This window comes from Pseudomonas sp. W22_MBD1_FP4 (genome assembly GCF_052113765.1).
Classification (GTDB): Bacteria; Pseudomonadota; Gammaproteobacteria; order Pseudomonadales; family Pseudomonadaceae; genus Aquipseudomonas; species Aquipseudomonas sivasensis.
In genome coordinates, this window is record NZ_JBGQOI010000028.1 from 1 (window position 1) to 55525 (window position 55525).

General features: G+C 60.0%; 54 protein-coding genes and 1 tRNA gene. 20 read left to right on the forward strand and 35 right to left on the reverse strand.

All coding sequences use genetic code 11. The features are described from left to right. Positions 1-116: 116 nt before the first annotated feature. The 4 genes from ACEN2T_RS26505 to ACEN2T_RS26520 form a co-directional block, all read right to left on the reverse strand. Complete coding sequence (locus ACEN2T_RS26505) at positions 117-1016, reverse strand: polysaccharide deacetylase family protein (RefSeq protein ID WP_095184041.1); 900 nt, start codon at positions 1014-1016, stop codon at positions 117-119. Positions 1017-1100: 84 nt separating this feature from the next. After that, complete coding sequence (locus ACEN2T_RS26510) at positions 1101-2351, reverse strand: OprD family porin (protein WP_442117805.1); 1251 nt, start codon at positions 2349-2351, stop codon at positions 1101-1103. 153 nt (positions 2352-2504) lie between these two features. Further along, positions 2505-4112 carry a J domain-containing protein gene (locus ACEN2T_RS26515; RefSeq protein WP_442117806.1) on the reverse strand — a complete coding sequence of 536 codons (1608 nt, stop codon included), beginning with the start codon at positions 4110-4112 and terminating at the stop codon, positions 2505-2507. Positions 4113-4122: 10 nt separating this feature from the next. Next, complete coding sequence (locus ACEN2T_RS26520; protein WP_442117807.1) at positions 4123-5820, reverse strand: molecular chaperone HscC; 1698 nt, start codon at positions 5818-5820, stop codon at positions 4123-4125. A 209-nt stretch (positions 5821-6029) separates the two neighbouring features. Here ACEN2T_RS26520 and ACEN2T_RS26525 point away from each other — a divergent pair, with 209 nt between their 5' ends. Further along, on the forward strand, positions 6030-6977 hold the full coding sequence (locus ACEN2T_RS26525; RefSeq protein ID WP_122752603.1) for a hypothetical protein: 948 nt from the start codon (positions 6030-6032) through the stop codon (positions 6975-6977). Positions 6978-7058: 81 nt separating this feature from the next. Here the strand turns inward: ACEN2T_RS26525 and adeC are convergent, their stop codons facing one another. From adeC to ACEN2T_RS26540, 3 genes are read right to left on the reverse strand one after another with little or no spacing between them, the layout of a single operon-like run. Continuing rightward, a complete protein-coding gene (gene adeC, locus ACEN2T_RS26530) occupies positions 7059-8516 on the reverse strand; it encodes an AdeC/AdeK/OprM family multidrug efflux complex outer membrane factor (RefSeq protein WP_095184043.1) in 1458 nt (485 codons plus the stop codon). Then, positions 8513-11674 carry an efflux RND transporter permease subunit gene (locus ACEN2T_RS26535; RefSeq protein ID WP_032888352.1) on the reverse strand — a complete coding sequence of 1054 codons (3162 nt, stop codon included), beginning with the start codon at positions 11672-11674 and terminating at the stop codon, positions 8513-8515. The genes adeC and ACEN2T_RS26535 overlap by 4 nt, the downstream gene beginning before the upstream one ends. 3 nt (positions 11675-11677) lie before the next feature. After that, positions 11678-12826: an efflux RND transporter periplasmic adaptor subunit gene (locus ACEN2T_RS26540; RefSeq protein ID WP_032888349.1), complete on the reverse strand. Its 1149-nt coding sequence runs from the start codon at positions 12824-12826 to the stop codon at positions 11678-11680. A gap of 286 nt (positions 12827-13112) precedes the next feature. Between ACEN2T_RS26540 and ACEN2T_RS26545 the strand changes: the two genes are divergently transcribed. After that, positions 13113-13745 carry a TetR family transcriptional regulator gene (locus ACEN2T_RS26545; RefSeq protein ID WP_032888346.1) on the forward strand — a complete coding sequence of 211 codons (633 nt, stop codon included), beginning with the start codon at positions 13113-13115 and terminating at the stop codon, positions 13743-13745. Positions 13746-14050: 305 nt separating this feature from the next. Here the strand turns inward: ACEN2T_RS26545 and ACEN2T_RS26550 are convergent, their stop codons facing one another. From ACEN2T_RS26550 to ACEN2T_RS26560, 3 genes are read right to left on the reverse strand one after another with little or no spacing between them, the layout of a single operon-like run. Next, positions 14051-15106, reverse strand: a complete 1056-nt coding sequence (locus ACEN2T_RS26550; RefSeq protein ID WP_442117808.1) for an alkene reductase — start codon at positions 15104-15106, stop codon at positions 14051-14053. Positions 15107-15134: 28 nt separating this feature from the next. Further along, positions 15135-16301: an MFS transporter gene (locus ACEN2T_RS26555; RefSeq protein WP_442117809.1), complete on the reverse strand. Its 1167-nt coding sequence runs from the start codon at positions 16299-16301 to the stop codon at positions 15135-15137. 13 nt (positions 16302-16314) lie between these two features. After that, positions 16315-16641 carry an ArsR/SmtB family transcription factor gene (locus ACEN2T_RS26560; protein WP_012722694.1) on the reverse strand — a complete coding sequence of 109 codons (327 nt, stop codon included), beginning with the start codon at positions 16639-16641 and terminating at the stop codon, positions 16315-16317. Between the two features lie 154 nt (positions 16642-16795). Between ACEN2T_RS26560 and ACEN2T_RS26565 the strand changes: the two genes are divergently transcribed. Beyond that, positions 16796-17380: an acyl carrier protein phosphodiesterase gene (locus ACEN2T_RS26565; protein WP_095184045.1), complete on the forward strand. Its 585-nt coding sequence runs from the start codon at positions 16796-16798 to the stop codon at positions 17378-17380. Positions 17381-17494: 114 nt separating this feature from the next. Here the strand turns inward: ACEN2T_RS26565 and ACEN2T_RS26570 are convergent, their stop codons facing one another. Together ACEN2T_RS26570 and olsB are read right to left on the reverse strand one after the other, a co-directional pair. After that, the gene (locus ACEN2T_RS26570) at positions 17495-18286 is read right to left on the reverse strand and encodes a lysophospholipid acyltransferase family protein (protein ID WP_032888334.1); all 792 of its coding nucleotides are present in this window, start codon (positions 18284-18286) and stop codon (positions 17495-17497) included. Further along, positions 18286-19041, reverse strand: a complete 756-nt coding sequence (gene olsB / locus ACEN2T_RS26575) for an L-ornithine N(alpha)-acyltransferase (RefSeq protein ID WP_032888332.1) — start codon at positions 19039-19041, stop codon at positions 18286-18288. The genes ACEN2T_RS26570 and olsB overlap by 1 nt, the downstream gene beginning before the upstream one ends. 184 nt (positions 19042-19225) lie before the next feature. Between olsB and ACEN2T_RS26580 the strand changes: the two genes are divergently transcribed. From ACEN2T_RS26580 to ACEN2T_RS26595, 4 genes are all read left to right on the forward strand, one after another. After that, a complete protein-coding gene (locus ACEN2T_RS26580; protein WP_442117810.1) occupies positions 19226-20299 on the forward strand; it encodes a serine hydrolase domain-containing protein in 1074 nt (357 codons plus the stop codon). After that, on the forward strand, positions 20296-20610 hold the full coding sequence (locus tag ACEN2T_RS26585) for an amidase (protein ID WP_099601350.1): 315 nt from the start codon (positions 20296-20298) through the stop codon (positions 20608-20610). Before ACEN2T_RS26580 ends, ACEN2T_RS26585 begins: the two co-directional genes overlap by 4 nt. A gap of 83 nt (positions 20611-20693) precedes the next feature. Beyond that, on the forward strand, positions 20694-21284 hold the full coding sequence (locus ACEN2T_RS26590; RefSeq protein WP_032888323.1) for a YceI family protein: 591 nt from the start codon (positions 20694-20696) through the stop codon (positions 21282-21284). A 1-nt stretch (position 21285) separates the two neighbouring features. Continuing rightward, positions 21286-22443 carry a phospholipase D-like domain-containing protein gene (locus tag ACEN2T_RS26595; protein ID WP_032888320.1) on the forward strand — a complete coding sequence of 386 codons (1158 nt, stop codon included), beginning with the start codon at positions 21286-21288 and terminating at the stop codon, positions 22441-22443. Positions 22444-22570: 127 nt separating this feature from the next. Here the strand turns inward: ACEN2T_RS26595 and bglX are convergent, their stop codons facing one another. Then, complete coding sequence (bglX, locus tag ACEN2T_RS26600) at positions 22571-24862, reverse strand: beta-glucosidase BglX (RefSeq protein WP_095184048.1); 2292 nt, start codon at positions 24860-24862, stop codon at positions 22571-22573. A gap of 244 nt (positions 24863-25106) precedes the next feature. Between bglX and ACEN2T_RS26605 the strand changes: the two genes are divergently transcribed. The 4 genes from ACEN2T_RS26605 to ACEN2T_RS26620 all read left to right on the forward strand — a co-directional run bounded on the left by ACEN2T_RS26605 (position 25107) and on the right by ACEN2T_RS26620 (position 28529). Further along, positions 25107-25718 carry a LemA family protein gene (locus tag ACEN2T_RS26605; protein ID WP_032888315.1) on the forward strand — a complete coding sequence of 204 codons (612 nt, stop codon included), beginning with the start codon at positions 25107-25109 and terminating at the stop codon, positions 25716-25718. Between the two features lie 4 nt (positions 25719-25722). Further along, positions 25723-26454 (forward strand): TPM domain-containing protein, encoded by a 732-nt coding sequence (locus tag ACEN2T_RS26610; protein WP_095184050.1) that lies wholly within the window; start codon positions 25723-25725, stop codon positions 26452-26454. 31 nt (positions 26455-26485) lie between these two features. Further along, entirely contained in the window at positions 26486-27103 is a 618-nt protein-coding gene (locus tag ACEN2T_RS26615) for a TPM domain-containing protein (protein ID WP_442117811.1), read from the forward strand. A 208-nt stretch (positions 27104-27311) separates the two neighbouring features. Beyond that, positions 27312-28529, forward strand: coding sequence for a class I SAM-dependent methyltransferase (locus ACEN2T_RS26620; protein WP_442117812.1), 1218 nt, complete (start codon positions 27312-27314; stop codon positions 28527-28529). 41 nt (positions 28530-28570) lie between these two features. Here the strand turns inward: ACEN2T_RS26620 and ACEN2T_RS26625 are convergent, their stop codons facing one another. Next, positions 28571-29470 (reverse strand): DMT family transporter, encoded by a 900-nt coding sequence (locus tag ACEN2T_RS26625; protein ID WP_032888485.1) that lies wholly within the window; start codon positions 29468-29470, stop codon positions 28571-28573. A gap of 445 nt (positions 29471-29915) precedes the next feature. Further along, entirely contained in the window at positions 29916-30932 is a 1017-nt protein-coding gene (locus tag ACEN2T_RS26630) for a DUF4917 family protein (RefSeq protein ID WP_442117813.1), read from the reverse strand. 124 nt (positions 30933-31056) lie between these two features. Here ACEN2T_RS26630 and yiaY point away from each other — a divergent pair, with 124 nt between their 5' ends. Further along, the gene (gene yiaY, locus ACEN2T_RS26635) at positions 31057-32205 is read left to right on the forward strand and encodes an L-threonine dehydrogenase (RefSeq protein ID WP_095184053.1); all 1149 of its coding nucleotides are present in this window, start codon (positions 31057-31059) and stop codon (positions 32203-32205) included. A 91-nt stretch (positions 32206-32296) separates the two neighbouring features. Next, positions 32297-32971, forward strand: coding sequence for an NAD(P)H-binding protein (locus tag ACEN2T_RS26640; RefSeq protein ID WP_032888492.1), 675 nt, complete (start codon positions 32297-32299; stop codon positions 32969-32971). A gap of 73 nt (positions 32972-33044) precedes the next feature. On the opposite strand, the gene ACEN2T_RS26645 is transcribed toward ACEN2T_RS26640, so the two are convergent. Then, complete coding sequence (locus tag ACEN2T_RS26645) at positions 33045-33533, reverse strand: DMT family transporter (RefSeq protein WP_095184055.1); 489 nt, start codon at positions 33531-33533, stop codon at positions 33045-33047. 77 nt (positions 33534-33610) lie between these two features. On the opposite strand from ACEN2T_RS26645, the gene ACEN2T_RS26650 reads away from it, so the two are divergent. The 4 genes from ACEN2T_RS26650 to ACEN2T_RS26665 all read left to right on the forward strand — a co-directional run bounded on the left by ACEN2T_RS26650 (position 33611) and on the right by ACEN2T_RS26665 (position 36293). Continuing rightward, on the forward strand, positions 33611-34528 hold the full coding sequence (locus tag ACEN2T_RS26650) for a LysR family transcriptional regulator (protein ID WP_442117814.1): 918 nt from the start codon (positions 33611-33613) through the stop codon (positions 34526-34528). 12 nt (positions 34529-34540) lie between these two features. Beyond that, positions 34541-34951, forward strand: coding sequence for a fosfomycin resistance glutathione transferase (fos, locus tag ACEN2T_RS26655; RefSeq protein ID WP_442117815.1), 411 nt, complete (start codon positions 34541-34543; stop codon positions 34949-34951). A gap of 54 nt (positions 34952-35005) precedes the next feature. Further along, positions 35006-35647, forward strand: a complete 642-nt coding sequence (locus ACEN2T_RS26660) for a LysE family translocator (RefSeq protein WP_181639635.1) — start codon at positions 35006-35008, stop codon at positions 35645-35647. 118 nt (positions 35648-35765) lie between these two features. Then, positions 35766-36293 (forward strand): DUF4142 domain-containing protein, encoded by a 528-nt coding sequence (locus ACEN2T_RS26665; RefSeq protein WP_005785958.1) that lies wholly within the window; start codon positions 35766-35768, stop codon positions 36291-36293. A gap of 54 nt (positions 36294-36347) precedes the next feature. On the opposite strand, the gene ACEN2T_RS26670 is transcribed toward ACEN2T_RS26665, so the two are convergent. From ACEN2T_RS26670 to ACEN2T_RS26685, 4 genes are all read right to left on the reverse strand, one after another. Beyond that, entirely contained in the window at positions 36348-36773 is a 426-nt protein-coding gene (locus ACEN2T_RS26670) for a low affinity iron permease family protein (RefSeq protein WP_032888502.1), read from the reverse strand. A 111-nt stretch (positions 36774-36884) separates the two neighbouring features. Beyond that, positions 36885-37385, reverse strand: a complete 501-nt coding sequence (locus ACEN2T_RS26675; protein WP_032888503.1) for a methylated-DNA--[protein]-cysteine S-methyltransferase — start codon at positions 37383-37385, stop codon at positions 36885-36887. Between the two features lie 92 nt (positions 37386-37477). Beyond that, on the reverse strand, positions 37478-37819 hold the full coding sequence (locus ACEN2T_RS26680) for a hypothetical protein (protein WP_442117816.1): 342 nt from the start codon (positions 37817-37819) through the stop codon (positions 37478-37480). 125 nt (positions 37820-37944) lie between these two features. Next, complete coding sequence (locus ACEN2T_RS26685; protein ID WP_181644014.1) at positions 37945-38838, reverse strand: LysR family transcriptional regulator; 894 nt, start codon at positions 38836-38838, stop codon at positions 37945-37947. A 95-nt stretch (positions 38839-38933) separates the two neighbouring features. Between ACEN2T_RS26685 and ACEN2T_RS26690 the strand changes: the two genes are divergently transcribed. Further along, positions 38934-40097: an MFS transporter gene (locus ACEN2T_RS26690; protein ID WP_032888509.1), complete on the forward strand. Its 1164-nt coding sequence runs from the start codon at positions 38934-38936 to the stop codon at positions 40095-40097. An 84-nt stretch (positions 40098-40181) separates the two neighbouring features. On the opposite strand, the gene ACEN2T_RS26695 is transcribed toward ACEN2T_RS26690, so the two are convergent. The 7 genes from ACEN2T_RS26695 to ACEN2T_RS26725 all read right to left on the reverse strand — a co-directional run bounded on the left by ACEN2T_RS26695 (position 40182) and on the right by ACEN2T_RS26725 (position 45188). Next, positions 40182-40487, reverse strand: a complete 306-nt coding sequence (locus ACEN2T_RS26695; protein WP_442117817.1) for a DUF6482 family protein — start codon at positions 40485-40487, stop codon at positions 40182-40184. Positions 40488-40508: 21 nt separating this feature from the next. After that, on the reverse strand, positions 40509-41033 hold the full coding sequence (locus ACEN2T_RS26700) for a DUF3833 domain-containing protein (RefSeq protein ID WP_032888513.1): 525 nt from the start codon (positions 41031-41033) through the stop codon (positions 40509-40511). A 183-nt stretch (positions 41034-41216) separates the two neighbouring features. Next, a tRNA-Gly gene (locus ACEN2T_RS26705) sits at positions 41217-41290 on the reverse strand. Between the two features lie 122 nt (positions 41291-41412). Then, positions 41413-42297, reverse strand: a complete 885-nt coding sequence (locus ACEN2T_RS26710) for an alpha/beta fold hydrolase (protein ID WP_099601362.1) — start codon at positions 42295-42297, stop codon at positions 41413-41415. 306 nt (positions 42298-42603) lie between these two features. Next, complete coding sequence (locus tag ACEN2T_RS26715) at positions 42604-43296, reverse strand: pseudouridine synthase (protein ID WP_122755720.1); 693 nt, start codon at positions 43294-43296, stop codon at positions 42604-42606. Beyond that, positions 43286-43498 (reverse strand): cysteine-rich CWC family protein, encoded by a 213-nt coding sequence (locus ACEN2T_RS26720; protein ID WP_099601364.1) that lies wholly within the window; start codon positions 43496-43498, stop codon positions 43286-43288. Before ACEN2T_RS26720 ends, ACEN2T_RS26715 begins: the two co-directional genes overlap by 11 nt. Positions 43499-43565: 67 nt before the next feature. After that, a complete protein-coding gene (locus ACEN2T_RS26725) occupies positions 43566-45188 on the reverse strand; it encodes a methyl-accepting chemotaxis protein (protein WP_442117818.1) in 1623 nt (540 codons plus the stop codon). A 307-nt stretch (positions 45189-45495) separates the two neighbouring features. Here ACEN2T_RS26725 and ACEN2T_RS26730 point away from each other — a divergent pair, with 307 nt between their 5' ends. Next, positions 45496-45870 (forward strand): hypothetical protein, encoded by a 375-nt coding sequence (locus ACEN2T_RS26730; protein ID WP_442117819.1) that lies wholly within the window; start codon positions 45496-45498, stop codon positions 45868-45870. Between the two features lie 54 nt (positions 45871-45924). Here ACEN2T_RS26730 and ACEN2T_RS26735 read toward each other — a convergent pair whose 3' ends face one another. Beyond that, entirely contained in the window at positions 45925-47037 is a 1113-nt protein-coding gene (locus ACEN2T_RS26735) for an enoyl-CoA hydratase/isomerase family protein (protein ID WP_442117820.1), read from the reverse strand. A 136-nt stretch (positions 47038-47173) separates the two neighbouring features. Here ACEN2T_RS26735 and ung point away from each other — a divergent pair, with 136 nt between their 5' ends. Beyond that, positions 47174-47866 carry a uracil-DNA glycosylase gene (ung, locus tag ACEN2T_RS26740; protein WP_032888523.1) on the forward strand — a complete coding sequence of 231 codons (693 nt, stop codon included), beginning with the start codon at positions 47174-47176 and terminating at the stop codon, positions 47864-47866. 11 nt (positions 47867-47877) lie between these two features. Here the strand turns inward: ung and ACEN2T_RS26745 are convergent, their stop codons facing one another. The 7 genes from ACEN2T_RS26745 to ACEN2T_RS26775 form a co-directional block, all read right to left on the reverse strand. Then, complete coding sequence (locus tag ACEN2T_RS26745; RefSeq protein ID WP_179179411.1) at positions 47878-48729, reverse strand: hypothetical protein; 852 nt, start codon at positions 48727-48729, stop codon at positions 47878-47880. Continuing rightward, positions 48726-50036: an AAA family ATPase gene (locus ACEN2T_RS26750; protein ID WP_095184068.1), complete on the reverse strand. Its 1311-nt coding sequence runs from the start codon at positions 50034-50036 to the stop codon at positions 48726-48728. The genes ACEN2T_RS26745 and ACEN2T_RS26750 overlap by 4 nt, the downstream gene beginning before the upstream one ends. Positions 50037-50105: 69 nt before the next feature. Continuing rightward, positions 50106-51140, reverse strand: a complete 1035-nt coding sequence (locus tag ACEN2T_RS26755) for an AbrB family transcriptional regulator (RefSeq protein WP_032889255.1) — start codon at positions 51138-51140, stop codon at positions 50106-50108. Next, positions 51133-52647, reverse strand: coding sequence for a tripartite tricarboxylate transporter permease (locus ACEN2T_RS26760; RefSeq protein ID WP_095184070.1), 1515 nt, complete (start codon positions 52645-52647; stop codon positions 51133-51135). The genes ACEN2T_RS26755 and ACEN2T_RS26760 overlap by 8 nt, the downstream gene beginning before the upstream one ends. A gap of 1 nt (position 52648) precedes the next feature. After that, on the reverse strand, positions 52649-53107 hold the full coding sequence (locus ACEN2T_RS26765) for a tripartite tricarboxylate transporter TctB family protein (protein WP_032888529.1): 459 nt from the start codon (positions 53105-53107) through the stop codon (positions 52649-52651). Between the two features lie 63 nt (positions 53108-53170). After that, a complete protein-coding gene (locus tag ACEN2T_RS26770) occupies positions 53171-54160 on the reverse strand; it encodes a Bug family tripartite tricarboxylate transporter substrate binding protein (RefSeq protein ID WP_163033161.1) in 990 nt (329 codons plus the stop codon). A gap of 41 nt (positions 54161-54201) precedes the next feature. Beyond that, positions 54202-55494: an OprD family porin gene (locus tag ACEN2T_RS26775; protein WP_032888532.1), complete on the reverse strand. Its 1293-nt coding sequence runs from the start codon at positions 55492-55494 to the stop codon at positions 54202-54204. Positions 55495-55525: the final 31 nt, after the last annotated feature.

Sequence of the window (55525 nt, forward strand, 5' to 3'; positions counted from 1 at the left end):
GGGGGGGGGTTTTCTTCCCCCCCTGTTCTTTCCCCCCCCCCCCCCCCCCCCCCCCCCCCCCCCCCCCCCCACCCCCCCCCCCCCTCCCACATTTTTGCTCTTCACACGGCTTAAGGTCAGTGGGAGTCGGCGTCCCACACCCAATTCCACACGCCCGGTAAATGCACTTCCTCACTGACAGCCTTCACGGTGCGTGACAGCGCTGCCCGTTCGAGTGCGCCACGGTCGGTGTAGAACGGCTCGGCGGCGGTCTTCATGCCGGTGACCTGGGCACTGTCCAGCAGGATCTGCAGGTATTCCTGCATATGCCGCGCGGTGTAGCGGTTGATGTCGTGGAAGGTCACCACCACCGGTATCACGCCGTCCACTGTCGGCAACTCCCCCAGCGCGATGCGTTCGCGCACGACCGACAGTTGTCGATACAGGTTGGCGCGGCGGCGTGGGCTGCCGTTGAAACCCCAGATCTTGCCGTCATTGGCGCTCAAGTCGGTCAGCAGAACGTGCATGCCATGGCGCTGGTAGGCGGCGAAGGTGCGGCGGTCGTAGTTCCAGAACGGCGGACGGACCAATACCGGTGGTGCGCCGGTGATCGAGGCGATATCGGCAGAACCCTGGGCCAGGGTGCTATCCAGTTCGGCGTTGTTCAGCCAGCGGTGGTTGGTATGGAACGCCGTGGCCGTGTGAAACGCCAGAATATGACCGCCCGCGTACTCACGCTCCATGGTCTTGCGACCCCGTGAACTGCCGCCCGAACGGGCCGCTTCGGTCTGTAAAAAAAACACGGCCTTGATTCCCGGCAACACCGGGTTGTGCGCCAGGTCGGCCACCACCGAACGGCTCGGGTTGTTGTAACCCGAGGCGCTGGGGCCGTCATCGAAGGTCAGCAGAAAACGGATCGGCGCCTGTGCTTGCAGGCGCTGTTCGGTCTGGGGCGTCAGGGCGATAGGCGCGCCGATGCAGCCACTGAGGCTCACGGCCAGGGCCAGCACGGCGGATGCGATGGCGAAGGATTTCATGGTGTGCGCGGGCTCGAAAAAGAGGCCGCTGCTGGGCGGATCAGCAGCGGCAGGCGCGCACGATACAGTAAGTGCCGCGCCGGATTACAGCAGACTTATCGGGTAACTGACGATCAACCGGTTTTCGTCAAACTCGTTGTTGCTGTAGTCGCGACGCATGCTCGAATTGCGCCAGCGCATCGTCAGGTTTTTCAGGCTGCCACTTTGCACGGTGTAGCCCAATTCACTTTCGCGACCCCATTCCTTACCGTCGGTGATGGTGCCTGTGTGTACGTTGCTGCCGCTGATATAGCGGTTCATCAGCGTCAGCCCCGGCACACCGACGGCGGCGAAGTTGTAGTCGTGGCGCAGTTGCCAGGATTTTTCCTGAGCGTTGTCGTAGCTGGAGTTGTAGCTATCGTTGGCCAGGGTGCCGCCGCTGGTGCCGTTGACGCGCATCCAGGCGTTGTTGCCGGTGAGTTTTTGCAGGCCGACATAGAACGTGTTGCCGCCGTACTTGGCGGAGAACAGGCCGGACCAGGTCTTGTTGTCCAAGTCGCCTGCGCGGGCGCTGCCGTCATCCTTGCCGTAGAAGAACCCGAGGTTGGCGCCCAGGGTCCAGTCACCGAGTGGCTGGCTGTGGGTCAGGTTGACGTATTGTTGGCTGTAGATGTCCTTGAGCTGGGCATTCCAGAGGCCGACCTGGGTGCGTTTGTCGTTGAACGCGTATTCGCCGCCCTGGAAGTTGAAGCGGTCCGAAGTGAAAGCGGTTTTGCCGACCATCGACATGTCCGACATGCTGCTGTCGTCGCGCGGGCTGTTGGCGCGGAACTGGCCGCCGTACAGTGTCAGGCCGTCGATTTCCTTGGACGTGATCTGCCCGCCGCGCAGGGTTTGCGGCAGGGAACGGCCGTCATCCGAACGCAGGATCGGTAGCACAGGCATCCATTCCCCGACCTTTACTTCTGTCTTCGAAATACGCGCTTTGAACGCAACGCCGAGACGCCCGAATTCATCCGCCGGCCGGCCGTCATGATCCAGCGGCAGCAACTGCGTGCCGCCAGTACCGCGCCCGCCATCAAGCTTCAACGAGTACAGCCCCAGCACATCCATACCGAACCCCACCGTGCCTTGGGTGAAGCCGGACTTGGCGTCGAGGATGAAACTCTGCGTCCACTCCTGCGCGCCGCCCTGGGTTTTGGTTGGGTTGGTGAAATTGCGGTTGATAAAGAAATTACGCAGGTTGAGGTTGGCGCTGGCGTCTTCCAGGAAACCGTGTTCTTCGGCGACGACGGGAAGGGCAAGGCTGGCGACAGCGGTGGCCAGCAAAAGCTGGCAAGGACGGAACGTGCTCATGGCGTTGGACCTGTTGTTATTGGGGTTGTGCAGGTGGCGGCCATGGTGCGGGGCGGTGCGGGAGGGGTTCAATCGGGGGCGGGCGGGTTGTGGGCGATGATCGAACGCAAGTTACCGGGCCTCCCTTTGCGAGGAAGGCGTCGGTTCAATGGTTCAGAGGAAGTAGAGCAGGCTCGTCCACGGGATCTCTGGCAAGTACCTCTGGCAGAGTAGGGTGACCGCTGCCATCACGGCCAGGAAAGCCACCTGCAGCGGACTCCAGTGCGCCCAATGCAAGCCGCTGACCCAAGGGTAAAAGTGCTCGACATACTCATTCACTTTGCCGATACGCCTGCGGTGAAACAGATGTATGCCGATCATTCCGACGTACGTCAGCATGCCCATCACGCCCAGCAGTAAGCCGAACATCAGCAGCATGCCCACTTGAGGAATGCCGTGGCGCAGCACCAGCCAGTGTTGATGAGGGTTGAACCGTGACGGCAGCAGGCGCTTGCTGAGCCACAGGTCCTGGACGATCAGGTGTGATGTCAAGACAGCCCACAACTGAGTGCCACGTATGCCGATAATGGCCGGAGCAAAGGTCAGTATCACCACAATGACGGCGTCGCTGAGCCTATCCATTTTTGTATGTGGGGAAACGGCCAAGGCGGCTGCCAGCGCCAGGCCACCCCATACCCGTATCCAACTTCGATGGGAGACCGGCCTGGGGAGGAATTCTCGCCAAAAAAATACATTAGCCTGGGGAAGCCGCTCAACCAACTGCGGGTAGCGCCAGGCCAGAACTTCGGCCAGATGCTGGCAGGCGTTCCAGGCATTACTGTCGAAGCTCTGCGTCATCTGTTTTTGTTGCGTCGCCGACATTGGCGTGAGCAACAGGCGCGCCGCCATGGCGTCGGCGGATTTCCATGTCGTGTCCCGGGCCTTGTCTTGCAGGTTGGCGTAGAAGCTTTCCTGTTCGCAACGCGACACCAATTCGCGCCACATCCACGCCGGTTCCGGGTAGACGCCTTTCTGGTCGTCCCAACCGAATGCCTGGCACACGCGCTCGAACAGCGGCACGCTCCATTGGGTGTCATGCAACAGGTGCAGGACGATGCGCTGCCACTGCTGTTGCAGGTCGAACACCTGCAGCCAGGGTTGGTCGTTGTACTGCGTGAGCTGGGTGATGAATTCGCGCTCGGCCTTATGCTCCAGCAGTTCCTGCAGGGTGCGGCGGTAGTCTTGCAGCAGCTCGCCGGTCAGCGCTTCGTATTGCCAGGACGTCATTGCCACCTGCTGCCAGGGGGTCAGCCATTCCAGGTGTTGCGCGGCCCAACCGGCGATGGCGCTGCGTTCGCCCGGTGCTTCGAAGCAATGGCGCAACAGGCCGGCCTGGAACGCATCGGTGCAGCCCTGTCGCTGAGCCTGGGCCCAGCGTTCATCAAGGTTACGCGCGTTGAGGCCATTGAGCAGTGCCTGGGCTGGGTCTGTTGTGAGTGGCTCGAAGGGCGCAGGGCTGACGGGGCTGAGGTCCATCAGTTTGGTCAGGTCATTCAGGATTCCGTAGACCGCTTCGGCCACGGGCGCCTGGACGTGTTCTTCCTCTTCGTTATCAGCCCGCCAGCGTACTTCACTCAGCGCTTGTTCATAGGCTTCGCGCAGGCGCTGGAAGCCTTTGGCATCGTCATCCGGACGACAGTTTTTCAGCATCCGCGCATAGCTGCGCTTGATGGCACGTTCGTCGGCGTCTTCCGGCAGTTGCAGCACGCTCCAGCAATCCATGAGTGTGCCCTCAGCGCCAGAACCCATTGTCGAGCTGCTCAAGTTGCCGGGTCAGTTCGCTGCGGGCCTCGCGGATGCGGCGTTCGTCCTGGGTGTCGAGTATCTGCTGGAACTGTGCGGCCCAGTGGCCGAGTTGCTCACGCAGCTCGCCGAGGTTTTCCTGGTAGAGCCGTTCGAGGCGCGCGGTGAGCACGGTGTTGACCTGCTGGTCGCGCGGGTGAACTTTCAACTGCGCCAGGGCTTGCAGGCGTTGCTGGATTTCCTGCGGGCTGAGCACGCCGGGGTTGTTTTCGATCACCAGCGAGTGCTGCTCGCCGGTCAGGGGGATGCTCACCTGGGCTTCCAGCAGGCCGTTGTTGTCGTAGGTGAAGCGCACGTCCAGCGAGACTTCACCGCCCTTGCGCTTGGGTACCGCGATGTCCAGTTGGCCCAGTTCGATGTTGTCTTTCACCAGGCGGCTTTCGCCCTGGTAGATCTTCAGCAGCACCTGGCTCTGGTTGTCGTGCAGCGTCACCACGCTTTTGACCCGGCTCACCGGTACGCTGCTGTTGCGTTCGATCAACGGCAGGTAATGGCCGCTTTCGATATGGCCGCCGTACTGGTTCGAGGTTTCGATGCCCAAGGTGTAGGGGCACACGTCGGTCAGAACGACTTCTTCAAGCGCAGCGGAACGGGCTTTGAGCGCGGCCTGGATCGCGGCGCCGTGGGCGACCACTTGGTCGGGGTCGAGGCTGATCGACGGGAAGCGCCCGAACAATCCGGCGGCGAGTTTGCGCACCAGCGGCATGCGCGTGGTACCGCCCACCAGCAGGATTTCATCGAGGTCGCTGACGCGAATCCGTGCATCGCGCAGGGCGCGTTCAATCGGTGCGCGCAGGCGTTCCAGCAGCGGTGTGTAGAGCTTGGCCATTTCCTGTTGAGTGATGGTCTGCACCCACTGTTGGCCATCGACCCGCAGAGCGAACTCGGCGCTGTCGTCCTGGCCCAGGGCTTTGCGCACACGTTCGGCTTCGCGGCGCAGGGCCTGCAGTACGCTGTTGGTGGGCGGGAAACCGTCGGCATTACGCTGGCTGTCGACGAAGTGTTCCAGCAGCAGGGTGTCGAAGTCTTCGCCACCGAGGAAGTTGTCGCCGGCACTGGCACGTACTTCCATTACGCCGTCGAACAGTTCGATGATCGACACGTCAAAGGTGCCGCCGCCTAGGTCGAAGACCAGGAATGACGTCTCTTTGTCGCGCTGGTGCAGGCCGTAGGCGAGGGCGGCGGCGGTGGGTTCGTTGATCAGTTTTTCAACATTGAGCCCCGCCAATTCACCGGCGATGCGCGTGGCTTTGCGCTGACCATCGCTGAAGTAGGCGGGCACGCTGATGACGGCTTCGGTGACGGGGTGGCCGTAGGTACGTTCGATATCTTCCTTGATGCTCTTGAGTACCAGCGCCGAGAGTTCTTCGGGGCGGAACGAGCGATCACCCAGACGCACTTCAGTGGCGCTGCCCATGTAGCGCTTGAACAGCGAAGTCGTCAGGTGCGGGTGGGTGTGCAGGCGCTCTTTGGCGGCCTGGCCTACCAGGACACGGCCTTGATCATCCAGCCCGACCACGCTTGGGGTCAACAACTGGCCAAGGGCATTGGGCACCAGTTCAGCGGCATCCCCACGCCAGACGGCCGCGAGGCTGTTGGTGGTTCCCAGGTCGATTCCTACGATCATTACGACAAGCTCCCTCTGTGGTCTGTAAGAATCTGTGACCAATTTTAGCCTGAAAGGTTGTCGGGAAAGCAAGGCGCGCTCAACTCGCCAGCTTCGGAGGTATGGCTGGGGGAGTCTACTGTCAGGGTTGACAGTAGAAGGGCGAGGGGCAAGGGCTTATGTTCAAGGTGGTGGCAGTCGCTTTTTAAGATGCTCAAGGAGAAGAACTCATGAGCTTTGGATCAGATATAGGTAGCTATTTGACGTCTTCCGATAAATTTGAAGCCCACTTGATTATTGAGGGCGAAGAGCCGACCCCGATCAATTTCGACACCTATGAAGTGAGCTATATCGACGGCTTCCAATTCTTTATTCGCGTGGGGCTTGAGGACAACCCTGGTTCGAAAAACGAATTGACCCTTGAGGCCCGTGAGCTGAAAACAGGCCAGACCTACCCTATCGGCCCACAAGCACCGGGGATCAAAGCGAGCTTTGGCCTGGAAGGCTATGTTGAGTATTTCCCGGCTGATTATTCGGGTTTTCTGACGGTTGAGCGCATTGAGCGTAGCGATGTTGGCAATACAACCCTAAGTCTGCGTTTTTCGATCTATTTCAAACCCGATGGCAAACCAGAGATGGAAGTTAGTTGCCAGACCCTTGAACTTTCAGCCTTTGCGGCAGGGGGGACGCCGGTGGGCGGTACGTTTGAAAAGGCGTCAAAAGGCAGCACTGAGGCAGCGCTTGCACCGATTCCAACGTTTTGTGAGATTGCGGTCAGGGTGAATGGGGGATACGAAGTCATAGATTTGGGGAATATTTACTTTGTCAGATACCCGGACTTGAGCTTCTTCATACAGTGCACGCCACGAAATGGCTCCACGCGCGCAACGCTTGAATTTCGTGGCGATGAATTGAAGGCCTACACCAATTATCCGATAACCGGAATTGATGGCCGGAAGCGTCAGGCAGGCAGTGTTGACACATTTTTTATATTGCGGCCTGAATTCTCAGGTAGCTTTTCTGACCCCACCGGAGAATTTCGAGTTCTGCGTACTCACGATTCCGAAGAAGGATTCTGGTGTCAATGTGAGTTTGAGTTTTCAGTGACTGCGGGTGGCTCAGAATATAAGGTTGAAAGTCTTGTATTCCAGATTCAAGTCAGTGAAGCGAACGCGTGAGACAGACGCCAGATCTCAATGAAACGTTAGGCATAAAAAAACCGCTTCCCGGCAAGGAAGCGGTTTTTTAGTTCAGCGTGATCAGAACAACTTCAACGCCGGTGCTTCTTCTTTCAACGGCTCATTCTTCGCCGTCTGCTCGTTCCAGCCGCCGCCGAGGGCCTTGTACAGGTTGACCTCGCTGGTCAGCTGCGCCAGGCGGTCGGTGATCAGCGATTGCTGGGCACTGAACAGCTGGCGTTGTGCGTCAAGGAAGGTCAGGTTGCTGTCGACACCAATGCGGTAGCGACGCTCAGCCAGGCGGTAGTAATCCTGGTTGGCCCCGACGAAGCCACGCTGGGCATCCAGTTGCTGCTTGTAGGTCTCACGGGCGGCGAGGCCGTCGGAGACTTCCTGGAAGCCGGTCTGGATGGCTTTCTCGTAGTTCGCCACGTTGATCTCTTTCTGGATCTTCGAGTAGTCCAGGCTTGCGCGCAGGCTACCAGCGTTGAAGATCGGGATGTTGATCTGCGGTGCAAACGACCACGTGCCCGAACCGCCTTTGAACAGACCGCCCAGGGTCGGGCTTGCGGTGCCCGCACTGGCCGTCAGGGTGATGCTCGGGAAGAACGCTGCACGGGCCGCGCCGATGTTGGCGTTGGCCGCCTTGAGGTTGTACTCGGCCTGCACGATGTCGGGACGACGTTGCAGCAGGTCCGATGGCAACCCGGCCGGCACGTCGCTGAGCAGGTCATCCGACAGTGGCTTGCTGGCGATATTCGCCGGCAGGCCGGTGCCCAGCAGCAGGGTCAGGCTGTTTTCGTCCTGGGCCACCTGGCGGGTATAACGCGCCAGTTGCACGCGGGCGTTTTCCACCGACGTGCGGGCCTGGCTGAGATCGAGGGCCGAGGCCACGCCGACTTCGTTGCTGCGCGAGGTCAGTTTGAAGCTCTGCTCGAACGCGCCCAGGGTGTCCTGGGTGAGCTTGAGCAGTTCCTTGTCGGCCTGCCAGGTCAGGTAGGCATTGGCCACACTGGCCACCAGGCTGATCTGGGTGCTGCGCCGCGCTTCTTCGGTGGCGAAGTACTTCTGCAGCGCTTCTTCACTCAGGCTGCGGACACGGCCGAACAGGTCCAGCTCGTAGGAACTGATCCCCAAGCCAGCCGAGTACTGGCTGGCGATGGTCGCTTCACCGGTCTGCGACAGCTTGGCCGGCGTACGCGAACGGCTGCCGCTGCCCGTGGCCGATACGGCCGGGAACAGATCGGCGCGCTGGATCTGGTACTGCGCGGCATAGGCATCGATGTTCAGGGCAGCAACGCGCAGGTCACGGTTGTTTTCCAGCGCAGTCTTGATCAGCTGTTGCAGGGCAGGGTCATGGAAAAACTGCCTCCAGCCCTGCTCGGCAGCGGCTTGGTTCGGCGCCTGGGCTGGCGAATACGCCGGCCCCTGCGGGAACTGTGCCGCCACCGGCGCTTCGGGGCGCTGGTAGTCAGGTATCAGCGAGCAGCCACTGAGCACGAAGGCGGTGACGGCTAGGGAAAGTAGCGACTTGCTCATTGGCCAGCCTCTTTAGGAGTTTGCTTAGGTTCAGTCTTTTTACGCTCGCCCGCGGCGGACACGGTTGCAAAGAACAGTGGCACCCAGAAGATCGCCAGGACAGTGGCCGTGATCATACCGCCAATTACGCCGGTACCGATCGCGTGCTGGCTGCCTGAACCGGCGCCCGATGAGATCGCCAGCGGCAGTACGCCGAGGACGAACGCCATGGAGGTCATGATGATCGGACGCAAGCGCATACGCGATGCTTCGATGGCGGACTCGACAATGCCTTTGCCTTGTTCGTGGAGCTCTTTGGCGAACTCCACGATCAGGATGGCGTTCTTCGCCGCCAGACCCACCGTCACCAGCAAGCCCACCTGGAAGAACACGTCGTTGGACAAGCCGCGCATGCTGGTGGCGATCAACGCACCCACCACGCCGAGCGGAACCACCAGGATCACTGCGATCGGGATCGACCAGCTTTCGTACAGTGCCGCGAGGCACAGGAACACCACCAGCAGCGACAGCGCATACAACGCCGGCGCCTGGGAGCCGGAGAGGCGTTCTTCATACGACAGGCCCGTCCAGGCGTAGCCCACGCCCGCTGGCAATTGCTTAGCGATGCGTTCGACTTCGGCCATGGCGTCACCGGTACTGTAACCCGGTGCTGGCGTACCGAGGATTTCCATCGCCGCCACACCGTTGTAACGCGAGAGTTTTGGCGAACCGAAGATCCACTTGCCCGAGGCGATGGACGACAACGGCACCATCTTCCCGGAGTCGCTGCGCACGAACCATTTGTTCAGGTCTTCCGGGGACATCCGGCTGGCGGCTTCACCTTGCACGTACACCTTCTTCACCCGACCACGGTCGATGAAGTCGTTGACGTAGCTACCACCCAAGGCAATCGCCAGGGTCTGGTTGATGCTCGACAGGGTGATGCCTTGGGCACTGGCCCTTTCGTCGTCAACGGTGAGTTCGTACTGCGGCTCATCGTTCACGCCGTTAGGGCGCACACCTGCCAGGATCTTGCTTTGTGCTGCCATACCCAGGAACTGGTTACGTGCCGCCATCAGTTTGTCATGGCCGACACCGCCTTGGTCTTGCAGGAACACGTCGAAGCCGGTGGCGTTACCCAGTTCCAGTACAGACGGCGGAACGATGGCAAATACCATGGCGTCCTTGAAGGTCTGCATGAAGTAGCCCTGGGCGCGCTTGGCGATCTCGAATACCGAGGTGGAAGCATCACGCTCGCCCCACGGTTTGAGCATCACGAAGGCCAGGCCCGAACTCTGGCCACGACCGGCGAAGTTGAAGCCGTTCACGGTAAACACCGATTTCACGCCTTTGCCTTCGCCCGGCTCGCCTTCCTTGTCGTTGAGAAGGAACGCGCGCATATCGTCGATGACTTTTTGCGTCCGTTCAGCCGAAGAGCCGACTGGTGTCTGCACCTGGGCAAAGATCACGCCCTGGTCTTCATCGGGCAGGAACGCAGCAGGGATGCGCATGAACAGCCAGATCATGCCGGCGATGATCAGCGCGTACACCAGGAACGCCGGGATCTTGTGCTTGATCATGTTGCCCACGCCGCGCTCGTAGCTCAGTACGCCACGGTCGAAGGTGCGGTTGAACCAGCCGAAGAAACCACGCTTGGGTTGGCCGTGCTTCTCGGGGTCGATCGGCTTGAGCATGGTGGCGCACAAGGCCGGGGTGAAGATCAGGGCAACCAGTACCGACAGCGCCATCGCCGAGACAATGGTGATGGAGAACTGTTTGTAGATCACACCGGTGGATCCACCGAAGAACGCCATCGGCAACAGTACCGCCGACAGTACGAGGGCAATACCCACCAGGGCGCCCTGGATCTGGCCCATGGATTTGATCGTCGCGTCTTTCGGCGATAAGTGCTCCTCGGCCATTACCCGCTCAACGTTTTCGACCACCACGATGGCATCGTCCACCAGCAAGCCGATGGCCAGGATCATGCCGAACATGGTCAGGGTGTTGATGGTGAAGCCAAACGCGGCCAGGATCCCGAAGGTACCCAGCAATACCACCGGCACCGTCATGGTGGTGATGATGGTGGCGCGGAAGTTCTGCAGGAACAGGAACATCACCAGGAACACCAGCACGATCGCTTCGACCAGGGTGTCGACGACACCGGAGATCGATTCGGTCACTACAGGCGTGGTGTCATAGGGCACCACGGCCTTCATGCCAGGCGGGAAGAACGGTTCGAGCGACGCCACAGTAGCGCGGATGGCTTTGCCGGTGTCCAGCGCGTTGGCGCCCGACGCCAGCTTGATCGCCATACCCGAAGCGGGCTTGCCGTTGAACTGCGCAGCAATGCTGTAGTTCTGGCCACCCAGCTCAATACGGGCGACATCCTTCAGGCGTACCTGTGAACCGTCGGTATTGACCTTCATCAGGATATTGCCGAACTGCTCGGCCGTCTGCAGGCGGGTCTTGCCGATGATCGTGGCGTTCAACTGGGTGCCGGGCAGGGCAGGCAGGCCGCCCAGTTGGCCGGTGGCCACCTGTACGTTCTGTGCGGAAATCGCCGTGCTGACATCCACCGGCGTAAGCTGGTAATTGTTCAGCTTTGCCGGGTCAAGCCATATACGCATGGCGTACTGCGAACCGAACACCTGGAAGTCACCCACACCAGCGGTCCGTGAAATCGGGTCCTGGATGTTCGAGACGATGTAGTTGGAGAGGTCGTCCTTGGTCATGCTGCCGTCTTCCGACACCAGACCGATTACCATCAGGAAGTTCTTCACCGACTTGGTCACGCGGATACCCTGCTGCTGCACTTCTTGCGGCAGCAGTGGGGTCGCCAGGTTCAGCTTGTTCTGCACCTGAACCTGGGCGATGTCCGGGTTAGTGCCCTGGTTGAACGTCACGGTAATCGTCATGCTGCCGTCGGAGTTGCTGTCCGAGGAAACATAACGCAGGTTGTCGATACCGTTGAGCTGTTGCTCGATGACCTGTACCACGGTGTCCTGCACGGTTTGTGCGGACGCGCCTGGGTAGGTCACCTGAATATCAATGGCGGTCGGCGCAATGGCCGGATACTGGTTGATGGGCAACTTCATGATCGAAAGTGCCCCGACCAGCATGATCACCAGGGCAATTACCCAGGCGAAAATGGGACGGTCGATAAAAAATTTCGACATGGATTACTCCCCTTTGCCAGCAGCGGCAGCAGGAGCAGCAGCGGAACCTGCGGGCTTGGCGTTGTCAGCGTCCTTGACCTTGACCTCAGCGCCCGGCTTGACGTACTGCAGCCCTTCGGTGATCAGGCGGTCCCCGGCGTTCAGGCCTTTTTCCACCAGCCAGTAGGCGCCGGCGGTGCGGTTGGCCACCAGTTCACGCTGCTCGACCTTGTTGTCGGCGTTGACGATCAGCGCTGTTGGAATACCCCTGAGATCACGGGTCACGCCTTGCTGCGGTGCCAGGATGGCCTTGCTGTTCACACCGGCTTGCAATTGGGCGTGTACGAACATGCCCGGCAGCAGGGTGTGGTCAGGGTTAGGGAACACGGCGCGCAGGGTGACCGAGCCGGTGGTCTGGTCGACCGAGACTTCGGAGAACTCCAGCTTGCCGTCCTGGCCGTAATCGCTGCCGTCTTCCAGGGTCAACTTGACCTTGGCGGCATTCGCACCGGCTTTTTCCAGCTGGCCGCTTTCCAGGTCGCGGCGCAGTTTCAGCATTTCAGCCGACGACTGTGTGACGTCGACGTAGATCGGGTCCAGTTGCTGAATCACGGCCATCGCATCGGCCTGGCCATTGCTGACCAGCGCGCCTTCGGTGACGGCAGAACGGCCGATACGCCCGGAAATCGGCGCGTACACCTTGGTGTAGCGCACATTGATCTGGGCGGTTTGAACGTTTGCTTCGGCAGTCATGCGGTTCGCGACAGCGGTGTCGTATTCCTGACGGCTGACGGCTTGTTCATCAACCAACTGCTTGTAGCGATCGGTGATGGACTTGGTCTGGGTCAGCGTGGCTTGTGCGCTTTTCAGGGTGGCCTCATAGACCGACGGATCGATCTGATACAGCTGCTGGCCTTCCTTCACGTCGGCGCCTTCTTTGTACAGACGCTTGAGGATAATGCCGTTGACCTGAGGGCGAACTTCCGCGATGCGGTAGGCGGTGGTGCGGCCTGGTAGCTCGGATGTCAGAGTAAAGGCTTGCGGTTGAAGGGTGACCACGCCGACCTGAGGGATTTGAGCGGGCGGAGCCGCTTCTTCCTTTTTACATCCGCTGAGCAGCGATGCCAGGGCGACGGCAGTGACCAGAGCGGTAACAGCTGGCTTAAGTTGCATGAAGATCCTCGGGTCAGGCGCGCAGGGTGCGCACAAGAAGGGTGGAAGGGTAAAAAACAGGCTGTGAGTAGATAAGTAGCTTGCTACGCAATATACTTACGTTCATGGTTGTTTGTAAACTCTTGACAGGCTTCGCGCAATGTTGACAAAGCAACACCCGAAGCCTCGATTCCATTACGTTCGGCACCCATGACGGTGTCGTCCCACAAATATTCAGATGATCGTTCGCGTCTATTAACATTGCGTTAACGATAGTCTCAAGTGTCCTGATTGAGGTTCTACTGCCATGGTTCGTCGCACTAAAGAGGAAGCTCAGGAAACGCGCAGCCAAATTCTTCAAGCCGCCGAGCAAGCCTTTTACGATCGCGGCGTCGCGCGTACGACGCTGGCGGACATCGCCGCGTTGGCCGGCGTGACGCGGGGCGCGATTTACTGGCACTTCAGCAATAAGTCCGACCTGTTGCAGGCGCTGCTCGACACTTTGCATGAGCCGCTGGACGAATTGGCCAGGGCCAGTGAGAGCGAGGACGAACTCGATCCACTGGGGTGCATGCGCAAGCTGCTGATTCATCTGTTTCATCAAGTGGCCCTGGACCCGAAAACCCGCCGCATCAATGAGATTCTGTTTCATAAGTGCGAATTCACCGATGAAATGTGCGACATGCGCCGCCAGCGCCAGACCCACAGTCTGGAATGCAATCTGCGCATCGGCCTGACTCTGCGTAATGCGGTCCATCGCGGGCAACTTCCGGAAAACCTCGATACCACCCGCGGTGCCGTTTGCATGCATGCCTACATCAACGGGCTGATTGGCCAGTGGCTGTTGGTCCCCGACAGCTTCCAATTGCATCAGGAAGCCGAGCGCTGGGTAGATGCAGGGCTAGACATGCTGCGTCTGAGCCCGAGCCTGCGCAATTGAAACAAAATGCGTAATTGCATCAGGTTGTGTCAACAGTAAAGCTTAAGGACGGTCAATCGTCCTTCTGCCTGATTGGTGGGATGACTTTATATACGGGCTGGTGGGCGGTTGATAGGTAGCCGCCTAAGTATTTTGTAGGGATTTTGTTGCGGTTCTGTGAAGCAATGTAGCCAGAACCTGTAGGCCGCCAACAACGTGAAAGGGGGCTTGCCCCCGATGGCAGTGGTTCAGTCAACACATACAGTGACTGACGCACCGCCATCGGGGGCAAGCCCCCTTTCTCATCTGGTTTTAGTTTCGGCCGATTAAAGCGGCAGGGTCGGGTAGTCGATGTAACCCACCGGCCCCTTGCCGTAGAAGGTTTCCGGGTGTGCTTCGTTGAGCGGCGCATCGGCCTTCAGACGTGCTGGCAGATCCGGGTTGGCAATGAATGGTACGCCCCAAGCCACCGCATCCGCTTTGCCCTCGGCCAGCCAGGCATTGGCGCGGTCTTTGGTAAAGCGTTCGTTGGCGATGTATACGCCGCCGAACGCTTTTTTCAGTTGTGGGCCGAGGCTGTCCGCGCCTTCTTTTTCACGGGAGCAGATAAAGGCGATGCCACGTTTGCCCAGTTCGCTGGCGACGTAGGTGAAGGTTTCCGCGAGGTTATCGTCGCCCATGTCGTGGGAGTCGGCACGCGGTGCCAAATGCACACCCACACGCCCGGCGCCCCAGACTTCGATGGCTGCGTCGGTCACTTCCAGCAGCAGGCGCGCACGGTTTTCCAGGGAGCCGCCGTAGTTGTCGGTGCGCTGGTTGGTGCTGCTTTGCAGGAACTGGTCGAGCAGGTAGCCGTTGGCGCCGTGGATTTCCACGCCGTCAAAACCAGCGGCCTTGGCGTTTTCGGCACCGGTGCGGTAGGCGTCGATGATGTCGGCGATTTCAGCTGTTTCCAGGGCGCGCGGGGTAGGGTAGTCGGCCAGTGGGCGAACCAGGCTGACGTGGCCTTTTGGCTGGATCGCACTCGGCGCCACCGGAGTTTCGCCGTTCAGGTAGGACTCATGGGAGATACGACCCACATGCCACAGTTGCAGGAAGATCTTGCCGCCCGCGCCGTGAATTGCCTTGGTCACGTTGGCCCAGCCGCGCACTTGGTCGTTGGACCAGATGCCTGGGGTGTCCGGGTAGCCCACGCCCAGCGGGGTCACGGAGGTGGCTTCACTGAGGATCAGCCCGGCGGACGCACGTTGCACGTAGTACTCAGCCATCAGTGCGTTGGGTACGCGGCCTTCATCAGCGCGGCAGCGGGTCAGCGGCGCCATGATGATGCGGTTCGACAGTTCCAGGTCGCCCAGTGTGATCGGATCGAAAATAGTCGTCATGGGAAAACACCCTTCTCTCTGAAGTTGATCAGTTGGTCGCAGGGGCCAGGTCGGCATCGCCGCCCTGACGGAAAGTAATCAGGGTTACCAGCAGCGCCAGGATCGCCAGGGCCGCTGCCGCCAGAGGCACGCTGGTCAGGCCGAAGCCGTGGGCGATCACGCTGCCGCCGACCCAGGCGCCGAGGGCGTTGCCGATGTTGAAGGCGCCGATGTTCAGGGTGGACACCAGGTTCGGTGCGGCCTTGCCGAAGGTCACCACGTTGATCTGCAACGCAGGGACTGCGGCAAACGACGCGGTGGCCCACAGGAACAGCGTGATTTCAGTCGGGATCACCGCGACGCTGGTCCAGCTCAGTGCGGTGGATACCTCCGCCATGCTGATAAACACACCGATCAAGGTTGCGGCCAGGCGTTTGTCGGCCAGTTTGCCGCCGATGATGTTGCCCACGGTGAGGCCCAGGCCGATCAACAGCAGGGTCCAGGTCACGCCTTTGGGTGTCACGCCGGTGACATCGCCGAGCAGCGGCGCAACATAGGTGAAGAGGGTGAACATCGATGCTGCGAACAGCGCAGTCATGCTCAGCGACAACCAGATGCCGGCACCTTTGAGGGCGGCCAGTTCGGCGCGCATGTCGAGTTTTTCTTCGTCACGCTTGGCTGGCAGGAAGCGGATCAGGCCGATCAACGCCACCACACCAATCACCGTCACCGCCCAGAAGGTCGAGCGCCAGCCGGCTTCCTGGCCCAGCGCGGTGCCCAGCGGCACGCCGAGTACGTTGGCGAGGGTCAAACCAGTGAACATCAATGCCACGGCCGAAGCGCGTTTGTTGGCTGGCACCAGGTTGGCCGCCACCACCGAGCCGATCCCGAAGAACGCGCCATGGCATAGCGCGGTAACCACGCGGGCAAACATCAGCACGTTGTAGTCGCTGGCCAGGGCGCAGAGCAGGTTGCCGACAATAAAGATGCCCATCAACGCTACCAGTGCGGCCTTGCGCGGCAGCTTGGCGGTGGCCAGTGCCATGAAGGGCGCGCCAATGGCCACGCCCAAGGCATAACCGGTGACCAGCCAGCCGGCGCCGGGGATCGACACGCCGAGGTCTGCCGCCACATCGGGCAACAGGCCCATGATGACGAACTCGGTGGTGCCGATGGCGAAGGCGCTCAGGGCCAGTATGAGTAGCGAGAGGGGCATTTGGGTTTCCTTGTTACAGCGCTGCGTTGTCGTCAGCGCTGAGTTCTGTGGTGAGCGCCGCAAGGAAGGCCTGGATGGTTTCCTCGTTGCGTTTGAAGAAGTGCCACTGCCCGGCCTTCTGGCTGCTGATCAAACCCGCCCGTTGCAAGGTGGCCAGATGGGCCGACACGGTCGACTGGGACAAGCCGCAGCGTTGGTCGATCTGCCCGGCACAGATGCCGTATTCGTGGTTGTGCAGTTGCTCGGGGAATTGCACTTTCGGGTCTTTGAGCCAGGTGAGGATGTCTCGTCGTACTGGGTGCGCCAGGGCTTTTATTATTTCGTCGAGGTCGATGGACATGGCAGGTGCTCAGTGTCGTAAAGCGTTATATCGCGATGAGGCGAACCTTAAATCGTTATATCTCGATATACCAATATGATTTTGGTCTTAACTCAGTCCAAATCGGTATATCGGGTTATAACGATACGTTGACGGCAGTGCTAGACTGCGCGCCATGAATTATCTCGCACATCTGCACCTGGGCGGCCAACTTCCTGCACAACTGCTGGGCAGCCTCTATGGCGATTTCGTCAAAGGTCGCCTGCAGGGCCAGTTCAGCCCGCCCATCGAAACGGCGATCCAGCTGCATCGCTCCATCGACCGCTTCACCGACAGTCACCCGCGGGTGGGAGAGGCGTTGTCGCGTTTCAGCCTCACCCGCAGGCGTTATGCGGGAATCGTCCTCGACGTGTTTTTCGATCACTGCCTGGCGCGGGACTGGGCGCTGTACGCCGACCAGCCCCTGGACCACTTCACCTCGCAGGTGTACCGCGTGCTGGCGGCAGAACCGCAGTTACCGGGGCGCTTGGCGCAGATTGCGCCGTATATGGCGGCGGATGATTGGTTGGGGTCGTACCGCGAGTTTGCGGTGATGGAGCAGGTGTTGCGGGGGATTTCGCGACGGCTGACACAACCCCAGGAATTAGGGTTTGCGATGCAGGAATTGCGTGAGTTGTATGAGCCGTTGAGTGAAGACTTCCGGATTTTCTACCCCGAACTGCAAGCCTTCGCGCATAACCACCTGACAACACAAAGCTAAATGTGGGAGGGGGCTTGCTCCCGATTACGGTGTGCCAGCCACCACTGATGCTGGCTGATCCACTGCTATCGGGAGCAAGCCCCCTCCCACATTTGGAAAAGTGTCTGGCTCATATCACGCGGCAAAGGCTGGTCGCGTCGCTACTTGTTCAGTCTCCGGCACCGGCCCAAACAACGCCCTCTGCACCGCCTGCTGCGCCTGATGCGCCAGCGCCGCGCGTTCCTGCCCGGCGCAGGCAATCGGCTTGAGCACATGGATCTCCACATCGCCCTGATCATTGCCGAACAAGCGCATCAGGTGCGACAGCAAATCATCATCGCCAATAAACGGTGCCAATGGGTCCACTTGCCCATCGCGCAGATAACGAATCGCCACCGGTTGCAGCGCCACGTCCGCATCAATCGCACTGGCCAGCAAGCGTCCGTGGAAGGTACGCAGGCTGCGCCCGTCGGTGGTGGTGCCTTCGGGGAACATCAGCAATGGATGCTGTTGTTCCAGGTGACGGGTCATCTGCTTGCGGATCAACTGGCTGTCGCCCGAACCACGACGGATAAACAGGCTACCGGCCTTGGCTGCCAACCATCCCGCCACCGGCCAGGTGCGCACTTCCGCCTTGGACAGGAACGACATTGGCGCCACCGCGCCCAGCAACGGAATATCGGTCCAGGACACGTGATTGCTCACCCACAGCATCGGCTGCGTCGGCAACTCACCGTGCACGGTCACGCGAAAGGGCAGGGCGTTGGTCAGCCGCGCCATAAAGAATCGCGACCAACGCTGGCGCCGCACCATGGAGTTGGCGATGCCCAAGCGCTCGAACACACCAAACACACTGGCCATGCTTAAACCCAGCGCCACGACCACCAGCACGCGGGCAATGCGCCCGTACACGCGCAGGCGGCTCATCACATGGCCGCCTTGAAGTGGCGCGCATAACGCGGGCACAACTCATCGCGCTTGAGCAGGATGAACACGTCGGCCACCTGGAAATCTTCATCCCAGCACGGCTCGCCGCAGATCTTTGCGCCCAGGCGCATGTAGGCCTTGAGCAGCGGAGGCATCTCCGCGATTACGTTGGTCGGCAGGTCCAGCGCCGGCAGCGGTTTTTTCGGTTCGGCGCGCAGGTGTTCGTTGCACAGGTAGCGTTCGCGCAGGCGCTGCATGATTGCGTGGGCCTGGATGCCGCCGTCGTGCATCGGGATGCTCGCGCAGCCCATCAAATAGCTATAGCCGCCTTGGTTGAGGACTTCAGCCAACTCGCCCCACAGCACAGCGATGGTGCCTCCGTTACGGTAGGCCGGGTCGACGCAGGTGCGGCCGATTTCCAGGATTGGGCCTTGCAGGTGCAGCAAGCCGTGCAGGCTGAATTCTTCTTCGCTGTAGAACCGGCCCAAGGTGCTGGCAGCCTGGTGGTCGAGCAAACGGGTGGTGGCGACGAGTCGTCCGCTGTTCAAATCCCGCACGCCGATGTGGCTGCAGTGAACATCATAGTCATCCATGTCCAGACCCAGTTCCGCGCCTTTCAGCTTGGCGTTGAACTCGCCGCTGAATACGTTGAACCGCAGGGCCTGGGCTTCCTGCAACGCTTGTGCGCCAACCAGGCGTTCGGCTTGCAGACGGCGTTCATTGCCGGTGTCGCTGATGCGGGCGATCTGAGTCATGGCGAATCTCCGAGTGCCAGCCACGTTCCGGCCGGTCGACTTGTTTGTCCAAACTCAGGCTATGTAGGCTCGGTGTCATCTCCATGAAGTTATGGTGACGCTTGGATGACAGCCCCTTTGTCGCAAATCTGTCATCACCCTCGGCTAGGCTCGCGGGCTTGAATGCCCCCTTGAGTCTGTGTCCATGGTCAGAGGCCTGCTGTGCGTTGCCCTGCTGTTTGCCACCGTTACCGCCCGCGCCGACACCTGGCCCGACAAGGACTGGGCCAAGGGCACGCCGCTCGCCGGGCCCGCCATCCAAGCACTGGATGCCTACGCGTTCCCGCCGCGTGACGATGCCACTCGCCAAGGCGTTCGCACCGATGCGCTGCTGGTAATCCGCGACGGCCAGATCATCTATGAACGCTACGCTGCGCCCACCACCGCCGACACGCCGCATCTGACCTGGTCTATCAGCAAGAGCCTGATGGCCACCGTTCTGGGCGTCGCCTATGGCGATAATCGCTTCAAACTGACTGACCCGGTGGCGCGCTTCTACCCGCCGATGAAGCAACATCCCACGGTGACCATGGCCGACCTGCTGCACTGGGCCTCGGGCCTGGACTGGCAGGAAGACTACGAATACGCCCCGCTGAAATCCTCGGTGGTGGCGATGCTCTATACCCGTGGCCGTGCCGATATGGCTGAGTTCGCCGCCAATACCGAATCTTTCAGTGCACCGGGCCAGGTCTTCCGCTATTCCAGCGGCGACAGCAATATTTTGTCCGCCGCGCTCAAAGGCATGCTGGGTCACAAGGCTTATATGAGTTACCCGTGGGATGCGCTGTTCAAGCCGCTGGGCATTCGCAACGCCACGTGGGAAACCGATGCCGATGAAACCTTCGTCGCCTCGTCCTATGCCTACCTGACTGCGCGCGATTTGGCCCGCGTCGGTTTGCTGATGGCGCGGGACGGTCGCTGGGGCGAGCAACAATTGCTGCCTGAAGACTGGGTGGCTTTCAACCGCCAGCCCTTCGCCAACTACAAGGCCGGCCAGGACGAAGCCGTCCCTGGCGGTCATTGGTGGCTGAACCAGGGCACCCCGCGACCCTGGCCCGACGCCCCCGCCGACACCTTTGCCGCCCTCGGCCATTGGGGCCAGGCGCTGTACGTGATGCCCACCGAACACCTGGTGATCGTGCGTTACGGCGACGATCGCGACGGCAGCTACCGCCACAACGAACTGCTCAAACGCGTGCTCGCGGCGGTGCAACCATGATCCGTCGTCGGCCGTTTACCAGTGTCTTTTTACTGTTGGTCCTGGCCCTGCTGGGTTGGATCTGGCACGAGCGCGTTAACCTGCAAGCCTTCCCCGACATCATTGCGGCGTATACCGCCAAGGAGTATTGCTCGTGCCGGTATGTGGCGAACAATCCAGCCGATTATTGTCGGGGATATGTGAAGCAGTACGTGCCCACCAGTGCGTTCAGTGATAACCCGGAGCGCAGTGAAGTGACGGCGAGCGGGTTGGGGCGTACGCACCGTGCACGCTGGTTCGGCGACCGCCAGGGCTGTCGCCTGAGTCCTTGACCCGTCTCGCTTCCACATTGGATTTGCGCCGCTTGTGACATTGCGCTTAAGGTTCGTTCAGGTTTTTTCCCCACGAGTCCTTAATGTTCAACGCGTCTGTTATCAAACCCCTGGCCTTTGCCCTGCTGGTCGCTGCCGCCGTACCCGCCCACGCCGATTGGTACCTGGACAACGAGTCCTCGCGCCTGTCGTTCGTCACCACCAAAAACACCGAGATCGCTGAAGTCCATCGCTTCCTGGTGCTGCACGGTAAGGTCGACAGCAAGGGCGCGGCGCAATTGGAAGTGGAGCTGGAGTCGGTCAACAGCAGCATCCCGCTGCGTGACGAGCGCATGCGCAATCAGCTTTTCGAGATCAAGACTTTTCCTGATGCGCTGATCAGTGCACAGATCAACCTGCAACCGATCAATGACCTGGCCCCCGGCGCGCAACTGGAATTGCGCCTGCCGCTGAACGTCACCTTGCACGGCAAAACCCAGACCTACAGCGCAGAACTCCTGGCCACGCGCCTGGATGACCGGCGTTTCCAGGTGGTGACCCTGGAACCTGTGGTGTTGCACGCCGAGGACTTCGACCTGGCACCGGGTGTGGCGGCATTGCGTGAAGCGGCGGGGCTCAAGTCGATCAGCTTGTCGGTGCCGGTGGGTGCGGTGCTGATTTTTACGGCGCGCTGACGTGAGCGGCGCGGTGTTCCCGTGGCGCAGCGCCAACCGTTTCGAGTTGTTGATCGACGGACCGAATTTCTTTCCACAAATGCTCGTGGGCATTGCCCGCGCTGAGCGCCAGGTGGATCTTGAGTTGTACTTGGTGGAGGCGGGCGCGTGCGCCGAAGCGCTGGTGCAGGCGCTGGTGCTCGCCGCCGAACGTGGCGTGCTGGTGCGTTGCCTGTTCGACGACTACGGCAGTCTCGCGTTCACCCTGGGACTGCGTAAGCGTTTGACCGATGCCGGTGTGGTGCTGCGTTTCTACAATCGCCTGAGCTGGCGCCGTTGGATGCGCAACCTGTACCGCGACCACCGCAAGCTGCTGCTTATCGACCAGAATATCGCCGTGGTTGGCGGCACAGGCGTCACCGATGAATTCTGGACGCCGGGCGAAGACACCGCCGAATGGCACGAAGTGATGGTGCAGATCAGCGGCCCGCTGGTGCTGGATTGGCAGGCGCTGTTCGACCGCCAATGGCACGCCAACGTGGCGCGCCGTGAGTGGAAACCGGCCACCCATTTCGGTTTGCCGCGCCTGCCCAAAGTACCAGCGACCGGCCCGGGACTGGGCCGCGTCGCGTATGCGGACGCCCGTCAGCACCGCGACATCCTGCAATCGCTGATCCGCGCGCTCAACAGCAGCAAGACACGAATCTGGCTGGCCACGCCGTATTTCTTGCCCACATGGGGCGTGCGCCGTGCCTTGCGCCGGGCGGCAGGGCGTGGGGTGGATGTGCGTTTGCTGCTCACCGGCCCGCGTACCGATCACCCGTCGGTGCGTTACGCCGGGCATCGCTATTACCCACGCTTATTACGCTCGGGCGTGCAGATTTTTGAATACCAGCCGTGCTTTTTGCACCTGAAAATGGTGCTGGTGGACGATTGGGTCAGCATCGGCTCGTGCAACTTCGACCACTGGAATCTGCGCTTCAACCTGGAAGCCAACCTTGAAGCGTTGGACCCGGAATTGACGCTGGCGGTGGAAGGCAGTTTCGAACGGGATTTTGCCCAGAGTCAGGCGGTGAGCCTGGAGGCGTGGAAGGCGCGACCGTTGTGGCGGCGGGTGAAGCAGCGGGTGTGGGGGTGGATTGATCGGTTGGTGGTGAACGTGCTGGACCGACGCGGCTAGCAAGAACACTGAGATCAAATGTGGGAGAGGGCTTGCCCCGATAGCGATGACTCAGCTCCAGATCTGCTGGCTGGTACACCGCAATCGGGGGCAAGCCCCCTCCCATATTGTTTGAGCGCGTCAGGCGTTAGAGCAGTTCGAACGTCTGCTGCTGCACATCCCGGGAGTCCAGGCCGATCTGCACATTGAACTCGCCGGGTTCCGCCGCGTACTTGAGCTGGGTGTTGTAGAACTTCAAGTCTTCCTCGGTGATGGTGAAGTGCAAGGTGCGCTCTTCACCAGCCTTGAGCATGATTTTCTGGAAGTTCTTCAGTTCTTTGATCGGACGGATCATCGAACCCGCGACGTCCTGGATATACATCTGCACCACGGTTTCGCCGTCGACCTTGCCGGTGTTCTGCACCGTGACGCTGGCGTCGAGCTTGCCGGTCTTGTTCAGGGTGGTGGACGACAGCGCCATATCCGACAGGCTGAACGTGGTGTAGCTCAGGCCATAACCAAACGGGAACAGCGGCCCGGTGGTGTCATCGAAGTACTGCGAGGTGTAGTTGCCCGGTTTGCCTGGGGTAAACGGCCGGCCGATGGTCAGGTGGTTGTAGTAGGTCGGAATCTGGCCCACGGAGCGTGGGAACGTAATCGGCAGCTTGCCCGACGGGTTGTAGTCACCGAACAGCACGTCGGCGATGGCGTTGCCGCCTTCGGTGCCAGCGAACCAGGTTTCCAGGATCGCGTCGGCCTGTTGGTTCTCTTCCAGGATCGACAGCGGGCGGCCGTTCATCAGCACCAGCACCAGCGGCTTGCCGGTGGCCTTAAGCGCCTTGATCAGGTCGCGCTGGCTTTGCGGGATGTTCAGGTCGGTGCGGCTCGACGATTCGTGGGACATGCCACGGGACTCACCCACGGCCGCGACGATCACGTCGGCATCCTTGGCCGCTTTGACGGCCTCATCGATCAGCACCTGCGGTGCGCGCTTGTCATCCACTACTTCCGGGGCATCGAAGTTGAGGAAGTTGAGGTAGTCCACCACCGCCTTGTCGTTGGTGATGTTGGCGCCACGGGCGTAGATGATCTTGCCTTTCTCGCCGATGACTGCATTCAAACCGTCGAGCAGGGTCACCGATTGTTCCGGCTTACCGGCAGCGGCCCAGCTGCCCATCATGTCGATCGGCGCCTTGGCCAGTGGGCCCACGAGCGCGATGGTCGCGGATTTTTTCAGTGGCAGGGTGTTGTTCTGGTTTTTCAGCAATACCAGGCTGCGGCGCGCGATATCGCGGGCCTCGGCGCGGTGCAGGCGGCTGTCGGCATAGGTGTCTGCCGGGTCATCCTCGGCCTTGCCGATGCGCAGGTACGGGTCCTTGAACAGGCCCATGTCGTACTTGGCGCCGAGCACTTCGCGCACGGCGTTGTCGATGTCGCTCTGTTCGATCTCACCGGACTTGAGCAGCCCAGGCAATTCCTTGCCGTACAGCGAGTCGTTCATGCTCATGTCGATGCCGGCCTTGATCGCGAGCTTCGCGGCTTCACGCCCGTCTTTGGCCACGCCGTGCTTGATCAGTTCGAAGATCGCGCCATGGTCGCTGACGGCCAAGCCTTTGAAGCCCCAGTCCTTGCGCAGCAGGTCGTTCATCAGCCAGGTGTTGGCAGTGGCAGGCACGCCGTTGATCGAGTTGAGCGCCACCATCACGCCGCCGGAGCCGGCCTTGATCGCCGCGTGGTATGGCGGGAGGTAGTCCTGGTACATCTTGACCGGGCTCATATCGACCACGTTGTAGTCGCGGCCGCCTTCCACCGCGCCGTACAGGGCGAAGTGCTTGACGCTGGCCATGATGCTGTCGGCATTTGCGGGGCTAGCGCCCTGGAAGGCCCGGACCATGACTTCGGCAATTCGCGACACCAGGTAGGTATCTTCGCCGAAACCTTCGGAGGTACGGCCCCAGCGAGGGTCGCGGGAGATGTCGACCATCGGCGCGAAGGTGATGTCGAGGCTGTCGGCGGCGGCTTCCTGGGCGGCGATGCGCCCTGAGCGACCGATGGCGTCCATGTCCCAGCTGGAGGCCAGGGCCAGGCTGATCGGGAAGATGGTGCGGTGGCCGTGGATCACGTCATAGGCGAAGAACATCGGGATCTTCAAGCGGCTGCGCATGGCCGCGTCCTGCATCGGACGGTTTTCCGGGCGGGTGATGGAGTTGAACGTGCCACCGATGCGGCCGGCGGCGATTTCCTTGCGGATCAGCTCGCGGGGCATTTCGGGGCCGATGCTGATCAGGCGCAATTGGCCGATCTTCTCATCGAGGGTCATCTGCTTGAGCAGGTCGCTGACGAAGGCGTCCTTGTCTTTAAGCGCAGCAGGCTTTGTTTCTGCCCAGACGGGGTGGGTGGCCAGCGTGGCAACAAGGCCGAGCAAACACAGCTTCTTCATGAATATCCTTTTTCGGCTCACTGCACAGCAAACATGCGCTGTTCTGCCAAAATGTGGGGAACATATGTTGTTGTTCGAGTGTTATTGCAGAAAATGCACCACACTTCTGAACTCTTATTTGCGCTGGGCATCTTTTTAGCTGAATGATTCGATGCAATCCAGTAGTGGGAGCGGATTATGCCCCAAGCGCGCGGTTTATAGGGTCAGTCGTCAAATTCCATCAAGATTGCTCAGGAGAGACACCATGCAAGCAGCACAAGGTTACCGCTGGGGCTTCAAAGCCGCAGCTTTGCTATTGATCAGCACGGTGCTGAGCGGTTGCGGCATCAACACTATCCCCACCCTGGACGAACAGGCCAAAGCCGCGTGGGGCCAGGTGCAGAACCAATACCAACGCCGCGCCGACCTGATCCCTAACCTGGTGGAAGTGGTCAAAGGCTACGCTGCCCATGAACAAGACACCCTCACCGCCGTGATCGAAGCGCGGGCCAAGGCCACCTCGATCCAGGTCGACGCCAGCACCCTCGACAATCCCGAGAAACTCAAACAGTTCCAGCAAGCCCAGGACGGTTTGAGCGGCGCGCTTAGCCGCTTGATGGTGGTGTCCGAGCGCTACCCGGACCTCAAGGCCAACCAGAACTTCCTGGCCCTGCAATCCCAGCTTGAAGGCACCGAAAACCGTATCGCCGTGGCCCGTCGTGATTTCATCCAGGCCGTGCAGGCCTACAACACCGAGATCCGCACCTTCCCAGGTCGTCTGTGGCACAGCGTGATGTACAGCGACTTGCCGATCCGCCAAACGTTTGAAGCCACCAGTGCCGATGCCGATAAAGCACCCCAAGTGAAGTTCAAGTAAGCCGATGCGCTTATTACGGATAGGGCTGGCGCTGTGGCTGCTGGCCTGCGTGGGCGTGGCCCAGGCAGCGCTGACCTTCCCGGAGTTGACCGGACGGGTGGTCGATAACGCCCAGATGATCGACCCGGCGGTGCGCGCGCAGTTGTCCCAGCAGTTGCAGGCGCTGGAGCAAACCGCCGGCGACCAGATCGTGGTGGTCACCGTGCCTGACCTGCAAGGCGTGCCTATTGAAGACTTCGGTTATCAACTGGGGCGCCACTGGGGCATTGGCCAGAAGGGCAAGGACAACGGCGCGCTGTTGATCGTCGCCCGCGATGAGCGCAAATTGCGCATCGAAGTCGGTTACGGCCTGGAAGGCGTGCTGACCGATGCGCAGTCCTGGGTGATCATCAACCAGGTGATCACCCCCAAATTCAAAACCGGCAATTTCAGCCAGGGCATCAGCGACGGGGTGGCCGCGATGATCCAGGTGGTGGGCGGTGAGCCATTGGCGGTACCGGCCCATGTGGCGGATGCCAATTTTGCCAAGGATAATCCCGGGTTTTCCATCGGCCTGGTTATCCTGCTGATTGGCGTGTTGTGGCTGTGTAACCGCATGGGCCTGCCGGTGGGCGCGATCCTGCTGGCGATTCTCAGCAGCAGTGGACGCGGCGGCGGCGGGGGAGGCGGTGGCGGCGGTGGTTTTCGCGGCGGCGGTGGCGGCTTCGGCGGCGGCGGTGCTTCAGGTGGCTGGTGATGACAATAACTAGAAAAGAGCATGTACAACCATGGCATTACTGACTGAACACGAGCAACGCCAAGTCGCTGAGGCAATTGCCCGGGTCGAGCAACAGACCGACGCCGAGTTGGTCACCGTGCTGGCCGCGCGTGCCGACGATTACGCCTACATCCCCTTGTTGTGGGCCAGCTTGATCGCCTTGGTGGTGCCGGGTGTGGTGCATTACCTGTCCGGCTACCTGACCATGTACACCTTGCTGCTGGCGCAATGGGCGACGTTCATCGTGTTGTGCCTGGTGTTCCGCTTGCCCAAGGTCACGACCCGCTTGATCCCGCGCTCCGTGCGGTACTGGCGCGCTTCCAACCTGGCGCGCCGGCAGTTTCTGGAGCAGAACCTGCACCACACGCTGAGCAGTACCGGGGTGCTGATTTTTGTCAGCGAGGCGGAGCGTTATGTGGAAATTCTGGTGGACGATGGCATCTCCAGCCGCCTGGATGACAGTCATTGGGATGGGATCGTCAGGGCGTTTACCCAGCAGGTGAAACAGGGGCAGACGCTGGCTGGGTTTATTGCGTGTATCGATGCATGCGGTGAATTGCTGAAGGTGCATGTGCCGGTAACGCAGACCCGCAATGAACTGCCAAACCGGCTGGTCGTACTGGAATAGCCCCGCCACCACTGGCTGAAAATGTGGGAGGGGGCTTGCCCCCGATTGCAGAGTGTCAGTCAACGATGTTCAAACTGATCCACGGCTATCGGGGGCAAGCCCCCTCCCACATTTGAGTCTGCGGTGACCACTGGTCAAATAACTCCGTGCCCTGGTGGACTATCCCCCCTAAAATGCCCGGCATTCCCAGCCCGAGGCGTTTTTGTTCATGTCCGTCACCGCTCAACCTGTCCGCCCTGCGCCGGATCACCACGCCCAGTTCATCGAACTGTTGAGCACAAGCCTTGCGCAGAACGCCTTTATCAAGCTGGTGCTGGCCAAGTACGTCGGTGACGAAGCCGAGCTTCAGCGGCTGATCATCAAGGCGGTGACCGTCAAGGAGCAGCCATGCCTGTCCTTCGTCTACCGCTACAAGACCCGTGACATCACCAAGAACTTGCCGCTGGCCGACGGCGTGGCGGCGATTGCCGAGCTGCTGCCGGCGTCGTTCAAGAATGCGCACTTGCTGTCGCTGACCGACGAAGCCCAGTTGGAATACAGCAAGAAGAACAAAAGCTCGCTGTTCAAAAGCAAGCCACAGCAACTGCGCGAGGCACCTTCGGCGGAGCATAACCGTGAGAAGAATCGCTTCCTCGACCTGAGCCGGCCGTTCCTCGCCGACCTGGGCGTGACCGATTCCAAGCAGGCGCTGATCCCGTCGATGTCGCGCAAGTGGAAGCAGATCAACAAGTTCATCGAAGTGTTCAGCCATGCGCTGACCTCGTCACCGCTGAAGCTGGATCAACCGGTGCGTGTCGCCGACTTTGGTTCGGGCAAGGGCTACCTCACGTTTGCGATCCACGACTACCTGCGCAACACCCTCAAGGCCGAAGGCGAAGTTACCGGCGTTGAATTGCGCGAAGACATGGTGATCCTGTGCAACACCGCCGCTGCGCGCCTGGAACACCCGGGTCTGGTATTCAAATGCGGCGACGTACGCAGCGTGGCGCCGAGCGAGCTGGACGTGATGATCGCCCTGCATGCCTGCGATATCGCAACCGACTATGCGATCCACACCGGTATCCGCTCCGGCGCGTCGATCATCATGTGTTCGCCGTGCTGCCATAAGCAGATCCGCTTGCAGATCCAGAGCCCGGTGCTGCTCAAACCGATGCTGCAATACGGTTTGCACTTGGGCCAGCAGGCGGAAATGGTTACCGACAGTTTGCGGGCATTGTTTCTCGAAGCCTGTGGATACGAGACGAAAGTGTTCGAGTTCATCTCGTTGGAACACACCAACAAGAACAAGATGATCCTCGCGGTCAAGCGTAACGAGCCGGTGGACAATACGCAGTTGCTGGAGAAGATTCAGGAACTCAAGGCGTTCTACCACATCACTGAACACTGCCTGGAAACCCTGCTGCGCGCGGATGGCTACCTGGCCTGAACACTGCTCAAATGTGGAAGGGGGCTTGCCCCCTTCCACATTTAGACTGCACTTGGCTTGGGGACTGGCGCAGGTTGCACCGCCGTCTTGCGCCCCAGCATTACCGTCACAATCACCCCGCACGCAAACACCCATGTAATTGGCTCGATATGTTCCCCAAAGAACAACGCCGAAAACGCGATGGTGAAGAAGATCTGCAACAGCTGGATCTGGCTGACCCGCGCAATGCCGCCCATGGCCAACCCGGCGTACCAGGCAAAGAACCCCAGGAACTGCGAGAACAGCGACACATACCCAAACGCCCACCAGGTACGCATGGAAATCGCACCTTGATGCTGCGCCGCCAAGTACCACACCGGCCCGATCAGCACCGGCGTTGACAGCACCAGCGCCCAACAGATCACCTGCCAGCCGCCCATCTCCTTGGCCAATCGACCGCCCTCGGCATAACCCAAACCGCCCACGGCAATCGCGCCGAGCATCAAGAGATCCCCCGCCTGGATGCTTCCGGCGCCGGTGATCAACGCATAACTCAATACCAACGCACTGCCCAATGCGGCGCAGGCCCAGAAGGCTTTCGACGGCCGTTCATGGGACAGCCATGCTGCATACAGCGCCACGCAAAGCGGTTGCAGACCGTTGACCAGCGCACCATGGGACGCCGGCAAGGTTTGCATGGCCCACGCCGACAGCACCGGGAAACCGAGAATGACCCCGGCGATCACCAGGCACAAACCCCGCACCTGGCGCCAGGTCGGCCAGCGCTCACGGCGCCACAGCAACAGCGCCGCCGCCGGTACCGCCGCGAACAACGCTCGGCCCAGGCCATTGAGCAACGGGTGGATTTCCTGCACCACGATACGGGTGAAGGGCAGGGTCAGGCTGAAGATGATGACGCCCAGCAGGCCGAGGGCCATGCCGGTGTTTTCGCGCGAGCTCATGGGGGCAACCGAAATCTAGAGGGCTTCAAGGGAAGCCCATATAGCCACAACCCCCGTCGAACGCGGGCCTACAGCTGGATACGGATTTATCCGTACAGTTGATCTTGTGTGGGCGCTGGCTTGCCTGCGATTGCATCATGTCGTGGTCACTGACACACCGGGGTGTCTGCATGGCGGGCGCGCTAGCCCCGCCATAGAACCCGCGAAAGGCATCGGCCGACAACGGGCCGGGCTTGTCTCGCGTTGAGGGGCGAAGCGCTCCCTGATGAAGACGAATGCGGTGTATCCGCCGCTTCTCTGCGCCTGGTTTTGGGGCTGCTGCGCAGCCCTACGCGGGACAAGAAGGCGCTCGACTGAAATGACTCATGCAGGACTCTAGACTTAAGGGTTGGTATTTAAGCCTTTAAAGTCAGTAACTTATTTAAGTTTGATAAGGCGGGCGTGATCAGCGTTCCACAGGTACTGAGAGTGCTGGATCACCCAGTGGATGCGTGCGCGCCGCAAAAAACTTCAGCTCCACGCCGCTGCCGTCAAATAACTCCGAATACCGCCGCTTCTGCTGGCGAATAAACCCGTCACTGCGCCCCGACACCGAGATCGCCAGGGTGCTCAAATTGGCTTGGCGAATGGCAGCCACCAAGTGCTGATCCTGAGGCCCCAGGCCGTGCCCAAAGATGCACAGCGCGCCTTCATAGGTCAGCAACTGCTCATAGCAGAACGACAGGTAGTCCGAACTGCGGATGGTCTTGAGCTTCTCCTGCACGGTGCCTTCGCTGACAAACAGCGGCACATCGTCCAGGGTCTTGATCGTGTTGTTGATGGCAAAGCTGCTGAGCAAGGTGCTGTCAGTCGTGGGTAATTTGCGTGCGGTGCCGTCGAGGTTTCGCACCAGGTGCAAGCCGCCGTGCAGGTACAGGATGCGTGTGGCGTCGGTGCGGGTGTTGCGCAGGTCGAAGCTGGCGTCGGCGCTGCGGAACAGATCGTCGATGCCCGGCGTGTGCAGGATCGCCCAATAGTTGAGCAGGTCATAGTTGCTGGTGAATACGGTGGAGTAACCGGCCAGTTCCGCGTTGATCGTCGCCAGTGTCGATGGCTTCACCAAGCGCCACGGGATATGCACGGCGTGGATGGTGTTGATCAATGCTTCCTTGATCGCGTAGTAGCGATTACGCGGCGCCGCCGAGCTGACTGCCAGGGCCTTGTTGACCCGGCTGGTGGTTTTCAGCGCGCCCAGTGCTTGTTCGAAACTGCGGGTTTGCAGGGCGTCGAACACACTGAGTTCGGATGGGCTGAGGGGTTTTTCTTCGACGGTGCGGGCGTTTTCGAACAGCGAGTCGTAGGCAAAGTCTTCCCAAACCGTACGGCTCGCGCCGTTGCCGATCAGAATCCCAGTGAAGTCGATGGTGCTGCGCAGGGCACTCCAGTCTTCAAGGTGGGCGTCAATATCCTGGAAATCCTTCATTGCGGCGGGCTACTCGAAATCGGCTGGGCGGTGACTTTATCACGAGCTGACGTTGATCCTGATCAAGATGCCGCAGACAACTGAGGCCGATGCTAGAGGCAGAAACGTTATCCGAGGATTCGCCATGAGTAGCACCTTCTTCATCCCAGCCGTCAACATCATGGGCACCGACTGCCTCGACGAAGCCATGAACGCCATCCGCAACTACGGTTTTCGCAAGGCGCTGATTGTCACCGACGCCGGTCTGGCCAAGGCGGGCGTCGCCAGCATGATTGCCGAGAAACTGGCGATGCAAGACATCGACTCGGTGATCTATGACGGTGCCAAACCCAACCCCAATGTGGAAAACGTCGAGAAAGGTCTGGCGCTGTTGCAGCAAAGTGCGTGTGATTTTGTGGTGTCGCTGGGCGGCGGCTCGCCCCATGACTGCGCCAAGGGCATCGCCCTGTGCGCCACCAACGGCGGGCATATCGGCGACTACGAAGGCGTGGACCAATCGGCCAAGCCGCAACTGCCGCTGGTAGCCATCAACACCACTGCCGGCACGGCCAGCGAGATGACCCGCTTCTGCATCATCACCGACGAAACCCGTCACGTGAAAATGGCCATCGTTGACCGCAACGTCACGCCACTGCTGTCGGTCAACGACCCATCGCTGATGGTTGGCATGCCTAAGGGGCTCACCGCCGCCACCGGCATGGACGCCCTGACTCACGCCATCGAAGCCTATGTCTCCACCGCCGCCACGCCGATCACTGACGCCTGCGCGATCAAGGCCATCGAACTGATCAGCGCCAACCTGCGCCTGGCCGTCCGTGATGGCAGTGACAAGGTCGCGCGGGAAAACATGGCTTACGCGCAGTTCCTCGCCGGCATGGCGTTCAACAACGCGTCCCTGGGTTTTGTGCACGCCATGGCTCACCAGCTGGGCGGGTTCTACGACCTGCCCCACGGCGTGTGCAACGCGGTGCTGCTGCCCCATGTGCAAAGCTTCAACGCCAGCGTAAGCGCCAAACGCTTGAGCGATGTAGGCCGAGCGCTGGGGGCAGACATCAAGGGCATCACCGATGAAGAGGGCGCCCAAGCTGCCATCGCCGCCATTCGTAGCCTGGCCCAGGACGTTGAAATTCCGGCGGGCCTGCGTGAGCTGGGTGCCAAGTTGCAGGATATTCCGCTGCTGGCGACCAATGCGTTGAAGGATGCGTGCGGCCTGACCAACCCACGGCGCGCGGATCAGCGTCAGATCGAGGAGATCTTTCGCAGCGCGTTTTGAGTGGGGCAGCCTCAAGCTGCAAGCGTTAAGCTACAGGTTGGATGCATTCAACTTGAGCATGAAGCTTGCGGCTTGCCGCTGAGGTCACCTTATGAGAGTTCTGTTATTCGGAGCCACCGGCATGGTTGGCCAAGGCGTTCTGCGTGAATGCCTGTTGGCTGCCGATGTCCAGGAAATCGTCGCCGTTGGCCGCACGCCCCTGACCCAGGAACACGGCAAGCTGCATCAGGTATTGCACAGCGACATGCTGGATTTCCAACCCCTGGAAAACCTGCTGCAAGGCTTTGATGCCTGCTTCTTCTGCCTCGGCGTGTCGTCGGCCGGCATGAATGAAACCACGTACACCCATCTCACCTATGACCTGACGCTCGTAGCTGCCAGCACCTTGGCGCGGCTCAATCCACAGATGACGTTTATCTACGTGTCCGGCGCTGGTACCGACAGCTCCGAGGCGGGCCATTCGATGTGGGCGCGGGTCAAAGGCAAGACCGAGAACGCGTTGCTGCGATTGCCGTTCAAGGCGGTGTACCTGTTTCGGCCGGGGATCATTCAGCCGCTGCACGGTGTGCGCTCTAAGACGCCGCTGTATCAAGCGTTTTACTCCGTGCTCGGGCCAGTGCTTTCGTTGGTGCGTCGGGTTAAGCCGGGCTGGGTGGTGAGTACGGAAACTGTCGGCCGAGCCATGTTGCAAGCGGTGCGCCATGGCGCGCCGCAACCGGTGGTGGAGCAGGGCGAGATCAATCGCCTGGCGGCTGAGCGCTGCTGATGCTGTGGCCGCGCGCAACGGTGAGTTGCCTTGCGCACCGGATGACATCACTGAAAACGATGCCAAACGCTGATCAGCTCGCTGTTGCCAGTGCACGTGCGGACGTGTTGCCAAACTGAATGAGCGCCACACCTCCCATCAACAACAATGCCCCAAGCACCCGTGGCGTTGTCAGTTGACGCTCCACCAGACCGAACAACCCAAAGTGATCGAGCAGCAGTGATGCAAGCATCTGTCCCGCCAACGCCAGGGCGATAAACCCCGACGCACCCAGCTTGGGCAGCAGCATCAACGCCAGCGCGATAAAGCACACACCAAACGCGCCTCCGGCCCACATCCACAGCGGCGCCTTGACGATAAACGTGAGGCTGGGCAGCGGCAGACGCAGCGCCACGATCACCGGCAGCAACACCATCATGCTCACCAGCAGTGACGCCAGGGTGGCCCACAGCGGGTGGCCGAGCCCGCGCCCAAGGTTGGCATTGATGGCACTCTGAAACGGCACCACCGCCCCGGCGATTACCGCTAGCGCCAATAAACCTGCCCACTGCAACGTTGTCATGTTGGATCTCCCAGAGGTTTTGCTGGACTCTAGGTCATTCGTCGATCAAATTTAAATTCCAAATTCTTATGCTGGATATGCAGCTGATGAATGATCTGCGCCGTATTGACCTCAACCTGTTGGTGATCCTCGACGCCTTGCTCAGTGAGCAACACGTCACCCGCGCCGCCGAGCGCGTGCACCTGAGCCAGCCGGCGGTCAGCCATGCGTTGGCGCGGTTGCGGGATGTGCTGGGTGATCCGTTGCTGGTGCGTCAGGGCGGCACGCTGGTGCCCACCGCCCGCGCATTGGAATTGGCGGCCCCGCTGGCCGAAGCGTTGGCGCAGGTGCAGGCGCTACTGGCGCCTAATCGCTTTGATCCGGCATCGGCGAAGCGTCGTTTTCGTGTGGCGATGTCGGACTACAGCGCGGCGATTTTCTTACCGAGGTTGGTTCGTGTACTGCGCCGTGAAGCACCGGGCGTCGACCTGCAAATCATCCAGACCAGCCGCGAAGGCATGGTTGACGGCGTGCTCAATGGCGACCTTGACCTGGCCGCTGGCGTGTTCCCCGATATGCCTGCTGAACTGCGTACTACGCCCTTGTTCGACGAGCATTACACCTGTCTGGTGGACCGTAGCAGCCTGCCGCAGGACGGCTCTCTCGACCTGCCCACCTACCTCTCGCGCCCCCATGTGCTGCTGGAAATGCGCGGCAGCGGCACCCCGGAAATCGAACGAGCGCTGACGGCGATTCGTCAGCGGCGGCATGTGGCGATCAGCCTGCCGCACTGGGGTGTGGCGCCGCAGTTGATTGAGGGCACGGACTTGATCCTGACCGTATCGTCGCGAGGCTTGCTGAATATTGATCACCAGCATCTGGTCGCCGTGGCGCCGCCATTTCATATTCCCTCGTTTGCCTTCGAGCTGGCGTGGCATGCGCGACGGGGAGGGGATTCTGGGTTGCAGTGGTTGATTGGGCAGGTGCAGGGTATGTTGTCCGAAGGCCGCAGATAACAGGAAAAAGACATGCTCTCAGGCTTCAATCACTTGACCCTGGCCATCAACGACTTGAGTCGTAGCGTCACTTTTTACCATGAGCTGTTGCAGCTCAAGCTCGACGCCACTTGGGACAGCGGCGCCTATTTGTCATTGCCGGGTCTATGGCTATGCCTGTCGCTTGATCCGCTACGCGAGTCGAAGCCAGGTGCCGATTACACCCACTATGCGTTCACCGTCGGAACGAGTGAGTTCGCTGCGCTGGTCTCGCGTCTGCGCGCCGCCGAGGTGCAGGAGTGGCGCGATAACCGAAGCGAAGGCGCCTCGTTCTATTTCCTTGATCCCGACGGTCATAAGCTCGAAGCCCATGTCGGCGACCTGGCTTCGCGTCTGTTGGCTTGCCGCGACAAACCCTATTCGGGAATGAGGTTTTACCCTTAGCGTAGGAACGTGCAGAATCGCTCCACCTTCCCACGCTTTGTTTGAGTCACGCCCATGACCCTATCCCTGCTGCTCGCCGTCCTCGCGTCGGGTTTTATCTACGGTATTACGCCTGGCCCCGGAGTCTTGGCAGTGTTTGGCATCGGCGCCGCCCGCGGCCGTCGTGCCGGGGCGGGGTTTCTTTGCGGGCACTTGCTCGGCGATGTGCTGTGGTGCAGTACGGCGTTGGTCGCGATTGTGGGCGCCCGGGAAGTCGGCAGCAGCGCGTTCGATGTGCTCGGCGTGCTCAGTGGCCTGTATCTGTTCTGGCTTGGCTGGCGGGCCATCCGTACCCAGCGTCGCAGCAGTGATGCCCCTCAGGGCGCCGCGCGGCATCCGTTCTGGCACGGCATTGTGTTCGGCTTGACCAACCCCAAGGCGTATCCAGTCGCGGTGGCGACGTTTACGGCGTTGCTGTCCAGTCGTGCCGAATTGCTGACCTGGTCGATGCTGCCGGCGTTGATCTTCCTGAGCTTCGTCGGTGGTATGTTGGCCTACGCAATCCTGATCGGCGTGGTCGGCGCCCAGCGCGTACGCACGGTGTATCAGCGCCATGAAATCCTCATCACCAGGCTCTGTGGCGTGATGTTTATCGGCTTCGCCATCAATGCCCTGGCCCATGCGTTACCGGGCCTGTTTGCCAGCAAATCCGCTTGATGCGCCGACGACCGTTCGTCGCACCGGCGAGTTTTTTCTAAACCTTTACCGCCCTGAAAATTCGAATTCAGGGCGGGGCGTGTTCCCCGTACTTATTTTTGCCCTGGAGGAACCCATCATGAGCCGCATGGCTATCCGGTTACGCACCGCCAGTTTCGCGATGCTGCTGGGCCTCGGCGCCAGCAATGCTTTCGCCCAGTCGCCTGCTGAATTCATCGAGCAGGCTTCTGCCAAAGGCATGGCCGATATCGAGACCAGCCGCATGGCACACGCGAAAACCTCGTCCCAGGAAATCAAGGACTACACCATCGAGGTGATCAACGAGCGCACCTTGGCCAACCAGCACTTGGCGGCCATCGCCAAGAAGCTTGACCTGCCCGTGGCGCCCCGCGAAAAAATCGTCGACAAAGCTGAAACCCTGATGCCCGAACTCAAGGACGGTGACTCGTTCGATGCCGCTTACACCGCGCAGCAGGTGAAGGAAAACGAAGACGCCATCGCGCTGTTCAAGAAGGAAGGCGCTGCGTCGGATGTGCCGGAAATAAAAGCGTTGGTGGATGAGACACTGCCCAAATTGGAGGAGCGCCTGCAGAAGGCCCGAGCCTTGGCGTCCACCTACGGTAAAGGTCATCAAGGCGACGGTTGAAGCCGTTACCTGAATTGAAAAACGGCGGCTGGATCTTCTCCAACCGCCTTTTTTTTATGCCTGGTTCAGATCGGTTTTGGCGGGCGCCGCGTCGTCGGCGGCGTGGCCGCAACTGCTGTTCAGGTTGACGGTGCCGGTATTGCCAATGCTGCGGTATTCCTGGCGCAGTTTTTCCAGCTCTTTGCGGTCCAGGCCGTCCAGGCTGAGTACGGCGTTCTGCGCATCCTTGGACACACGCAGCAACTCGTCGATCTTGATATGCAGGATGTCGTTGTCGCGGTTTTGTGTGTTTTGGATCAGGAACACCATCAGGAAGGTGATGATCGTGGTCGAAGTGTTGATGATCAGTTGCCAGGTGTCGTTGTAGTGAAAGTACGGCCCGCTCAGGCTCCATGCCAAGATCAACGCCACCGCTGCGTAGAACGTGCGCGGGCTGCCAGCCCAGCGAGACAGGGATTGCGAGACTGCGGAGAATTTCATGACCGGGTTCCTTATTGAGATGGCGATGAAATGATGGACCGCAGTGGCTCGCTGAAATTTCTTTTTACAATTGCGCGCCTGAACACATGTGTACGATTTTGTCGCGTAATCCTAGAACGCCAATTGGGCCTGGCCGGTGCCTTCCAGCGTGAGCAAGTAGTGTTTGGCTTCCAGTCCACCGGCAAATCCGGTCAGGCTGCCCGCCGCACCAATGACCCGATGGCATGGGGCAACGATCGAAATCGGGTTTCGCCCATTCGCAGCGCCGACGGCGCGCACGGCTTTGGGGTTGCCGATCTGCCGGGCGATCTGGCTGTAACTGCGGGTTTCGCCGAAAGGAATGGTGAGCAACGCCTGCCAGACCTGCTTTTGGAACGCGGTGCCGTTGAAATCCAGTTCCAGCTCGAAGGTGCTGCGCGTGCCGGCGAAGTACTCCTGCAACTGGCGCTCGGTCTCCAGCAGCACCGGATTCTGGTTGGCCTCGTGCAACTCCCCCAGCCGCACGCGGTTGGCGCGTTCTGTCTCCCAGAGGATGGCGCTTAGCTTGCCATTGCGCGCCACCAGGGTGAGTTGGCCGACGGGGGAGGGCATGAGCTTGTATTCGTAGGGCATGGTTGAGGTCCTCGTCAGGCCGTGTCGATACGTGATCGAGACTGTAGCTCCCTGCGCTGCACTGGAAACTACGTTTCTTGCGATCGAATTCTTCAGTGCTTAGAAATTCCAGTACACCCAGTTGGTGTAATGCGGATACGCGTAGAGCCCCACACAAGATAAAACACGGCTTTAAGCAGTGAAGCTGTCCCCATTGCGATCAATGAGATGCCATTCAGCAGGGTGACGATCAAGGCGAACAGGGTGACTTGTCGGGTTGCATGACGATGGGCTAGCCGTAAGCCGTGGACCGATCCGGCCATGACGCCCAGTGCCAGCACCAGTCCTAGAGGGAATGGCAACCGTACAAACGAGATCAGCAGGGGTAATACCAGCACCCAGCCGAGTATTTGGCGCAATAGGGGCTTTGGTGTGGCTTGTCCAGGTTCAAGCATGGCTGTGGTTCCGCATTTCTGGCCGACCAACCGGGATTGTCGGGACACTCGTTAATTGCCGCTGTCAGGCATTGCTGACATCAGGCGAGCGATCCTGTGAGGTGTGGCGAGGTTTTTCGCAGGTGTTACCGGTTATGGGAGATCCCAACGATCACGCTGAGGAAGGCCTCCACCAGCACGCTTTTTGTTTCAGCCGGGGTCAACACTAACAACTGCGCGTAAGCATCCCCCTCGACCAACGGCCTGTACGTCACGCCTTTGTTCATCAAGCTTTGTGTGCATTCCGGTACCAACGCCACACCTTGGCCGGCCGCCACCAGCGCAATGATCGAGGTGATCTGCCGCCCAGTCGGCCCAAGGTGCAGGCGCACGCCGTGGTGTCGGTAAAGCTGTTCGATGGACTGGTTAAGCCCTGAGCCATAATCCGCCGGAAATAATATCAACGGGTAGGCACTGAGCTGCGCCAGGCTGACCTCGGCCAGAGTCGCCAGTGGGCTGTCTTTGGACACCGCCGCCAGTAAGCGCTCTTCTGCGAGGGATAGCGCCTGCACTTCTGGACGTTGCGGCACCATGCGGCTCAACCCGATATCCAGCCGCCCATCCGCTACCTGAGCACACAGGCTGCCGGAGGCACTTTCGACCAGCGTCAGCTGCACATCCGGAAATTGCCGGGCAAAAGACTGGATCGCTTGGCTGAACAGATCTGACAGGGCGATTGAGCTGGCATAACCGACGGACAGTTGTCCGGCGGTACCCGCAGCCAATTTGTCTGCGATCGCTTGGGCCAAGTCCACCTGTTCCAGCACCCCGCGTGCGTAGGGCAGGAACGACCGGCCTTGGGCGGTGAGCGTCACGGTGCGGCTGGTGCGATCAAACAGTTTGAAACCCAACTGCGCTTCCAACGCTGAAATCTGCCGGGTCAGCGGTGGTTGCGCAAGGTGCAGGCGAATGGCTGCACGGCCGAAGTGCAATTCTTCAGCGACCGTCAGAAAGTAACGCAGCTTGCGTAGGTCGAGCATCCTGATCCTTGGGTATCAATCGGTCTGAATTCGGTATTGGTTCCAGACCTGCCGGCCATTCTATAAAGACCTTTCAAAATAAAACGAGAGGTTTCATGAAGCCGCGTCTGCATTGTGCCCGCCTTGCCCTGTTCCTGTGTGGCTGTGCGGCATTTCTCAACCTGTATGCGACCCAGAGCATCCTCCAGACCTTTGCCGCGCAGTTTCATCTCAGCGCCAACGCAGCGGGTTGGAGCATCACCGTGACTACCTTGGCCGTGGCAATCACTGCACCGTTTGTCAGCCGTGTGACCGGGCGTTTCGAGCAACGCACGGTGATCTGCGTGGCTGCGTTGCTGTTGGCGGGGCCGACACTCATGACCGCCTATGCCGACAGCTTTGCTGAAGTGCTGGTGTGGCGCTTCGTGGAGGGCATGGTGATACCCGTGGTGTTTGCCACCAGCGTGGCCTACATCGGCGACCGTTGGCGCGGTGGCAACGTCACCGAAGTCACCAGCCTTTATGTCGCGGGCACGGTGTTGGGCGGGTTTGCCGGGCGTTTTGTCACGGGGGTGATGACTGAATATGTAGGCTGGCGTGAAGCCTTTGAGTTACTGGCGGTGTTGAGCCTGATGGTCGGCGGGTTTATCCAGTTTCTGTTGCCCGCCAATCGTGCGCGAGTGGAGCAGGGCAGGGCTTCCTTTACGAGTGTTTTTCGCAAACCGTTATTGGCTGCGTACGCCGTAGGCTTTTGCGTGTTGTTTTCCCAGGTGGCGGCGTTTACCTACGCAGGTTTGTACCTCGGCTTACCGCCGTTCAATCTTGGGTCTGCGGCCTTGGGGACGCTGTACATGGTGTTTTTGCTGGCGCTGATTGTGATTCCTATCGCCGGCCGCCTGAGCAAGGCGCGTCCACATGCCCAATTGCTGACGGTCGCTGCCGTACTTGGCGTCAGTGGATCGGCCCTGACGCTGGTGCCCTCTCTGTGGTGCATCGTGACGGGCCTGGCCCTCAGTTCCACTGGCGTGTTCCTCGCCCAGGCCGCGGCCAATGCCTTCACCACCGCGACGGCGCGCGACAACAAGGCGGGTGCCGTCGGCGTATACCTCACGTGTTACTACTTGGGGGGCAGTTGCGGTGCGATTGTCCCTGCGCTGATTTGGGAGCGATGGGGCTGGGCGGGTTGTGTGGTGCTGATCATCGTGTTCCAACTGCTGACCTTGTTGATCGCGCTGACAGGTTGGCGACCCTGCGAACCTGTGCGAGGTCTGCCGTCGTAAAGTTGCCAGGCAGCCATAGAGGGGCGTTGATTACTGAGTGCAGCGCTCACGCCAAGCGGGACGAGAGCCAAACACGCAACGATCTTAAAGGGTTGCACCCAGCGAAAATGGAATGCGCAACGCCCCGATAGCGCCCTCACGGATGCCACACATTTCGTCATGGGCGCACTGTTGCACCAGCACACAGGGAAATGGCGGAACACCCTGCAACAGGTCGCGCAAATGCGTGCTGGACCGCAGCCGCAGTGTCTTGCCGTTATCGTCCAGTAATGTGATGTCGACCTGATCCAGTTTCACACGAGCGATATAAAAAACGCCCTCCAGGGACAGCAACTCCAAACTACGTATTTCACCTTTCTCGGCCAGTTGGATCAGCTTCTGCACATTCATGGTTCACCCTACCTTTGGGGGTTATTGGCGACGAAAGAACAATGTGACCTGGCCCCATTCCACGCCGAACTTGGTCATGCTCGACCGGTTGATCATCGTGTCCTCGTCCATCAGGTACATCCAATCGTCAAAGCTCACCTCGTATACCGAGCCCTCCACCGGGAGGTTGAGCCGGTAGCGCCAACGCAACGCGTTCCCGGCGACCTCGCCGATGGCCTCGCCGACCACATCACCGGCCCGTCCGCGCCAGCGTCCCGGGCCATCGGGCGTAAGGGTCCACACACGGCGCTGGCGAGTGCCGTCGCTGTACAGGAATTTCTCGTCGAGAATTAATTTATCGCCCTCGCGATGGCTGGCGATATCCACTTCAAAACGCTTGGCGACTTCGCCCGAGCGTTTCTCAAAGATGCCCCAGGCCTTGACGGGTTTGCTGAAGAAGCGCTCAAGGTCCAGCTGTGGCTTCTGGTCGGCGTAGTGATCGACCTCCACATGGCTGCAACTCGCCAAGCTCAACGCCAGCAACAGTGAAACCAGCAGACGTGTCATTGCGCGGCTCCTTGATCGTGCGAGGCGTGGTGCCAGCGCTCCAGCGTTGATAGTTGTACAGAATTTTGTATTTGTACAGGTTTGCGGACGAGAAAATCCTGGGCATAAAAAAACCGGCCTCAAAGGGCCGGTTTCTTGGGCATCCCCCGCCAAAACGATAGTGGCGTGGGTGCTATGTCTGAGTGGAGCGGGTAGAGGGAATCGAACCCTCGTCGGAAGCTTGGGAAGCTACTGTTCTACCATTAAACTATACCCGCTCAGAGCGGCTGACTTTGTACCAGATGTTCACATGGATTTGAAGTTTTTCTTTGAAAATGTGCAGGTTGCGGCGAAGGCGGCTGATCCTTCGCCACAACGAGCCAGGCCATGAATCATCATTTCAAATCGCAAATGCATGCTGTGCCTGACCTTGGTGATAACGCAATCGGCTGACCTGCCGCTCCGGTTTCAAAAAGCCCACCACCGCCTCCCGGCTATCCTTGCACGCTGCCTTATGCTCCATGTCCAGAAAATGCCCCGTCGCCTGGATAGTGCTGAAGCTGCTGTTGGCCACATAGTTGCCAAACTGCCTGGCGTCCTGGGCGCTGGTGTATTCGTCCCATTCGCCGTTCAGGAACAGCACCGGAATATCGATCGCCTTGGCGGCCTTGAGGTAGCACAGTCGGTCGCTGGTGAGCACTTGGCTGATGTGAAAGTGCATCTGCCCGTATTCGTGTTCGGCCAGGCTGCTGACGTGTTTGTAGTTGAAACGCTTGAACAGCGATGGCAGGTGTTTGCCGATGGTGCTGTTAACAAGGTGGCCGACGCGGTCGCGGTCAAGGTTGCCGAGGTAGTCGACACCCCGCTCCAGATAGTCGCGCATGGGTGCGTTGATCACCGGGGAGAACGAGCTGATCACGGCCTTTTCCACGCGGCGAGGGCGCTGGGCGAGGGCGACGAGGGTGGCGGCGCCGCCCCAGGAAAACGACAGCACATGCTCGGCGGCAAAGTGGTCGATGAGTTCCAGAAGGATCTGGCCTTCGACTTCTTTCGTCAGCATCTGCTCATGACGGTTATGGATTTTTGAACGGCCGGCGTAGGGCTGGTCGTACAAAACCACGTTGAACTGCGGGTGCAGGCTTTTCACGGTTTGGGCGAAGGATGCCGTGGTGGCCATTGAGCCGTTGACCAGAATGATGGTCTTTTCAGCCTCGTCCGCGCGATAGAACTCCGTGTAAACCCGATACTGACCCTGTATATCCAACACAGCGATTTCTGGCCTCATGTCGTAAGACTCCTGGCAAGCGGGTAGGGCGCGCAGATAACTCTGCACGAGCTTTGTGACAGGTAGGCATACGCCTGAAAAATGAAGGCCCATGTCGGTCCGGTGACGGCTGGCCGACGGGTGTTGTTATGGCGGGCTGTTTGCCTGGAAGGCCCGTGGAATAAAGCGCGGGCGTGGGCAAGGTGTTTCTTGGAGGTTATAGGCGACTCGCCAGTCATATTTAAACTGGTGAGCTTGATTCAAGCACAGACTCGGGATGTCGCAAGGCCTATAAATGGGTTTTTGCCATCACCGGCTGAACGGTCATCAGACCTGGAGGATTTCCTCAAGCGTCAACGGCCGATATTCGCCCGGCGCCAGTGCAGCATCCAACTCAAGCGGTCCCATACGTTCGCGATGCAAGCTGATCACCTTGTTATTGAAGTGTCCGAACATGCGCTTCACCTGGTGATAGCGGCCCTCGATGATGCTCAGCCGCGCGGTCGTCGGCCCCAGCAGCTCCAATTCGGCTGGCTGGGTGGTGAGGTCCTCAAACGCAAAATACAGGCCCGCCGCGAACGTGGTCGCGTACTCGGCGCCGATGGCCTGTTCAGTGGCAACGAGATAGACCTTGGGCAACTTGGTCGTCGGTTGCGTCAAGCGGCGCGACCACTGGCCGTCATTGGTGATCAACATCAGGCCGGTGGTGTTGAAATCCAAACGGCCGGCGATATGTAAATCCGCTTTGTCCGGCTCATGCAGCAGGTCCAGCACCGTGGGGTGTTGCGGGTCTGAGGTCGCACTCACACACCCCTGGGGCTTGTGCAGCATGAAATAACGCGCCGGTTTGCCCGCCTGTAGCACGTTGTCGTCAACGCACACGCGGCTGAATTCCCGTACGTCATGGTGAGGGTCGCTGACGATCACCCCATCGACGCTCACGCGCCGCTCTACCAATAGCAGGCGCACCTGCTTGCGATTGAACTGCGCTAGGTTGCTGAGGAAACGGTCAACTCGCATCGCGGCGACGCAACTGTTCATCGACTTGGGCGCAGCGCGGGCAGAGGCAGGCTTTGTTGCGCAGTTCATCCGGCAGCGCTTCAAGTACGGCGGGGTCGATGGTGACGCTGTAGCACCAGCAGGCCTGGTCGGCCGTGCGTGGGTCGGCCAGGGTGCAATCGTTGCGGGCGCCGCAGGCGGGGCATAGGGTTGGCGTGGTCATGGAGTGGGCTGATCGGGCAAGGTTCGCTTGGCCTTGCACGATACAGCGCCAACCCACGGCAGGCTACTTACAGCTGGAACTTGCTGACCAGCACATTGAACGAGGTGGCCAGGCGTGACAGGTCCTGGCTGGAGGCGTTGGTCTGGTGGGCGCCGGCGGCGGTCTGGGTCGACAGGTCCTGGATGTTGAGCAGATTGCGGTCAACTTCACGGGCCACTTGCGCCTGTTCCTCGGAGGCGGAGGCGATCACCAGGTTGCGCTCATTGATCTTCGCCACGCTGGCGGTGATGCGCTCCAATGCCTCACCGGCGTTCTGTGCCAGGGTCTGAGTGTTGTTGGCCCAGGTCAGGCTCTTGTTCATCGCGGCCACGGCGTCATCGGCGCCGACTTGCACTTCGCCGATCATTTTTTCGATGTCGACCGTGGAGATTTGGGTTCGATGAGCCAAGGCGCGGACTTCATCGGCAACCACCGCGAAACCGCGACCTTGTTCGCCCGCACGGGCTGCTTCGATGGCCGCGTTGAGGGCCAGTAGGTTGGTCTGGTCGGCGATGCCGCGGATCACATCGATCACCTTGCCGATTTCACGCACCTGGCCGGCAAGGTCGGCGACCGATTGGGTGGAGTCGTTGATCTCGACCACCATCGAACCCATGCCGGACACGGCCTGGGCCACTTGCTCACGGCCCTCTTCGGCTTCGGTGGTGGCTTGGCGCGAGGCTTCTGAAGTGGACACGGCGTTGCTTGCCACTTCGTCCACCGCGGCGGTCATCTGGTTGACGGCGGTGGCGGCTTGTTGGATTTCGTCATTCTGGCGGGTGAGGCCACGGCTGCTTTCATCGGTGACCGCACTCAGTTCTTCGGCGGCCGACGCTAACTGGTCAGAAGCGTTGGCGATTTCCATCAGTGTGCTTTTCAAACCACCCTGCATATCGGACAGCGCCATCAGCAGTTGCCCTGCTTCATCGGTACGCTCGGTGACGATGGCTTGGGTCAGGTCACCTTTGGCAATGCGTTGTGCGCTCTCCACGGCCTGGGCGATGGGACGGGTGATCAGGCGGGTGATCAACACACCAATGGTGATGGCGATGATGAAGGCAAGCACGATGCCGCTGATCATCCAGGTCAACGCGCTGTCGCGCAGCTCATCAGCGGCGATGGAGCCTTCTTTGATCTGGCGGTTGTTGGACTCGATCATCACGCGGATCAAGTCGCGTGCCTGGCGGAACATTTCATTGTTGGTGCTGTTGAGCTGTGCGCGGGCCTGGTCGAGCTGATTGCTTTCGAGCATCGACATGATGCGTTCGGAGCTGCTGATGTAAGCGGGCCACAGCTGGTCGAGCTTGTCGCCTGCTGCCCGTTCGTCGTCTTCCAACGGGGTGGCGCGGTAGATCTTGTAGGCAGCCTGGCTGTTCGTGAGTTCTTTGGCGATGTCCTGGCGCACGCGGTCGCGGTCTTGCTGGGACACGTCGCCCTGGCTGGCATCAATCAACCGGTATAAGCCCCGGTTGTGGGCGACCAGGCCGTTGAGGGTGGCCGCGGTGTTGCTCACGGAAACCAGATTGTTCGAAAACGTCAGTTCGAGTGCGTTGGCGAGGCGAACCACACCCTTGATACCCAGTAAACCCACGCCCAGGGTGACGACTGCGCACAGTAGAAAGGAGAGCAACAGTTTGGTTGAAATCTTCATGGCTTAAATCCGAGGTCATATGGGTAGAGTGCTCGCGCTAGAGCCTCCTTGGCATTGTGCGATGTCATAGTGACACTATCCAATTATTTAAAGTTTCAATACATCCAAAAATGTTCCATCCAGTTAAAAACTCCGACCAATGGGCAATTTTGGGCGGATGACAAATCTGGCGGATGCAGATGTATCAATCTGTTACCAAAACGCACCAGATTCGGTTTTTGATGTCAGATATTTCGTCATTCAGTGAAAGCTGAATGCCGCCCTCCCGCGTCGCTGGAGGTGCTCTTTCGCGGTCCAGGAGGCCGCCATGTATCGACGACTGCTGCTCAGCGCTTTACTCGGTCTGACCCTTTCCGCTTGTGTGCCCTACTACGATGGAGGCCATAGCTACTATCGATCCGAGGTCTATACCTCACCGGCGCCGGCGTATTACTACGGGGGGGGCTCGGCGTATCAATATCGCCGTGATTACTACCCGTCGCCGCGCTATTACGCACCAGCACCGCGTTACTACTCGGCGCCGCGTTATTACCAGCCGGCACCACGCTATTACCCGGCTGGGCCGAGGGCCGGTTACCGGCCTTATCCGAACCAGGGCTGGGGCGAACATGGGGGTAATGGCAGGCACGGACGCGATGGACGCGATGGAGGTCATGGCGGTGGCCGCGGCGGTCACCGTTGATCTGAGTTGAATGCAAACGGCGCAGGAAGCGCCGTTTTTTGTGGGAGAAAACAATCAGTAATCGGACAAGTCCGCCAGCGGATGGCGACCTTCCCACGCCTTATGAAAGTGCGCCTGTACCACGGCGTCCGGGACTGTATTGATATCCGGCCAATGCCAATGGGGTTTCTGGTCTTTATCGATCAACCGCGCGCGTACCCCTTCGCTGAATTCAGGGTGACGGCAGCAGTTGAGGCTCAGGGTGTATTCCATCTGGAACACTTGGGCCAGGGATAAATGCCGTGCGCGCTGGATCTGTTCCCACACAAGGTGTGCAGTCAGCGGGCAGCCTTCGCTTAGAGTCTTGCCGGCGCGGCTGAACAGCGGGTCGGCGTGGTCGCGCAGTGGGCTCAACGCTCGCCAGGCACAGCGCACATCGCCCACGTCCAGCCATTCGTCGATTTGCGCTCGGCGCGGCAGCCATTGGGCTTCGGGCTGCTGGCTTACAGCCTCTTGGGCCAGGGCCTTGAGCAGGCTGTTGAGTTGCATCGCGGTCTGTTCCTGCCAATTGAGTTGCAGCAGGCCATCAAGCAGTTCGTCCTGTTGATCGTCGCGCAGGAAACGGTCGGCCAGACCCAAGTCCAAGGCGTCACGGCCGTTGATGTACGCGCCGGTGAGGCCCAGGAATAGACCGAGCTTGCCCGGCAGGCGCGACAGAAACCAACTGGCGCCCACATCCGGGTACAGGCCGATGCTGATTTCGGGCATCGCCAGGCGACTGCTCGGCGTGACGATGCGTATGGCCGCGCTTTGCAGCAGGCCCATGCCACCCCCCAGCACATACCCGTGGCCCCAGCAGATCAGCGGTTTAGGGTACCTATGCAGGCGGTAGTCGAGGCGGTATTCCGCGGCAAAAAACTGTGCACCCAGGGCGGGCACTTCGCCGGGTTGTTCGAGGCAGGCCATTGCCAGGCTGCGTACCTCGCCACCGGCGCAAAAGGCCTTGGGCCCGTTACCGCGCAGCAGCACGCAGACGATGTTCGGGTCTTTGGCCCACGCATCCAGGCGATCGCTCAAGGCCAGGATCATCGGCAGGGACAGGGCGTTGAGGGATGCTTCAGCATCAAGGCTGGCGATGCCGACGCGGGCGCCGTCGCTGCCGGTGAGCTCTTCGAAGTGCAGGTTCATTGTGACCTCATTCGGGAGGGTGAAGGATCAGTATGATCGCTTCGTGGGAAAGTGCCGATGGTGTGTCAGATCAATTGACAAGCAAGGCCGGCTTTCCTAGGGTTCGCCTCATTATTTTTTACAAGACAATTCAACTATGACCGAAGGCGACCGTATCAAACTCGAACCCAGCTGGAAACACGCCCTGCGTGATGAGTTCGATAAGCCCTACATGGCTCAGTTGCGCGAGTTCCTTCGCCTGGAGCACGTTGCCGGCAAAGAGATCTACCCGCCCGGCCCGCTGATTTTCAATGCGCTCAACTCCACGCCTCTGGACAAGGTCAAGGTCGTGATCCTCGGCCAGGACCCGTACCACGGTCCCGGCCAGGCCCACGGTTTGTGTTTCTCGGTGCAACCGGGCGTGCCGACGCCGCCGTCATTGGCCAACATCTATAAAGAGCTCAAGCGCGACCTGAACATCGACATCCCCAACCATGGCTGCCTGCAAAGCTGGGCCGACCAAGGCGTGTTGTTGCTCAACACCACCATGACCGTGGAGCGCGCCAACGCCAACGCCCACGCTGGCAAGGGTTGGCAGTTCTTTACCGATCGGATTATCGAAGTGGTCAGCGAGCACCAGCCGCATTTGGTGTTCCTGTTGTGGGGCGCCCATGCACAAGGCAAGCAGAAACTGGTCGACGCCACCAAGCATTTGGTACTGACGTCAGTGCATCCGTCGCCGCTGTCCGCGTATCGAGGGTTTCTGGGGTGCGGGCATTTCAGCCGTACCAACAAGTTTCTTGAGCAGAATGGCGAGACGCCGATTGAGTGGCGGCTGCCGCCGCTGTGAGGGGGCTTGGGTTATTCCGGGAGGGCTTGCGCCAGTAAGAGAGCCATCTGTTTGGCGGCGTTGTGATCGGATTGGTAGAGCTGTCGGAAAGCGAGGTTACAAGCGGTGAACTCACTCTGGGCGCTGCATTTGAAGGTCACCAGTTGCTGTGCGACCTTTCGCGTCGCGACGTCGGTCTTGTCCGCCGCCAAGGCTTCCAGCGCAACCCAGAGCTCTATCAGTGCAAGCGCTCGACGTGAGGTGAGGTCTTCATGGTTCAGCTGGAAAAATTCGATATTGGTGACCGCCCGTTCATAGGCGTGCCCGTTTTGCTGCGCCGGAACCGCTAATACGCCATCAAAAGTAATGATCGTTTGCGGGTCGTCCACGTCAACCGTTGAGATCGGATAGAGCAGCAGCGCTAACTCGTTGCCCATTTGTGCGGGGTCGGAACCTTGCACATCGCGATGGCCGCGGATGGGGAAAAAGTTTGATTTCAGGGTTGAGTTGCAACGGGTGCAGGCAATCGCATAGTTAAAGTGATGATAAGCGAGCTTGTAGTACCCCGTTGGGCTCGCTGCGCCGGTGGCCCAGTTAAGGTGTATGGGCCAGGCTTGGATGCTGGACTTGGGGCGATAGTGCTCCACTTCGTGGACTTTGCTCGCCAGCACCGAACCCTGAAGTTTGGTTTCGCAATATGCGCATTTTTCGTATTGCAGCGCTATATAGACGGTTTTTATCTGGCCCCAGAACTCAGTACCGCCGGTGTATTTACCGGCAGCCACGTAAGTTCCAGTACGTGCCTTGGCACGGCTAAGCCAGGTTTTATTCCGCTCTTTGATTTGTGCAATGAGATCTTTCTCCAGGATTGGATAACGGATCATTTCTTGACGCCTTCCCCGTTCTTTCTTCGCTTAGGCGCAGAAGTGGTCGGTGGTGACGGGGGCTGGTCGAACCCTAGGCCGCTTGCCATAAGTTTCAGGTAGTTGGCGCTGGCGTCGCGATTCCCGGAAACGGCACTGCGTGCCAGTTCGTTGAGTTTGGTTGACGTAGACTCGGCGCGAGTACTGTCCAGGCCGAAATAGGGCGAAAGCAGAATCTGTTCGGAACTCTTGCCCCTCACATGTTCGGGCAGCCGCTTTATGAGCGTCGAACCTTCCTCCTGACTCAGCAAAAAGAGGTTTTGTGACATCAATGAACCCACCACCAATGGGCTGTGGGTGGTGAAGATGAACTGAACATTGGGTAAGGCTTTTGCCAGAGTGGGGACTACCACTTTTTGCCATTCAGGGTGTAAGTGCAGATCGATTTCGTCGACCATTACAACACCTCGCATTTCCCTTAGTTTCAGCCCTGTCGCGACACCCTGGCAGACATGAAACAGCATGTCGCCTATCCAGCCAATATAAGCCCTGAACCCATCGGACAAGGCTCGGAATGGCAGCACAATGCCGTTCATTTCAAATAAGTTTTCGTTTTCCTGAACCGTTTTCTGAATTTGACAGTTCAGAGGCAGCAGATCGTTTATCAGGTTGATGACTTGGGTGTATCGGCCTTTGTTGCTTTTGGCGTATTCAGGCAGCCAATAGGACAATGGCATTAGCGTGACGTGTTCTTCGAAGAGGCTGGCAACCCGTTCATAACGGCGCAGGCGCGATTTTTTACGTGCACTTTCATCTACCCTGGCGGAGGCTTCAACACTTCTGCTCGCCCCATAACCCACAATGAAAAACGCAGGATTGTCTTCGTTGAACTGAAGAAACTCGACCGTATTCTCGATATCGCGTGGGGACACTTTGCTGCGCATGCGCTCAGTGGAGCCGAAGGAACTGATTTGGGTCTTCAGCGAAAATTGATCGGGCAGCGGGTGGTCTGTCTGCTTCGGATTTTTTTCTTCGTCAGTCGAAAGGAGCGTTGCAGTAATAGTGGCGGGAGGCGTTTTTTTTTCAGCGGCGTCAGTACGACGAACCAGGCCTTCGGAAACAAAGCCGGATCCTCCGCTGAGCAAAGGCCCCAACACCGATAATGCGACTGCACGCAATACGCTGGTCTTGCCGAGGCCGTTATCTCCCAGCAAGACATTCACGTTAGGGTATTGGATCTGTAAGTTACCTGTGGCGGGCACATTGAAGTCGAGCCCTACGGCCTTAAAAGACCGTAAGTTCTCTATCTGTAACTTTTGAATATGCATGGAATCCACCTCTTCCGAAGCCGCAGATGGTAGCAAAGTTTCATCTGGGTGCCAGGCAAAGGCGTCTATTTAGTGCATCGGCTGGCGGTTCCAATGCCGGAACAACGGCTCCGCCAGAAACAATACAAATAACAACCGCATTACCTGCATCGCCGTCACCAGCGGCACCGACAGTTGCAGGGTTTCGGCCGTGAGGCTCATCTCGGCGATGCCGCCGGGCATCATGCCCAGGGTCAATGAGCGCAGGTCCAAGTGGGTGAGGGCACTCAAGCCTACCGCCGCCAGCGTCGCCAGCGCCATGGTCAACGCCGTGCCGATCAAGGTGCGAACCATGAACGACGGAGCGCGCCGGAAGAACTGACGATTGAAGTGGCAGCCCAAGCCGCTGCCGATCAGCCATTGGCCAATCTGGCTGCCGCCGTCAGGTAACCCGATGTGCAGGTCCCACACCACGCTGGCGGTGGCACTCACCAACAAGGGCCCGAACAACCACGGGTTTGGCTGACGCAAACGCTGCCAGCCCCAGGCTACCAGCGCACCCAGAGGAAACAGCAACGCCAGCCACGCCCAACTCACCGGTGCCGGATGAAACTGCGGCGCGCCGCCCTCCAGCAAATACTTGAAAATCGCCGGCACACACAACACCACTACCAGCACCCGCAGGCTCTGGCCCGCTGCCACGCGGCTGAGCACCGCGCCATTACGTGCGCCGAGGTTGACCATCTCACCGGAACCGCCCGGCATGCTGGAGAAAAACGCGGTGGCGCGGTCTTCACCGCTGCGGCGCATCAGCCACACGCCGACCACGCTCGACAGGCTGGTGACCAGCGCGCCGAAGAAGATCAGGCCGAAGTGGCTCATCACCTGTTCAATCACCAACGGGGTGAAGTGCAGGCCGATGCCGATGCCCACTACCCATTGACCGCATTTGCGCCCGCCGGGAATCTCCGCCAACTGCCATGGCGTGAGGCAACGCACGAGGATGATCGCCAGCAACGAACCGACCATATACGGCAAAGGCCAGCCGACCAGGCTGGCCAGGTAACCGCCGGCCAGACCGACCAGCGGCGTTCCCCACCATTGTTTAAAGGTGACCTCAGACATCGGCCACGGCACGACGCTGCAGGGCACGTTTGCGGTAGATGCGGATCAGCGGGAAGGCCAGCATCAACGCGGTCAGTACCCACACACCGAAGGTGATCGGGCTCGACCAAAGAATTTGCAGGTCACCGTTGGAAATCGACAGCGCACGGCGCAGGTTCTGCTCCATCAGGCCGCCGAGGATAAAGCCCAGCAGTACCGGCGACAGCGGGAAATCCAGCTTGCGCAGGATGTAGCCGAAGATGCCGATACCCACCATCAGGAACAGATCGAAGGTGGTGGCGTGCACTGCGTACACACCGATCGCTGTGATGATGGCGATCACCGGCACCAGCGCCCAGTTCGGCACGGCAAGAATGCGCGTGAAGATGCGGATCATCGGGATGTTGAGGATCACCAGCATGATGTTGGCGATAAACAACGAGGCGATCAGGCCCCAGACGATGTCCGGTTGCTGTTGGAACAGCAGCGGGCCAGGAGTGATGTTGTACAGCGACAGAGCACCGATCATCACCGCCGTGGTGCCCGAACCCGGTACACCCAGTGTCAGCATCGGTACCAGGGCGCCACAGGCGGAAGCACCGATGGCCGTTTCCGGCGCGGCGAGGCCACGCATGTCGCCCTGGCCGAATTTGCCGCTGGCACCGGCCAGGCGTTTCTCGGTCATGTAGGCGACGGCCGAGGCCAATGTCGCACCTGCGCCGGGGAGTACACCCATGATGAATCCGAGCAGGCCGCAGCGGATGTTCACAACGAACACCGAACCCGCTTCCTTCAGGTTGAACATCATCCGCCCGGTGGCCTTCACCGCTTCCTGGCCACGGTGAGTTTTTTCCAGCAGCAGCAGGATCTCACTGATGGAAAACAGGCCCAGCACCAACACCACAAACTGGATGCCGTCGGTGAGGTGGATGTTGTCGCCGGTAAACCGGTACACGCCGCTGTTGGCGTCAATACCCACTGCCGAGAGGAAGAGGCCGATCAGCGCCGCAACAAACGTTTTCAGCGGTTTGTCACCGGCCATGCCGCCCAGGCAGACAATCGCAAACACCATCAGTACGAAATATTCCGCCGGACCGAAGGCAATTGCCCATTTGGCCAGCAGCGGCGCAAACAGCACCATGCCGCAGGTAGCGATAAACGCGCCGATGAACGAGCTCCATGCCGACAAGGACAACGCCACGCCAGCCAGGCCTTTACGGGCCATCGGGTAGCCGTCGAGGGTGGTCATCACGGTCGACGCTTCGCCCGGAATGTTCAGCAGGATTGAGCTGATACGGCCGCCGTATTCGCAACCCAGATACACGGCCGCCAGCAGGATCAACGCCGATTCCGGCGGCAGGCCCAGTGCGAATGCGATGGGGATCAACAGTGCTACGCCGTTGATCGGGCCCAGGCCCGGCAGCAGGCCGACCACGGTGCCGATCAAGGTGCCGCAGAGGGCGGTCACCAGGTTGTAAGGGGACAGTGCAACGCCGAAGCCCTGGCCCAAATAGCCGAAAGTATCCATATCAGTTCTCCAGAACGTCGAGCAGGCCGAGGGGCAGCGGAACATCCATGGCTTTATCGAACAGCAGATAAAGACCAATGGCCATCAGGCTGACGATCACCACGCTGGGCACCCAGCGGCCGCCGTACAGACGCGCCATGGGAATGCCGATCAGCATGCTGCTGAGAATGAAGCCGAGGGGTTCGAAGGTGGCGGCAAACACGATCAACAGGGCTACGCAGATGCAGATCTTGATCAGGGTCTGGCGGTCCAGCGCCGGTTCTTCCTCGGTGTGCTTGGTAGGTTGCGGGCGAAACAGCATGTAGATCAGTGCCAGGCTCATCAGCCCTAGCATCAGCAGCGGGTAGGCACGAGGCCCCACCGGCTCGTAGGAAAATGCCGCCTGATACGGCCAAGCCATCAATGCAAGGCCGGCACAGGCCAGCAACAGCACAGCGGCAAAAATGCGTTGTAAGAGCATGTCGAACTCCTGGGCCGCGCCCCTTGTGAAAGAGGGCGTGGCCGCACTTGGAAGGCGGGGCGATTACTGGATCAGGCCGAACTCTTTGGCCAGTACTTTGTAGTCAGCCACCTGTTTCTTCACGTAGGTGTCCAGCTCCGGGCCGGTCATGGCGAACGGGAACAGCTCACGCTGGTCACGCAGCTTGGCGAACTCGTCCGAGGCCAGCAGTTTGTCGAACGCCTCTTTCCACCAGGCATAGTCGGCATCGCTGACTTTTGGCCCCAGGTAGAAACCGCGCACCACTGGCCAGACGATGTCGTAGCCTTGCTCCTTGGCGGTTGGAATGTCCTTCATTTCTGGCTCGTCCAGCCGCTTCTCGGAGAACACCGCCAGCAGGCGCATATCGCCACTCAGGATGTGCGGCATGGAGTCGGAGATGTCGGTACTGCCCACCTGGATGTGACCGCCGAGCAGGGCAGTAGCGATTTCGCCTCCACCTTCGAGGGCGACATAACGCAGCTCGCGCGGGTTGATCCCGGCTGCCTTGGCGATCAGTGCCGTTTGCATCCAGTCCTGGCTGCCGACGGTGCCGCCGGAACCGATCACCACGCTGCCCGGATCTTTCTTCAAGGCTTTGACGAGATCGTCGAGGGTCTTGTAGGGCGAATCACTTTTCACTGCGATGGCGCCGTAGCTGGTGCCAACTGCCGCCAACCAACGCACGGCGCTTTCATCAAAACGACCGAACTTGCCTTGCGCCAGGTTCAACAGCGAACCGCTGGACCAGGCCACCAATGTGCCGGCATCAGCAGGGCGCTGGGCGACCACCGCGTTGTAAGCCACTGCGCCCACCCCGCCCGGCATGTAGGTCACGCGCATCGGCTTGCTGAGCAACTTCTCGTTGACCAACGCGCTTTGCGCCAGTTTGCAGGTCAGGTCAAAACCACCGCCGGGGGAGGCCGGGGCGATGCATTCCGGGCGCTTGGGTTCATCGGCAGCCAGCAGTTGGCCGGCGAACAGCATGCAGCCGGCGGCGAGGGCAAATTTACGCAGTGAAAGGGTCATGGTTATCTCCGTCTTTATTGTTGTGAGGTTCTACTTCCAGAGCACACTTACCAAAGGGCAACGCTGTAGCTGACCAGCACGCGCATTTCATCCGCGTCACGGGCTGAGTAGTTGGAACGGTACGTGGCGTTACGCAGGCGTACAGCGACGTCTTTGAACGTGCCGGTTTGCACCACGTACTTGATTTCGGTGTTGCGTTCCCACTCTTTACCGGTCTCGCCGTTCTTGAGTTTGATGTTGTCACCCGACAGGTAACGGCTCATGAAACTCAGGCCGGGAATGCCCAGCTTGGCGAAGTCGTAGTCGTAGCGCGCCTGCCAGGAGTGCTCGTCGGCGCCGGCAAAGTCGTTGATCTGAACGAAGTTGACCAGGTACGGGTCACTGCCATCCACATACGGGAAGGCGCTGTCGCCGGACATGTGCTGGTAGCCGGCGCTGAGCTTATGGCCATTGAGGGCATAGCTGAACAGGCCGTTGAGGGAGGTATTGTCGATCTTGCCGCCACGGGCAGCACCGGTGTCATCACTGATAGCCAGGCGCAGGTCAGTGGCGAAGGTGCCGGGGCCCATCGGGCGTGCGGCCACCAGGCCGAGGAAGTGCTGGCGGTAAACGTCGTCGAGCTGGGCGAAGTGGTAGCTACCGGTGATCTTGTCGGCGAACTTATAGTCCACGCCACCGAAGTTGAAATGCTTGCCGGTGGCGCCGCTGAGGAAGCGGCTGTTCTTGTTGTTGAGGGCGATGTCCTCGTAATTGCTGTCGTCGCGGTCCTTGGCCTTGTCCAGGCGACCGCCGGTGAACGTCAGGTTCTTGAACTCCTTGGAAGTCAGCAGGCCGCCGTTGAACGTCTGCGGCAGGATGCGGCCGTCGTTGGGCTTGAGGATCGGCAGTTCAGGCATCAGCGAGCCGATCTTCAGCTCGGTGGCGGAGATCTTCACTTTGCCGGTCAAACCCAGCTTGGAGTACTCATCGGCGGCGCGACCATCGTCATGGGTCGGCAGCAGGCCGGTACCGGTGCGATCGGGGCTGGAGTCGAGTTTGACTCCGAGCATGCCCAGCGCGTCGACGCCAAAACCGACGGTGCCGTCGGTGTAGCCCGATTGCAGGTTGAGCATGAAGCCCTGGGCCCATTCGTCGCGCTTGGATTGCTGTGCGCTGGTGCCGTCGCGAAAGTCGCGGTTGAAGTACATGTTGCGGGTTTCCAGGGTCGCGCTGCTGTCTTCAAAGAAGGCAGCCTGGGCAAGCGGCGAAAAGCCGGCAAGGGCAGCGGCACTGGCAAGGGCGGTGTGGGTCAGGCGGGAAAAACGAACAGGCGGGCAAGCCTGGGGCTGGGTCGACAGCATCGTGTTGCACTCCGTTATTGTTCTTATTTTG

Excerpts from the sequence above, each read along its gene's own strand:
- ACEN2T_RS26580 (WP_442117810.1), top strand. The coding sequence starts at position 19,226 with ATGGTCAGAGGCCTGCTGTGCGTTGCCCTGCTGTTTGCCACCGTTACC.
- ACEN2T_RS26660 (WP_181639635.1), top strand. The coding sequence starts at position 35,006 with ATGACCCTATCCCTGCTGCTCGCCGTCCTCGCGTCGGGTTTTATCTAC.
- ACEN2T_RS26645 (WP_095184055.1), bottom strand. The coding sequence starts at position 33,533 with ATGACAACGTTGCAGTGGGCAGGTTTATTGGCGCTAGCGGTAATCGCC.
- ACEN2T_RS26720 (WP_099601364.1), bottom strand. The coding sequence starts at position 43,498 with ATGACCACGCCAACCCTATGCCCCGCCTGCGGCGCCCGCAACGATTGC.
- ACEN2T_RS26730 (WP_442117819.1), top strand. The coding sequence starts at position 45,496 with ATGTATCGACGACTGCTGCTCAGCGCTTTACTCGGTCTGACCCTTTCC.
- adeC (WP_095184043.1), bottom strand. The coding sequence starts at position 8,516 with ATGAGCAAGTCGCTACTTTCCCTAGCCGTCACCGCCTTCGTGCTCAGT.
- ACEN2T_RS26650 (WP_442117814.1), top strand. The coding sequence starts at position 33,611 with ATGCAGCTGATGAATGATCTGCGCCGTATTGACCTCAACCTGTTGGTG.
- olsB (WP_032888332.1), bottom strand. The coding sequence starts at position 19,041 with ATGACTCAGATCGCCCGCATCAGCGACACCGGCAATGAACGCCGTCTG.
- bglX (WP_095184048.1), bottom strand. The coding sequence starts at position 24,862 with ATGAAGAAGCTGTGTTTGCTCGGCCTTGTTGCCACGCTGGCCACCCAC.
- yiaY (WP_095184053.1), top strand. The coding sequence starts at position 31,057 with ATGAGTAGCACCTTCTTCATCCCAGCCGTCAACATCATGGGCACCGAC.
- ACEN2T_RS26670 (WP_032888502.1), bottom strand. The coding sequence starts at position 36,773 with ATGAAATTCTCCGCAGTCTCGCAATCCCTGTCTCGCTGGGCTGGCAGC.
- ACEN2T_RS26505 (WP_095184041.1), bottom strand. The coding sequence starts at position 1,016 with ATGAAATCCTTCGCCATCGCATCCGCCGTGCTGGCCCTGGCCGTGAGC.
- ACEN2T_RS26675 (WP_032888503.1), bottom strand. The coding sequence starts at position 37,385 with ATGCCCTACGAATACAAGCTCATGCCCTCCCCCGTCGGCCAACTCACC.
- ACEN2T_RS26735 (WP_442117820.1), bottom strand. The coding sequence starts at position 47,037 with ATGAACCTGCACTTCGAAGAGCTCACCGGCAGCGACGGCGCCCGCGTC.
- ACEN2T_RS26610 (WP_095184050.1), top strand. The coding sequence starts at position 25,723 with ATGCGCTTATTACGGATAGGGCTGGCGCTGTGGCTGCTGGCCTGCGTG.
- ACEN2T_RS26545 (WP_032888346.1), top strand. The coding sequence starts at position 13,113 with ATGGTTCGTCGCACTAAAGAGGAAGCTCAGGAAACGCGCAGCCAAATT.
- ACEN2T_RS26615 (WP_442117811.1), top strand. The coding sequence starts at position 26,486 with ATGGCATTACTGACTGAACACGAGCAACGCCAAGTCGCTGAGGCAATT.
- ACEN2T_RS26685 (WP_181644014.1), bottom strand. The coding sequence starts at position 38,838 with ATGCTCGACCTACGCAAGCTGCGTTACTTTCTGACGGTCGCTGAAGAA.
- ACEN2T_RS26755 (WP_032889255.1), bottom strand. The coding sequence starts at position 51,140 with ATGTCTGAGGTCACCTTTAAACAATGGTGGGGAACGCCGCTGGTCGGT.
- ACEN2T_RS26550 (WP_442117808.1), bottom strand. The coding sequence starts at position 15,106 with ATGACGACTATTTTCGATCCGATCACACTGGGCGACCTGGAACTGTCG.
- ACEN2T_RS26725 (WP_442117818.1), bottom strand. The coding sequence starts at position 45,188 with ATGAAGATTTCAACCAAACTGTTGCTCTCCTTTCTACTGTGCGCAGTC.
- ACEN2T_RS26665 (WP_005785958.1), top strand. The coding sequence starts at position 35,766 with ATGAGCCGCATGGCTATCCGGTTACGCACCGCCAGTTTCGCGATGCTG.
- ACEN2T_RS26775 (WP_032888532.1), bottom strand. The coding sequence starts at position 55,494 with ATGCTGTCGACCCAGCCCCAGGCTTGCCCGCCTGTTCGTTTTTCCCGC.
- ACEN2T_RS26765 (WP_032888529.1), bottom strand. The coding sequence starts at position 53,107 with ATGCTCTTACAACGCATTTTTGCCGCTGTGCTGTTGCTGGCCTGTGCC.
- ACEN2T_RS26535 (WP_032888352.1), bottom strand. The coding sequence starts at position 11,674 with ATGTCGAAATTTTTTATCGACCGTCCCATTTTCGCCTGGGTAATTGCC.
- ung (WP_032888523.1), top strand. The coding sequence starts at position 47,174 with ATGACCGAAGGCGACCGTATCAAACTCGAACCCAGCTGGAAACACGCC.
- ACEN2T_RS26710 (WP_099601362.1), bottom strand. The coding sequence starts at position 42,297 with ATGAGGCCAGAAATCGCTGTGTTGGATATACAGGGTCAGTATCGGGTT.
- ACEN2T_RS26690 (WP_032888509.1), top strand. The coding sequence starts at position 38,934 with ATGAAGCCGCGTCTGCATTGTGCCCGCCTTGCCCTGTTCCTGTGTGGC.
- ACEN2T_RS26750 (WP_095184068.1), bottom strand. The coding sequence starts at position 50,036 with ATGCATATTCAAAAGTTACAGATAGAGAACTTACGGTCTTTTAAGGCC.
- ACEN2T_RS26605 (WP_032888315.1), top strand. The coding sequence starts at position 25,107 with ATGCAAGCAGCACAAGGTTACCGCTGGGGCTTCAAAGCCGCAGCTTTG.
- ACEN2T_RS26680 (WP_442117816.1), bottom strand. The coding sequence starts at position 37,819 with ATGCTTGAACCTGGACAAGCCACACCAAAGCCCCTATTGCGCCAAATA.
- ACEN2T_RS26630 (WP_442117813.1), bottom strand. The coding sequence starts at position 30,932 with ATGAAGGATTTCCAGGATATTGACGCCCACCTTGAAGACTGGAGTGCC.
- ACEN2T_RS26590 (WP_032888323.1), top strand. The coding sequence starts at position 20,694 with ATGTTCAACGCGTCTGTTATCAAACCCCTGGCCTTTGCCCTGCTGGTC.
- ACEN2T_RS26625 (WP_032888485.1), bottom strand. The coding sequence starts at position 29,470 with ATGAGCTCGCGCGAAAACACCGGCATGGCCCTCGGCCTGCTGGGCGTC.
- ACEN2T_RS26525 (WP_122752603.1), top strand. The coding sequence starts at position 6,030 with ATGAGCTTTGGATCAGATATAGGTAGCTATTTGACGTCTTCCGATAAA.
- ACEN2T_RS26700 (WP_032888513.1), bottom strand. The coding sequence starts at position 41,033 with ATGACACGTCTGCTGGTTTCACTGTTGCTGGCGTTGAGCTTGGCGAGT.
- ACEN2T_RS26565 (WP_095184045.1), top strand. The coding sequence starts at position 16,796 with ATGAATTATCTCGCACATCTGCACCTGGGCGGCCAACTTCCTGCACAA.
- ACEN2T_RS26555 (WP_442117809.1), bottom strand. The coding sequence starts at position 16,301 with ATGCCCCTCTCGCTACTCATACTGGCCCTGAGCGCCTTCGCCATCGGC.
- fos (WP_442117815.1), top strand. The coding sequence starts at position 34,541 with ATGCTCTCAGGCTTCAATCACTTGACCCTGGCCATCAACGACTTGAGT.
- ACEN2T_RS26515 (WP_442117806.1), bottom strand. The coding sequence starts at position 4,112 with ATGGATTGCTGGAGCGTGCTGCAACTGCCGGAAGACGCCGACGAACGT.
- ACEN2T_RS26510 (WP_442117805.1), bottom strand. The coding sequence starts at position 2,351 with ATGAGCACGTTCCGTCCTTGCCAGCTTTTGCTGGCCACCGCTGTCGCC.
- ACEN2T_RS26570 (WP_032888334.1), bottom strand. The coding sequence starts at position 18,286 with ATGAGCCGCCTGCGCGTGTACGGGCGCATTGCCCGCGTGCTGGTGGTC.
- ACEN2T_RS26715 (WP_122755720.1), bottom strand. The coding sequence starts at position 43,296 with ATGCGAGTTGACCGTTTCCTCAGCAACCTAGCGCAGTTCAATCGCAAG.
- ACEN2T_RS26585 (WP_099601350.1), top strand. The coding sequence starts at position 20,296 with ATGATCCGTCGTCGGCCGTTTACCAGTGTCTTTTTACTGTTGGTCCTG.
- ACEN2T_RS26520 (WP_442117807.1), bottom strand. The coding sequence starts at position 5,820 with ATGATCGTAGGAATCGACCTGGGAACCACCAACAGCCTCGCGGCCGTC.
- ACEN2T_RS26560 (WP_012722694.1), bottom strand. The coding sequence starts at position 16,641 with ATGTCCATCGACCTCGACGAAATAATAAAAGCCCTGGCGCACCCAGTA.
- ACEN2T_RS26620 (WP_442117812.1), top strand. The coding sequence starts at position 27,312 with ATGTCCGTCACCGCTCAACCTGTCCGCCCTGCGCCGGATCACCACGCC.
- ACEN2T_RS26760 (WP_095184070.1), bottom strand. The coding sequence starts at position 52,647 with ATGGATACTTTCGGCTATTTGGGCCAGGGCTTCGGCGTTGCACTGTCC.
- ACEN2T_RS26640 (WP_032888492.1), top strand. The coding sequence starts at position 32,297 with ATGAGAGTTCTGTTATTCGGAGCCACCGGCATGGTTGGCCAAGGCGTT.
- ACEN2T_RS26745 (WP_179179411.1), bottom strand. The coding sequence starts at position 48,729 with ATGATCCGTTATCCAATCCTGGAGAAAGATCTCATTGCACAAATCAAA.
- ACEN2T_RS26695 (WP_442117817.1), bottom strand. The coding sequence starts at position 40,487 with ATGAATGTGCAGAAGCTGATCCAACTGGCCGAGAAAGGTGAAATACGT.
- ACEN2T_RS26540 (WP_032888349.1), bottom strand. The coding sequence starts at position 12,826 with ATGCAACTTAAGCCAGCTGTTACCGCTCTGGTCACTGCCGTCGCCCTG.